47 protein-coding genes are annotated in these 55,767 nt (G+C 73.3%); 26 read left to right on the top strand and 21 right to left on the bottom strand.

The genetic code is table 11. The features are described from left to right. Positions 1 to 128 precede the first annotated feature (128 nt). The 3 genes from ACWCPW_RS01970 to ACWCPW_RS01960 all read right to left on the bottom strand — a co-directional run bounded on the left by ACWCPW_RS01970 (position 129) and on the right by ACWCPW_RS01960 (position 2,571). Positions 129 to 974 (bottom strand): siderophore-interacting protein, encoded by an 846-nt coding sequence (locus ACWCPW_RS01970; RefSeq protein WP_449759640.1) that lies wholly within the window; start codon positions 972 to 974, stop codon positions 129 to 131. A gap of 152 nt (positions 975 to 1,126) precedes the next feature. Then, a complete protein-coding gene (locus ACWCPW_RS01965) occupies positions 1,127 to 1,903 on the bottom strand; it encodes an SGNH/GDSL hydrolase family protein (RefSeq protein ID WP_449759639.1) in 777 nt (258 codons plus the stop codon). A 62-nt stretch (positions 1,904 to 1,965) separates the two neighbouring features. After that, on the bottom strand, positions 1,966 to 2,571 hold the full coding sequence (locus tag ACWCPW_RS01960) for a class I SAM-dependent methyltransferase (protein ID WP_449759638.1): 606 nt from the start codon (positions 2,569 to 2,571) through the stop codon (positions 1,966 to 1,968). A 237-nt stretch (positions 2,572 to 2,808) separates the two neighbouring features. On the opposite strand from ACWCPW_RS01960, the gene ACWCPW_RS01955 reads away from it, so the two are divergent. After that, a complete protein-coding gene (locus ACWCPW_RS01955; protein WP_449759637.1) occupies positions 2,809 to 3,222 on the top strand; it encodes a response regulator in 414 nt (137 codons plus the stop codon). Positions 3,223 to 3,259: 37 nt separating this feature from the next. On the opposite strand, the gene ACWCPW_RS01950 is transcribed toward ACWCPW_RS01955, so the two are convergent. Then, the gene (locus ACWCPW_RS01950; protein WP_449759636.1) at positions 3,260 to 4,258 is read right to left on the bottom strand and encodes a TetR/AcrR family transcriptional regulator C-terminal domain-containing protein; all 999 of its coding nucleotides are present in this window, start codon (positions 4,256 to 4,258) and stop codon (positions 3,260 to 3,262) included. A gap of 320 nt (positions 4,259 to 4,578) precedes the next feature. On the opposite strand from ACWCPW_RS01950, the gene ACWCPW_RS01945 reads away from it, so the two are divergent. Further along, positions 4,579 to 6,123 carry an MFS transporter gene (locus tag ACWCPW_RS01945; protein WP_449759872.1) on the top strand — a complete coding sequence of 515 codons (1,545 nt, stop codon included), beginning with the start codon at positions 4,579 to 4,581 and terminating at the stop codon, positions 6,121 to 6,123. Between the two features lie 176 nt (positions 6,124 to 6,299). Here the strand turns inward: ACWCPW_RS01945 and ACWCPW_RS01940 are convergent, their stop codons facing one another. Further along, complete coding sequence (locus tag ACWCPW_RS01940) at positions 6,300 to 7,187, bottom strand: class I SAM-dependent methyltransferase (RefSeq protein WP_449759635.1); 888 nt, start codon at positions 7,185 to 7,187, stop codon at positions 6,300 to 6,302. Between the two features lie 229 nt (positions 7,188 to 7,416). Here ACWCPW_RS01940 and ACWCPW_RS01935 point away from each other — a divergent pair, with 229 nt between their 5' ends. Beyond that, positions 7,417 to 7,845, top strand: coding sequence for a DUF4440 domain-containing protein (locus ACWCPW_RS01935; protein WP_449759634.1), 429 nt, complete (start codon positions 7,417 to 7,419; stop codon positions 7,843 to 7,845). Positions 7,846 to 7,973: 128 nt separating this feature from the next. Beyond that, entirely contained in the window at positions 7,974 to 8,351 is a 378-nt protein-coding gene (locus ACWCPW_RS01930; RefSeq protein ID WP_449759633.1) for a DUF952 domain-containing protein, read from the top strand. A gap of 143 nt (positions 8,352 to 8,494) precedes the next feature. Here the strand turns inward: ACWCPW_RS01930 and ACWCPW_RS01925 are convergent, their stop codons facing one another. The 3 genes from ACWCPW_RS01925 to ACWCPW_RS01915 all read right to left on the bottom strand — a co-directional run bounded on the left by ACWCPW_RS01925 (position 8,495) and on the right by ACWCPW_RS01915 (position 10,465). Further along, the gene (locus ACWCPW_RS01925) at positions 8,495 to 8,815 is read right to left on the bottom strand and encodes a winged helix-turn-helix domain-containing protein (RefSeq protein ID WP_449759632.1); all 321 of its coding nucleotides are present in this window, start codon (positions 8,813 to 8,815) and stop codon (positions 8,495 to 8,497) included. Next, positions 8,802 to 9,407: a hypothetical protein gene (locus ACWCPW_RS01920; protein WP_449759631.1), complete on the bottom strand. Its 606-nt coding sequence runs from the start codon at positions 9,405 to 9,407 to the stop codon at positions 8,802 to 8,804. The genes ACWCPW_RS01925 and ACWCPW_RS01920 overlap by 14 nt, the downstream gene beginning before the upstream one ends. A 251-nt stretch (positions 9,408 to 9,658) precedes the next feature. Continuing rightward, positions 9,659 to 10,465 carry an arylamine N-acetyltransferase family protein gene (locus tag ACWCPW_RS01915; RefSeq protein ID WP_449759630.1) on the bottom strand — a complete coding sequence of 269 codons (807 nt, stop codon included), beginning with the start codon at positions 10,463 to 10,465 and terminating at the stop codon, positions 9,659 to 9,661. A gap of 302 nt (positions 10,466 to 10,767) precedes the next feature. On the opposite strand from ACWCPW_RS01915, the gene ACWCPW_RS01910 reads away from it, so the two are divergent. From ACWCPW_RS01910 to ACWCPW_RS01900, 3 genes are all read left to right on the top strand, one after another. After that, entirely contained in the window at positions 10,768 to 11,829 is a 1,062-nt protein-coding gene (locus tag ACWCPW_RS01910; RefSeq protein ID WP_449759629.1) for an ATP-binding protein, read from the top strand. Between the two features lie 12 nt (positions 11,830 to 11,841). After that, positions 11,842 to 13,731, top strand: a complete 1,890-nt coding sequence (locus tag ACWCPW_RS01905; RefSeq protein WP_449759628.1) for a vWA domain-containing protein — start codon at positions 11,842 to 11,844, stop codon at positions 13,729 to 13,731. Between the two features lie 214 nt (positions 13,732 to 13,945). Further along, positions 13,946 to 14,764, top strand: coding sequence for a glutamate racemase (locus ACWCPW_RS01900; protein ID WP_449759627.1), 819 nt, complete (start codon positions 13,946 to 13,948; stop codon positions 14,762 to 14,764). A 24-nt stretch (positions 14,765 to 14,788) separates the two neighbouring features. Here ACWCPW_RS01900 and ACWCPW_RS01895 read toward each other — a convergent pair whose 3' ends face one another. The 4 genes from ACWCPW_RS01895 to ACWCPW_RS01880 all read right to left on the bottom strand — a co-directional run bounded on the left by ACWCPW_RS01895 (position 14,789) and on the right by ACWCPW_RS01880 (position 18,385). Beyond that, positions 14,789 to 15,190, bottom strand: coding sequence for a VOC family protein (locus ACWCPW_RS01895; protein ID WP_449759626.1), 402 nt, complete (start codon positions 15,188 to 15,190; stop codon positions 14,789 to 14,791). A 169-nt stretch (positions 15,191 to 15,359) separates the two neighbouring features. Then, the gene (locus tag ACWCPW_RS01890) at positions 15,360 to 16,178 is read right to left on the bottom strand and encodes an ABC transporter permease (protein WP_449759625.1); all 819 of its coding nucleotides are present in this window, start codon (positions 16,176 to 16,178) and stop codon (positions 15,360 to 15,362) included. Continuing rightward, positions 16,175 to 17,278 (bottom strand): ATP-binding cassette domain-containing protein, encoded by a 1,104-nt coding sequence (locus ACWCPW_RS01885; RefSeq protein ID WP_449759624.1) that lies wholly within the window; start codon positions 17,276 to 17,278, stop codon positions 16,175 to 16,177. The genes ACWCPW_RS01890 and ACWCPW_RS01885 overlap by 4 nt, the downstream gene beginning before the upstream one ends. A 405-nt stretch (positions 17,279 to 17,683) precedes the next feature. Further along, positions 17,684 to 18,385: a PadR family transcriptional regulator gene (locus ACWCPW_RS01880; protein ID WP_449759623.1), complete on the bottom strand. Its 702-nt coding sequence runs from the start codon at positions 18,383 to 18,385 to the stop codon at positions 17,684 to 17,686. A 173-nt stretch (positions 18,386 to 18,558) separates the two neighbouring features. On the opposite strand from ACWCPW_RS01880, the gene ACWCPW_RS01875 reads away from it, so the two are divergent. Beyond that, positions 18,559 to 19,710 carry a serine hydrolase domain-containing protein gene (locus tag ACWCPW_RS01875; protein ID WP_449759622.1) on the top strand — a complete coding sequence of 384 codons (1,152 nt, stop codon included), beginning with the start codon at positions 18,559 to 18,561 and terminating at the stop codon, positions 19,708 to 19,710. A 140-nt stretch (positions 19,711 to 19,850) separates the two neighbouring features. Here ACWCPW_RS01875 and ACWCPW_RS01870 read toward each other — a convergent pair whose 3' ends face one another. Beyond that, positions 19,851 to 20,651: an NAD(P)H-binding protein gene (locus tag ACWCPW_RS01870; RefSeq protein ID WP_449759621.1), complete on the bottom strand. Its 801-nt coding sequence runs from the start codon at positions 20,649 to 20,651 to the stop codon at positions 19,851 to 19,853. 129 nt (positions 20,652 to 20,780) lie between these two features. Continuing rightward, the gene (locus ACWCPW_RS01865; protein ID WP_449759620.1) at positions 20,781 to 21,275 is read right to left on the bottom strand and encodes an FBP domain-containing protein; all 495 of its coding nucleotides are present in this window, start codon (positions 21,273 to 21,275) and stop codon (positions 20,781 to 20,783) included. A gap of 111 nt (positions 21,276 to 21,386) precedes the next feature. Between ACWCPW_RS01865 and ACWCPW_RS01860 the strand changes: the two genes are divergently transcribed. The 5 genes from ACWCPW_RS01860 to ACWCPW_RS01840 all read left to right on the top strand — a co-directional run bounded on the left by ACWCPW_RS01860 (position 21,387) and on the right by ACWCPW_RS01840 (position 26,988). Then, the gene (locus ACWCPW_RS01860) at positions 21,387 to 21,953 is read left to right on the top strand and encodes a TetR/AcrR family transcriptional regulator (protein ID WP_449759619.1); all 567 of its coding nucleotides are present in this window, start codon (positions 21,387 to 21,389) and stop codon (positions 21,951 to 21,953) included. A 214-nt stretch (positions 21,954 to 22,167) separates the two neighbouring features. Further along, a complete protein-coding gene (locus tag ACWCPW_RS01855; protein WP_449759618.1) occupies positions 22,168 to 22,695 on the top strand; it encodes a DUF1697 domain-containing protein in 528 nt (175 codons plus the stop codon). Positions 22,696 to 22,796: 101 nt separating this feature from the next. Then, entirely contained in the window at positions 22,797 to 23,447 is a 651-nt protein-coding gene (locus tag ACWCPW_RS01850) for an ArsR/SmtB family transcription factor (RefSeq protein ID WP_449759617.1), read from the top strand. Positions 23,448 to 23,698: 251 nt separating this feature from the next. Beyond that, complete coding sequence (locus tag ACWCPW_RS01845) at positions 23,699 to 24,448, top strand: ABC transporter ATP-binding protein (RefSeq protein ID WP_449759616.1); 750 nt, start codon at positions 23,699 to 23,701, stop codon at positions 24,446 to 24,448. Between the two features lie 14 nt (positions 24,449 to 24,462). Beyond that, the gene (locus ACWCPW_RS01840) at positions 24,463 to 26,988 is read left to right on the top strand and encodes an ABC transporter permease (RefSeq protein ID WP_449759615.1); all 2,526 of its coding nucleotides are present in this window, start codon (positions 24,463 to 24,465) and stop codon (positions 26,986 to 26,988) included. Between the two features lie 277 nt (positions 26,989 to 27,265). On the opposite strand, the gene ACWCPW_RS01835 is transcribed toward ACWCPW_RS01840, so the two are convergent. Then, positions 27,266 to 27,856, bottom strand: coding sequence for an NAD(P)H oxidoreductase (locus ACWCPW_RS01835; protein WP_449759614.1), 591 nt, complete (start codon positions 27,854 to 27,856; stop codon positions 27,266 to 27,268). Between the two features lie 48 nt (positions 27,857 to 27,904). Beyond that, positions 27,905 to 28,984 (bottom strand): NADP-dependent oxidoreductase, encoded by a 1,080-nt coding sequence (locus ACWCPW_RS01830; RefSeq protein WP_449759613.1) that lies wholly within the window; start codon positions 28,982 to 28,984, stop codon positions 27,905 to 27,907. A 184-nt stretch (positions 28,985 to 29,168) separates the two neighbouring features. On the opposite strand from ACWCPW_RS01830, the gene ACWCPW_RS01825 reads away from it, so the two are divergent. From ACWCPW_RS01825 to ACWCPW_RS01790, 8 genes are all read left to right on the top strand, one after another. Beyond that, positions 29,169 to 32,522: an AfsR/SARP family transcriptional regulator gene (locus tag ACWCPW_RS01825; protein ID WP_449759612.1), complete on the top strand. Its 3,354-nt coding sequence runs from the start codon at positions 29,169 to 29,171 to the stop codon at positions 32,520 to 32,522. Positions 32,523 to 32,715: 193 nt separating this feature from the next. Then, positions 32,716 to 33,072, top strand: a complete 357-nt coding sequence (locus tag ACWCPW_RS01820) for an arsenate reductase family protein (protein ID WP_449759611.1) — start codon at positions 32,716 to 32,718, stop codon at positions 33,070 to 33,072. A 342-nt stretch (positions 33,073 to 33,414) separates the two neighbouring features. Next, on the top strand, positions 33,415 to 36,297 hold the full coding sequence (locus tag ACWCPW_RS01815) for a Na+/H+ antiporter subunit A (protein WP_449759610.1): 2,883 nt from the start codon (positions 33,415 to 33,417) through the stop codon (positions 36,295 to 36,297). After that, the gene (locus ACWCPW_RS01810) at positions 36,294 to 37,085 is read left to right on the top strand and encodes a Na(+)/H(+) antiporter subunit C (protein ID WP_449759609.1); all 792 of its coding nucleotides are present in this window, start codon (positions 36,294 to 36,296) and stop codon (positions 37,083 to 37,085) included. The genes ACWCPW_RS01815 and ACWCPW_RS01810 overlap by 4 nt, the downstream gene beginning before the upstream one ends. Further along, on the top strand, positions 37,085 to 38,656 hold the full coding sequence (locus ACWCPW_RS01805; protein WP_449759608.1) for a Na+/H+ antiporter subunit D: 1,572 nt from the start codon (positions 37,085 to 37,087) through the stop codon (positions 38,654 to 38,656). The genes ACWCPW_RS01810 and ACWCPW_RS01805 overlap by 1 nt, the downstream gene beginning before the upstream one ends. After that, positions 38,653 to 39,222: a Na+/H+ antiporter subunit E gene (locus tag ACWCPW_RS01800; RefSeq protein WP_449759607.1), complete on the top strand. Its 570-nt coding sequence runs from the start codon at positions 38,653 to 38,655 to the stop codon at positions 39,220 to 39,222. Before ACWCPW_RS01805 ends, ACWCPW_RS01800 begins: the two co-directional genes overlap by 4 nt. Continuing rightward, complete coding sequence (locus ACWCPW_RS01795) at positions 39,219 to 39,482, top strand: monovalent cation/H+ antiporter complex subunit F (RefSeq protein ID WP_449759606.1); 264 nt, start codon at positions 39,219 to 39,221, stop codon at positions 39,480 to 39,482. The genes ACWCPW_RS01800 and ACWCPW_RS01795 overlap by 4 nt, the downstream gene beginning before the upstream one ends. A 1-nt stretch (position 39,483) precedes the next feature. Then, entirely contained in the window at positions 39,484 to 39,834 is a 351-nt protein-coding gene (locus ACWCPW_RS01790) for a cation:proton antiporter (RefSeq protein WP_449759605.1), read from the top strand. 116 nt (positions 39,835 to 39,950) lie between these two features. Here ACWCPW_RS01790 and ACWCPW_RS01785 read toward each other — a convergent pair whose 3' ends face one another. Further along, positions 39,951 to 40,379, bottom strand: a complete 429-nt coding sequence (locus ACWCPW_RS01785; RefSeq protein ID WP_449759604.1) for a type II toxin-antitoxin system PemK/MazF family toxin — start codon at positions 40,377 to 40,379, stop codon at positions 39,951 to 39,953. A gap of 408 nt (positions 40,380 to 40,787) precedes the next feature. Here ACWCPW_RS01785 and ACWCPW_RS01780 point away from each other — a divergent pair, with 408 nt between their 5' ends. Together ACWCPW_RS01780 and ACWCPW_RS01775 are read left to right on the top strand one after the other, a co-directional pair. Further along, positions 40,788 to 41,567 carry a sirohydrochlorin chelatase gene (locus tag ACWCPW_RS01780; protein WP_449759603.1) on the top strand — a complete coding sequence of 260 codons (780 nt, stop codon included), beginning with the start codon at positions 40,788 to 40,790 and terminating at the stop codon, positions 41,565 to 41,567. A 10-nt stretch (positions 41,568 to 41,577) separates the two neighbouring features. Then, complete coding sequence (locus ACWCPW_RS01775) at positions 41,578 to 42,147, top strand: urease subunit beta (protein WP_449759602.1); 570 nt, start codon at positions 41,578 to 41,580, stop codon at positions 42,145 to 42,147. Between the two features lie 219 nt (positions 42,148 to 42,366). Here the strand turns inward: ACWCPW_RS01775 and ACWCPW_RS01770 are convergent, their stop codons facing one another. Beyond that, positions 42,367 to 43,263: an SCO6745 family protein gene (locus ACWCPW_RS01770; RefSeq protein WP_449759601.1), complete on the bottom strand. Its 897-nt coding sequence runs from the start codon at positions 43,261 to 43,263 to the stop codon at positions 42,367 to 42,369. 190 nt (positions 43,264 to 43,453) lie between these two features. Here ACWCPW_RS01770 and ACWCPW_RS01765 point away from each other — a divergent pair, with 190 nt between their 5' ends. Continuing rightward, on the top strand, positions 43,454 to 44,032 hold the full coding sequence (locus ACWCPW_RS01765) for a TetR/AcrR family transcriptional regulator (protein ID WP_449759600.1): 579 nt from the start codon (positions 43,454 to 43,456) through the stop codon (positions 44,030 to 44,032). Between the two features lie 368 nt (positions 44,033 to 44,400). Beyond that, positions 44,401 to 45,327, top strand: a complete 927-nt coding sequence (locus ACWCPW_RS01760; protein WP_449759599.1) for a galactosyltransferase-related protein — start codon at positions 44,401 to 44,403, stop codon at positions 45,325 to 45,327. 84 nt (positions 45,328 to 45,411) lie between these two features. Here the strand turns inward: ACWCPW_RS01760 and ACWCPW_RS01755 are convergent, their stop codons facing one another. The 3 genes from ACWCPW_RS01755 to ACWCPW_RS01745 form a co-directional block, all read right to left on the bottom strand. Then, the gene (locus ACWCPW_RS01755; protein WP_449759598.1) at positions 45,412 to 45,852 is read right to left on the bottom strand and encodes an NUDIX domain-containing protein; all 441 of its coding nucleotides are present in this window, start codon (positions 45,850 to 45,852) and stop codon (positions 45,412 to 45,414) included. Beyond that, positions 45,852 to 46,556: an HAD family hydrolase gene (locus ACWCPW_RS01750; protein ID WP_449759597.1), complete on the bottom strand. Its 705-nt coding sequence runs from the start codon at positions 46,554 to 46,556 to the stop codon at positions 45,852 to 45,854. Before ACWCPW_RS01750 ends, ACWCPW_RS01755 begins: the two co-directional genes overlap by 1 nt. Before the next feature lie 174 nt (positions 46,557 to 46,730). Continuing rightward, positions 46,731 to 49,505 (bottom strand): AAA family ATPase, encoded by a 2,775-nt coding sequence (locus tag ACWCPW_RS01745; RefSeq protein ID WP_449759596.1) that lies wholly within the window; start codon positions 49,503 to 49,505, stop codon positions 46,731 to 46,733. A gap of 936 nt (positions 49,506 to 50,441) precedes the next feature. On the opposite strand from ACWCPW_RS01745, the gene ACWCPW_RS01740 reads away from it, so the two are divergent. Then, on the top strand, positions 50,442 to 55,767 hold a 5,326-nt coding region (locus ACWCPW_RS01740), incomplete at its 3' end, for a type I polyketide synthase (RefSeq protein WP_449759595.1).

The raw sequence follows: 55,767 nt of genomic DNA, 5'->3' as shown, positions 1-55,767 counted from the left end.
TGGCGTGGTCGGTTCGGGGGGTTTGCTCGGATTCTTGGTGATCGCGTGAGGGAAACGGTTCGCCGCGATCGCGCGAGGACCCGGGATCCGGTGATGGATCCCGGGCCCTCGCACGGGTCGGGCGCGGGTCAGGCGCGCTGTTCGGCCTCGCGTTCGGCGGCCTTCTCGGCGGCCTTGTCCGCCTGGAAGCCGTCCTCGTCGCGGCCCTTGCGCCAGTAGCCGGAGAAGGAGATGTCGGTGCGCGCGACGCCGCGCTCGTCGACCAGGTGTCGGCGCAACTCCTTGACCACACCGGCCTCGCCGTGCACGAACGCGTGTACCCGGCCGGTGGGGAAGTCGAGCGCGCGCAGCGCGTCGAGCAGATCGGGACCGGTGTCGCGGGTGATCCAGGTGATGTCGAGATCGAGGTCGGGGTGGGTGGCCGGCACGGTGCCGGTGGGTGCCTCGGCCGACGTGCCCACCTCCAGGAGCGCGATCGCCTTGGCCGCGGCGGGCAGCCGCTCCAGCGAGGCGCTGATCGCGGGGTAGGCGCTCTCGTCGCCGACGAACAGGTGCCAGTCCGCCTCCGGGTCGGGGGCGTAGGCGCCGCCGGGACCGATCAGCCGCAGCGTGTCGCCGACCCGGGCGCGGGCCGCCCACGGGCCGGCCAGGCCCTCGTCGCCGTGGTGCACGAAGTCGATGGTCAGCTCGCCGGTGTTCGGGTTGTTCGCGCGCACCGTGTAGGTGCGGGTGCGCGGCCAGTCCTCGCGCGGGTGTTCGGCGCGGATGGTCTCCATGTCGAACGGCTCGGGGTAGTTCACCCCGGGCTGCGGGAAGAGCACCTTGACGTAGGCGTCGGTGTAGCCGTTGTCGGTGAAGTGTCGGTAACCGTCGCCGCCGGCGACGATCCGGATCAGGTGGGGGCCCACCCGTTCGGCGCTGCGTACCTGGAGTTCGATCAGTTTGCGGGTCTTGCGTGCCGGGCGTTCCGCCATGGAGGTTCTCCTCGCCATGTCACCTGCGCTGTGCGACTTAGGTAAACCTAACCTGATCGCAGCTCGAACTGTTGCCCGGGGGGCACCCGGGTCGCGTCGGATGGGCCCCGGATCATTCCCGGCGGGGCTCGTGTCCGGCGCCGCGGGGTCGCTCATCGCCACGGGGTCAGGTCGGCGCGCTTGGGCGGGCGTCCGTCGCCGGAGGAGCGACCGGTGGCGCGGCGGGCGAGCCAGGGACCCAGGTGGGTCCGGGCCCAGCGCACGTCGGCGCGCCGGCGATCCGTCCAGGCCGGTGGCGCGGCCGCGGGCAACGGCGCGCGCCAGTCGAATCCGGCGGGCAGGCCCATCGCCTGCGCGGTGGCCTCGGCAACGCGCCGGTGTCCCTCGGTGGACAGGTGCAGGCGGTCGTCGGCCCACATCCGCGGATCGTCGAAGACGCGGGCGGTGAACAGATCGACCACGGTGGCGTCGTGCCGGGCGGCCACGGTGTCCACGAAGGCGACCAACTGCTCGATCCGCGGCATCAGTCGGGCCGACGAGCGCAGCCGGCGGGTGGGGTCGGTACTGCGGAAGAGCACCAGGTGCGCGCCGCCGGCGGCGAGCTTGGCGGCGGCCTGTTCGAACACCGCGCACACCGCGCCGACGTCGCAGCGCGGGCGCAGCACGTCGTTGAGACCGCCGGCGAGGGTGATCAGGTCGCCGCCGAGCGCGACGGCGGCGTCCACCTGCTCGTCGGCGATCTGGCGGATCAGCTTCCCGCGTACGGCGAGGTTGGCGTAGCGCAGCGCGGGTGTGTCCAGGGCAAGCCGATCCGCGAGCAGATCGGCCCAGCCGCGGTAGGTGCCGTCGGGGGCGAGGTCGGACATGCCCTCGGTGAACGAGTCACCGACCGCGACGAAGTTCGTGAAGGTGGGATGTGGTGTGTGCATGGCCGGAAAAGCCTAGCCGCCGCGCGCGTGGATCCGCGGGAGGAGGGGCCGGTGCCGACCGCTCAGCGGCGGCGGGCCACGCCGAAGAAGTAGTCGCCCAGGAGCGACTTGCTGCCGAGCACGTCGAGCCCGTGCCGGGGGAGTTCGGCGAGGAAGTCCCGATCGTCGAAGCGGTCCTCGGTGGGGTGGTCGAACAGGAGCGCGAGGGTGGGCCGGGCGAGTGCGCGGGCGGTCATCTCGGAGAAGTAGAAGCGTCCGCCGGGACGCAGCACCCGGCCGACCTCGGCCAGGCACCCGCGCCAGTCGGTGATGTGGTGCACGATGGCGAAGTCGAACACGGCGTCGTAACTCGCGTCCGCCGCGCCGATGGTGCCCCGCAGGTCGGTGGCCGAGCCCTCGACCAGCGCCACCCGGCTGTTGCCGTGCCAGCGCCGGCGGGCCCTGGCCAGGGACGCGTGGTCGAGGTCGATGCCGTCCACCCGGGCGGCGCCGAAGCGGTTCAGGATCAGCTCGATGCCCCTGCCGGTGCCACAGCCGATCTCCAGCGCGTGCGCGCCGGGGTCGAGCCGGCCGCCCAGGCGCAGCAGCAGCGGTGTCTCGTACCAGATCTGTGGCGCCCGCCGGAGGGGACTGGCGACGACGATCTTCTCGACCGTGTTCATCCGCATGGCGCACTCCCCCTGATCGCCGAGCGTGATCGACGCTCCACGATGGGCCATGTCGTGGACGGCGTCAAGGACGAACGCGGCGAGCCGGGTGGGCTCTGCTGCCCGGCGGACCGGAGGCGTTAGCCTTCGGATGTGGGTCGGTGGTGCGAGCGCGCCGAGTTCGCTGGGTGGGTGCCGGTCCGGATCGCGGGTCGGTCGGGACCGTGAGCCGAAGGTGGTGCGATGAGCCGGACCGCGATGACACGAACTTTGACGGTGTTGCTGGTGGAGGACGACCCCGGCGACGCGTTGATGATCGAGGAGGCGTTGCTCGACCGCGACGGCGGACACACGTTGTGCCGGGCCGAGGACGGCATCGAGGCGCTGGAGTGGCTGCGCGCGAGTCCTCGGCCGGACCTGGTGATCCTGGATCTGAACATGCCCCGGATGGACGGTCGCGAGCTGTTGTCGGCGATGAAGGCCGACGAGCGCTGGCGGACCATCCCGGTGGTGGTGCTGACCACCTCGGCCGCGCCCGACGACGTGCGGCACAGCTACGACCTGCACGCCAACGCGTTCGTGACCAAGCCGGTCGAACTCGAGTCGTTCCTGGAGGCGGTGCGCGGGATCGACGAGTTCTTCCTGCGTCTGGTGACCCTGCCGCGCGGGTGAACCGCGGCCGGCGGCCGGCCGTTCGGGCGCGGCGTGCTCACCCGGTCGGGGGGACCAGCAGGGCGATGCCGTCCAGCAGGCGGTCGAGTCCGAAGCCGAACAGCGAGTCCAGATCCAGTTCCACGCCCGGATCGCTCAGTGCGGCGGCGTACATCGGGTAGTGACCGCCGCGCAGGATCAGGTCCATCGCCTCGTCCTGCGCCCGCATCCATTCCTCGCTGGAGATGCCGGTGGCGCGCTCGGCCTCGAACTCGGCCGCGATGTTGACGGCGGTGCCGCGCACGTAGTTCAGCATCGTCACCGCGATGTGCATCACCATCTTCGGCGGCAGCCCCTCGAACTCGGCCATCGCCCACTCCACGTGCGCCATGCCGCGCGGGGTGGGCAGCGGGCGGGTCATCGACATGACGTGGGCCAGCCACGGGTGCCCGCGGTACATCCGCCATTGCAGCCGGCACGAGGTCTCCAGCCGGGCCCGCCAGCCCACCCGTTCGTGGGAGGGCAGGGGCAGTTCGCCGAACACGCTGTCGGCCATCGCCGCGAGCAGGTCCTCCTTGCCGGGCACGTGCCGGTACAACGTCATCGCGGCCACCCCCAGTTCGGCCGCGATCTGCCGCATCGAAACTGCCGCCAGGCCGCGTTCGTCGGCGATGGCCACGGCTGCCGAGACGACCCGTTCGCGGGTGAGTTCGGCCTCGGTGCGCGGGGGGTGCACGGAGGGTACGGCGATGGCGGCGGCGCGCGGGCGATCCGGCCGGTCGGCGCGGGCCGCCCGGTCGGGGTGCTCGGCGACCACGGTGCCGACGCCGCGTACGGCGCGCACCAGTCCGGCCTCGCGCAGTGCGGTCAGGGCCTTGGTGGCGGTGGCCATCGCCACGCCCCATTCGGCGGTGATCGCCCGGGTGGAGGGAACCCGGTCGCCGGGCCGCAACTCGCCGGTCTCGATTCGGCGGCGCAACTCGGCGGCGATCCGGAGGGAAGGGGTGGCGGAGGGTGCGGGACCGGTGGAGGAGGCCGGCGTGGTGGGGCGTGCCATCAGGGGCTCCCGGGGCTTGTCGTTGTACTGGGGCGATCGTTGGTGCACTATAGGGCACGTTTGCTCATCGAGATAGTGCACTGGCTTGAGTGCACTACTTGAAGAAGTCTTTGTTCGCACGAAACTCCGCCTCGTTGCACTGGTCTATCGAGCATGTTTACTCTGTACGCGTCAAAGCGTACGCCGTATAGGCGCATCAGTGGGGGAGAGTTCCAGTGACGACCATCGAGACATCCGATCGGCCCGGGCCCGGACCGCTGGCGGGGCGGCGGGAATGGGTCGGGTTGGCCGTCCTGCTGCTGCCGCTGCTGCTGGTGAGCATGGACGTGTCGGTGCTCTACTTCGCGGTGCCGTTCATCGGCCGTGCCCTGGAGCCCACCGGTACGCAGCAGTTGTGGATCCTGGACATGTACGGCTTCGTGCTCTCCGGCCTGTTGATCGTGATGGGCGCGCTCGGCGACCGGATCGGCCGGCGCCGACTGCTGTTGGTGGGCGCGGCGCTGTTCGGCGGCGCGTCACTGGCCGCGGCGTACGCGCACGACGCGGAGACGCTGATCGCGGCCCGGGCGCTGCTGGGTGTGGGCGGCGCGGCGTTGATGCCGTCCACCCTCGCGTTGATCCGCACCATGTTCGCCGACCCCAAGCAGCGCGGGACCGCGATCGCGCTCTGGACCGCCGTGATGACCGGCGGGATCTCGCTCGGGCCGATCCTGTCCGGTCTGCTCGTCGAACACTTCTGGTGGGGCTCGATCTTCCTGATCAACGTGCCGGCGATGGCGATCCTGCTGTTCCTGGTCCCGGTGTTCGTTCCGCGCCATCGCGGCCTGGCGCGGGGGCCGTTCGACCTGATCGGCGCGGTGTTGTCGCTGGGCACGCTGTTGCCGGTGGTGTACGGCGTCAAGGAGATCGCCCGCTCCGGCGCGGCCACGTTGCCGGTGCTGAGCATCGGCTTCGGGCTGATCGTCGGCGCCCTGTTCGTGCGACGTCAACTCACCGCCGCCCACCCGCTGTTGGATCTGGAACTGCTGCGCGTGCGGGCGTTCGGCGGGTCGGTGGTGGCCAACGTCTTGTCGATGTTCGCGATCGTCGGCTTCGCCATCTTCACCACGCAGTACCTCCAGTCGGTGCTCGGGATGAGTCCGCTGCGGGCCGCGCTGTGGAGCCTGGTGCCGTCGGGAGCGGTGGCCGTGGCCACTCCGGTGGCCACCGTGCTGGCCCGACGGATGGATCGGGTGTGGGTGATGTGCGGCGGGTTCGTGCTGGCCGCCGGCGGCTTCACGGTGCTGGCCGGGGCCCGGTCGGACTCCTCGCTGGGGCTGCTGCTGGGCGGGTCGGCGGTGTACGCGGCGGGCGTGGTCGCGGTGATGACGCAGGTGACCGAGATGGCGATGGGTGTCGCGCCGGCCGAACGCGCGGCCTCCGCCTCCGCGGTGCTGGAGTCGGGGAGCGAACTGGGCGGCGCGCTGGGCATGGCGCTGCTCGGCACGATCGGCGACGCGGTGTACCACCGGGCGATGGCGGATACGGCGCCGAGCGGCCCGGCCCGGGAGACGCTCGGCGGGGCGCAGGCGGTCGCGGCGGACCTGCCGGGGGACTCAGGGCGAGCGCTGGTGGACTCGGCGCGGGACGCGTTCTGCGACGGGATGAACGCGGCGGCGATCGGGGCGGCCGTGGTGATGGTGGTCGCGGCGGCGTATTGCGCGCGCTTCCTGCGGGGCGTGCCGGTGGCGAACGCCGGTACGGGAGACGGGACTTCGGCGCCGACGGCGTCTTCGGTCGCGGAGCGGGACAAGCCGGCGGCCGGGGTCGGGGAGGCAGTCGGGGTCGAGGAGGCGGTGGACGCGCGATGGACCTGCGGGCGGTGAACGGGCGCGCGTGAACGGCCGGTCGTACGGCCGGCGGTGAACGGGGCGGCGGGAGCGAGGACATGGTCGGCTCGGCGCCGGCCGCGTGTTCGTACCCGCCGCCGCATTCCCGCGCCCGCGTCGCGAGTCGGCTGTCGTGTGCCGCCGCGAGGTTCGGCCGCGGTGTCTGTCGCGGGTCATCTCCGGGTGCAGGCGCGGGCGGTGTGCACGGTCGTCGCGGCGAGGTAGAAGGCGTCCGGGCGCCACAGGATGCCGGTGTCGGCGTCGGTGTCCAGCAGCGCGTCCAGGGTGGCGCGGTCCCGCGCGTCGAGTCGGTCGGCCAACAGGGCCCGCCGCTGCGTCAGTTCGGCGTGCAGGTGTTCGCGGGGCGCGGCGTCCAGCGGCGACGGCAGGTCGATCAGGAACGAGTGCGAACCGGTGGGGACCAGGCCCGCCCGGGCCAGCATGGCCGGCCAGTCCTCCACCGCGGCGCGGGTGCCGGGCAGTGTCGCGCGCAGTTCGGCGAACCAGTCCTCGTGCGCGGCGTCCAGGCGGGCCTGGAGACCGGGTCGGCCGATGCCGATGTCGCGGGGCAGGAAGCGCGGGGACAGGCCGCGTTCGACGACCGCGATCACGCCGCCCGGGCGCAGTACGCGGGCCAGCGAGTCCAGGGCGGCCTGTTGGTCGCCGAGGTGGTGTACGACGTCGCCGGCCCAGACCAGGTCGGCGCTGCCCAGGGTGCCCAGGTCGGCGGGCAGGTCGACGCGGTGGGTGCGGACCCGGTGACCCAGCCCCTCGCGCCGGGCCCGTAGGCCGGTGCGTACCCGCAGGGCCGTGCTGGGGGCGCCGGCGACCACCTCGGCGTTGGGGAAGTAGCGGGCCAGCAGGCAGGAGGCGATGCCGGGGTCGCCGCCGAGGTCGAGGATGCGGTCCACCCGGGCCAGCGTGTGGTCGCCGTGCAGCGCGAGGTCGCGCAGACGCGCGGCGGCCTGTTCCAGGAACGGGGCGTGCAGTTCGGCTTCGCGTTCGAGGTATCGAGCGTCCGCGTCCCGATACGGGTCGTCGGGTCCGGGGTGGGTGGTCATCGCTGGTTCTCCCGAGGTCGGGGCGCTCATTGCCGTGGGCGGCCGGGTCGATCGTTTGTGTTGCGGGAGACAACGTCGGCACATGGGCGCGGTAATCCACGCCGGCGGGAACGGTCGGCCACGACGTGGTCGGCGCAGCCGGCGGGTCCGGTACGTTGCCGGGCAGGACGGATACGCCGTTCGGCGCGATGCGCGCGTGGTGCGGCGGGACGACTGCGGGGAGAGCGGGATGTCGGTGTCGGAGTCGGAGCGGACGGTGGACGACGCGGTCGCGTGCCGGGCGGAGATCGTCCGGTTGCATGAGCTGATCGAGGGTCTGCTCACCGGAGCCGACCGGGATGCGGGCGGATTCGCGCTCGCGCACGCCCCGGGTTTCACGCTGGTGGAACCCGGCGGTGGCACGTTGACCCGGCCGGAGGTGCTCGCGATGGTCGACGGCGCGCGGGGCGCGGTGCCGGGGTTGCGGATCACCATCGAGGACGTGCGCGTGGTGGCCTCGGCGGGCGAGTTCGTGGTGGCGGCGTACCGCGAGGTGCAGGTCCGCGCGGACGGTGGCGGCGACACGCGGGTCGCGACGGTGGTGTTCGAGCGCGACGGGTCGGCGGAGCACGGGCTGCGCTGGCGGCATCTGCACGAGACGTGGGTTACGCGCACCTGAGCCGGAGTCGGTGTGCTCGCGTCGGGCCGACGGGGATCGAAGGCACGCCCCGGTGTCGGCGGCCGGCGGCGACTCGGCACCGGCCCGGCCGGCGGCGGCGGATCGAAGACACGCCCTAGGGTCGGGGCATGAGTGACGAGATCGTCTACAAGCTGGTGGGCACCGAGGAATGGGCCGCCGCCCTGCGGCGCGGGGTGTTCGAGGGAGCCGGGGTCGACCTGGTGGACGGGTACGTGCACCTGTCCACGGGCGCGCAGGTGGCCGAGACGGCGCGGCGCCACTTCGCCGGCCGGGACGCGCTGACCCTGGTCGCGGTGGATCCGGCCGTTCTCGGCTCGACGCTGCGCTGGGAGCCCTCGCGGGGTGGGGAGTTGTTCCCGCACGTGTACGGCGCGGTGGAGCCGGCCGCGGTGGTGTGGACCGCGCCGCTGGACCTGCCCGCGGCGCCGGAGGGCGACACGGTCGCCGAGGCGGTCCTGGCGGTGCTGCGGGCGCACGGCGGCTGATCGGCCGGCTGTCGGGCCGGCCGGGAGATCGGGGTTGGGTCATCGCTCGGGGGCGGGCACACGCGGGCGCCGGCCGCCCGGGCGTTCGTCCGGGGTGGGCGGCGCGTGCGGGCGAGCCGGTGTCGGGGCGCGTCGAAGCCGGGTTATTCGGGGAGGGAATGCCCCGAGAGGTTGCGCAGGTTGTCGAGTTGCTCCCAGTGCCGGGCGATGCGCTCGCGGCCCTTCGGGGTCGGTGCGACGTTGGTGTTGGGCTTGCGGTGTACGAACCGCTTCTCGATGGTGATCAGTTCGGCCTCGGCCAGTTTGGTCAGGTGGCTGGAGAGGTTGCCCTTGGTCAGTCCCGTCACGCGCTGGAGGAAGACGAAGTCGGCGGATTCCACGGTGGACAGCACCGTCATGATCGCCAATCGGCCCGGTTCGTGGATCAGCCGATCGACGATCGGCCCGTCGCTAGGCGTCGACATCGCCGTCGCCGAGGTGCGGTGCCCGGTCGGGGGCGAAGGTGCGTTCGAGCGCGGCATGATCGAGGACTCCCGTCACCATGGTTGCCACGCCGACGAGCATAAGACCCACATTGATCCTGGCCGTCGGCCCCACATAGCCCCAGATCGGCAGCAGGGCGACCACCACGAGCGTGCCCCAGACGGCCACGTGGTGTGGCCTCGGCCGCATGGCGACGGCGTAGGACGCGAACATGAATCCCGCGAACACGGCGGTGGTCGCGGTGAGCGGCAGGTCGGCGTTCCAGTCCAGACTCACCGCGCCCGCGACCGCGGCCGCGCCGACGGCGGCGGTGACCGCGGCCCGCGTGCGGTCGCGGCCCGAAGGGGTGATCCGCCCGAAGTTCTCCGTGTAGTAGCGGTTGATCCACAGATAGGCCGCCCCGGCCACGACCATCAGCCCGCCGACCGCCCAGGTGACCCAGGCGTGATCCAGCGGACCCCACCTCGTGTTGGAAAGCCCGGCGGCGAGGAGCAACACGCCGGCCGGAATCGAGAGCAGCCCCCTCAGGTAGGAGTAGTTCGCCGCCGCGGACTCGAGACTCGCACGATCCATCGCGCCCCTCCCAAACTGGTTTGTGGCACAGACTCTACGTCGTGACGAGAGCTGTGCAAACAGGTTTGTGTCACAAACCTCAAGGGCGTCGACCGGCGCGCGCCGAAACTTCGTCGAGCGGATCCGCCCGCACCACCTCGTGGCCGGGTCGCACGACGCGGTCGTCGACTACGTTCGCAACCCGGAGAGGCCGAACCGAGTCGGATCCGAGACCCCGCTCTCCGTGCGCTGAGGAGCGGGGGCGGCCGCGGCTACGGCGTCGCGGAGGGGATCGGCGCGGGGTTCGGGCGGGCCGGGGCGTGGTCGAGGGTGATGCCGAACAGATCGCGGTAGGCGGCCAGGAGGGCGGCGTCGTCGGCGAGGGGCTCCTCGTGGCGTTCGGATCCGGTGGTGCGCACGACGGTGCGGCCGGAGATGGTGATCCGGCCGTCCGGGGTCGGGCGCGAGCACAGCGGGGCGCGGGTGAAGTGCGATGCGGGCGCGGTCTGGTGCCACCAGCAGCCGGTGACGAAGTCGCGGAGCTCGCGCGGGCGAGGTTCCAGGCGGTACTGGAGCTCGCCGTCGTGGAGCACGTCGAGCTCGCCGTGTTCGCCGTTCTCGTGGTCGAGGATGCGGAACACCCCGCCCGGATCCTCTTGATCGGTGCGCACGTCCAGGCGCAGCGGATGGTGGGTGAACCGGCCGAAGCCGACGTCGACGAGCCACGGTTCGGCCAGGTCGACGCGCAGCGCCAGGTGGTCGAACGGGATCCCGACGCGGCCCTCGTGGTCGTACGTGCGCGCGGAGAGCAGGGTCACGCGGTAGCCGAGCGCGCGCAGGAGCGCGGCGAACCCGCCGCCGAGTTCGTAACAGAAGCCGCCGCGCCGCCGGTCCAGGAACTTGGCCAGGATCGCGTCCTCGGTGAGCTCGACGGGCCGACCGAGGTGGATGTCGAGGTTCTCGAACGGCACCGCGAGCAGATGCCGCCACTGGAGGTCGGCCAGCGCCGCCGCGTCGGGACGCGCGGGGCGTGCGGCGTCGAGAAGGGCCAGGTACGCGTCGGCGCGATCGCGGTCCATCGGGTCTCCGTGCTGTGAGTGCGTGCGGCCGATCATGCCGGCCGGCCCCCATCATGCCGACGCCGCTCGGCACGCGTCGCGCGGGGAGAGCCCGACGACGCCGCGGGGCGACCCCGAGAACCCACCCCCTCGAATCCCGGTGCGCCGGGTGCGGTTCGTCGGCCGTCCGGGCAGGTGGGCGGCACCGGGGGACGGGAAAATCGGGCGACACGGTTCGGGAGGTGGGGACATCATGCGGGAGTGGTCGTCGCGCCCCTCGTGGCCGGCGGCCCGGTCGTGACTTCGGTTCCCGAAAGGTTGTCGTGCAGGCCGTACATGCGATCACCCCCGCCGCGTTGCCCGAGGTTCTGCTGCATACCGCGCTGGTGCGGCCGGTGTTCGTGTGGGGCGCGCCCGGGATCGGGAAGTCCTCGCTGGTACGGGACTTCGCCGGATCGCTCGGACTGGAATGCGTGTCGCTGCTCGGCACCCAGCTCGCTCCCGAGGACCTGATCGGCGTACCGCAGATCGTCGCCGGACGCAGCCGGTTCTGCCCGCCCGAGCAGATCGCCCGAGACGAGCCCTACTGCCTGTTCCTGGACGAACTCAACGCCGCCTCGCCGGATGTGCAGAAGGCGTTCTACTCGCTGATCCTGGACCGCCGGATCGGCTCCTACACGCTGCCGGCCGGCTCCGTGGTGATCGGCGCGGGCAACCGGGCGAGCGACAACGCGCTGGCCCGGCCGATGTCCTCGGCCCTGATCAACCGCCTGGTGCACGTACACCTGCGCGCCTCGGCCGGGGACTGGCTGGACTGGGCCGCCGCGCACGGCATCCACCCCTGGGTGCTGGACCACGTGCGGGCCCGCCCGGACCACCTGTGGAGCGCGCCGCCCAAGACCGAGGAGCCGTTCTCCACGCCGCGCGCGTGGCACATGCTCTCCGACGGGCTGTACTCGTTCGGCGCCGACGTCGTCGACGAGCACGTGCGGATGCTGGCACACGGCACGCTCACCCCCACCCACGCCGCCGCGTTCCTGGGCTACCTCAAGACCGTGCGCAACGCCTACGGCCTGGACGCCATCGTCAAGGGCGACGCCCGCTGGCCGGCCGCGCCCGCCGACCGCGACCTGCTGTTCTTCCTGGTGGAGAGCTTTCGCGCGCGCCTGGCCAAGGACCTGCCGGCGGAGCGTCGACACGTCTCGCCCGCACTGCGCGAGTTCGCCTGCCGGGCCAAGGCCCTCCTGGTCGAACTCGCCGAGATATCCCTGGAGATGGCCCAACTCGTGATCGCCGAGGACGACACCGGCGCCGCCCCGCTGCCCGCGTGGTTCCTCGTCGAGACCGCCCGCGACCTGCCGCGCCTGGTCGGCGCGCGGCGCTGACGGACCGCGCCGATGTCCGCGCGCCGCGCCCGAAACCCCGCCGCCGACCACGCCGAGCGGGTCCTGAAGGCCCGCAACGCCGGCTGGAAGCCGGCCTGCGTCCCGCCCCTGGACCACGTCGGACGTTTGATCAGGCACACCTACGCCCCGCACGGCCCGGGCGGGTTGGGCCACATCACCGACGGCGGCACCCTCGTCGTCGACCGGCACCGCTACGTGCCGCCCGCGCTCTGGCGCCGCGCGTACACCCACCTGCTGCTGCACCTGGCCCTGGGCCACCTGGACGCGCACACCCTCGCCGAGGCCGGCCTGGGCGATCCGGCCGCCGAGATCGACGTCGCGTACAACACCGCGTGCTGCGTCGCGGTACACCGCTTCGCCGCCGGCCTGGGCGTCGGCACACCACCGGACGAACTGCCCGACCTGCCCGCCGGCGACGAGCGCGAACTCACCGAGCGCTGGCGCCGCGACGGCGTCCCCGAGGCGCTGCGCCGGATCGGCGCCAACGGCACCTCGCCCTGCATGCGCCGCGAACCGCCGTCCGCCCCCACCGACCCGGCGCCCCGGGACTGGCCCGCCGTGCTGGCCCGCGGCCTCGTCGACATGGTCGCCTCCTCGCTGGACGCCGCCGCCGGCGGCGAGCGCGCCGGTCGAACCGCCCGCGCCGAAGGCCCCTGGGACCGGGCGCTGTCCTGGTTCGTCTCCTCGTATCCGCTCCTGGGCGCCCTCGCCGCCGGCCTCACGATCGTCGCCGACCTCGAACTGGTCCGCTCCTGGGACATCGCCATCGCCGCGGTCAGCCCCGAGCACGGCGAGATCTACGTCAACCCGCACGCCGGGCTGAGCGCCGAGGAATGGCGATTCGTGCTCGCCCACGAGATGTTGCATGCCGCGCTGCGCCACGACCGCCGGCGCGAGCACCGCGACGCGCACCTGTTCAATGTGGCGTGCGACTACGTGATCAACGGGTGGCTGGTGGAGATGGGCGTCGGGGTGCTGCCGGACGGGCTGCTGTACGACCCGCGGCTGGCCGGACTGTCCGCGGAATCGGTGTACGACACGCTCACCACCGACCTGCGCCGGGCCCGCAAACTGCGCACCCCCGGCTCGCGCGAGCACGGCGACGTGTTGGGCGAGTGGCTTTCCGAACCGGCCGCGGCGGCCCGGCGGTCCAGCCGCCGCGGGTCCTCGGGAGCGATGGGACCGATGCCGTGGGAGCGCGGGCCCGGCGGTTCGTTCGTCGACCTGGACGCGTTCTATCGACGCGCGCTCAGCGCCGGACTCGCCTACCACGACCCGGGCCGAGGGCTGCTGCCCGCCGGTCTGATCGAGGAGATCCGCACCCTGGAACAGCCGCCGCCCGCGTGGGACGTACGGCTGGCCCGGTGGTTCGACGAGCACGTGCGTCGGCCGGAACCGGTGCGCAGCTACGCGCGGGCGAGCCGTCGGCAGGCCTCCACGCCGGACATCCCGCGCCCCGGGCGGATCCGGCCGCAGGACGTCGACCGGTTGTGCACGTTCGGCGTGGTGCTGGACACCTCCGGATCGATGGACCCGTCGCTGCTGGGCAAGGCGCTGGGCGCGATCGCCTCCTACGCGACCGCGCGGGACGTGCCGGCCGCGCGCGTGGTCTACTGCGACGCCGCCGCCTACGACGCCGGGTACCTGCCGGTGGAGGACATCGCGCACAAGGCGCGGGTGCGCGGGCGCGGCGGCACGGTGCTGCAACCGGGGATCCGCCTGCTGGAGAGCGCCGACGACTTTCCCGCCGAGGGCCCCATCCTGGTGATCACCGACGGCCACTGCGACGTCCTGCGGATACGCCGCGAACACGCCTTTCTGACCCCGGCGGGCGCCCGCCTGCCCTTCACGCCCCGCGGCCCGGTGTTCCGGGTCCGGTGAGCTGATCGGGCCGCCCGGCGCGAGCCGGTGGGCGGCGCCCGATCATGGGATTTCGCCGCGCTCGGACCGGTCCGCCGCGCGCAGTCGGGTGCGGTCGCCGCGCCCGGCACGCGATATCGGAACCCGGGCGGCACGGGGTGGCGATGGCGGTGCACCACGCCGAGGAACGCGGCCCTTGTGGGGTGGTGGGGCGGGGGCGGCTAGGTTGGGCGGCATGCTTGTGGCGTTGATCGATTCCGGGATGGGGCTGTTGCCGACGGCGGGATGGCTGCGGCGGCTGCGGCCCGATCTCGACCTGTTGTTGTGTACGGACCCCGATCACATGCCGTGGGGCGACCGGAGTGAGGCGACGATCACCCGACGGGTGCTGGCCGCCGCGGAGCTGGCCGCCGAGCGCGGCGCGGACGGCATCGTGGTGCCGTGCAACACCGCCACCGTCACCGCGCTGGACACGCTGCGCGCGCGCTGCGAGCCGGCCGTGCCGGTGGTGGGCACCGTACCGGCGATCAAGCCCGCCGCCGCGTCCGGCGCCCCGTTCGCGGTGTGGGCCACGGTCGCGACCACGGCGAGTGCGTATCAGGCCCGGCTGATCGAGGAGTTCGCCGCGGGCCGCACCGTGGTGCGGGTGGCCTGCCCCGGCCTGGCCGAGGCGATCGACCGGGCCGACCGGCCGGCCGTCGAGGCCGCGATCGCCGACGCCGCGCGCCGCACCCCCGCGGACTGCGCGGGCGTGGTCCTGGGCTGCACGCACTATCCGCTGGTCACCGACCGGATCCTGGCCGCGCTGCCCGCCGGGGTGGGGTTGTACGACAGCGCCGAGGCGGTCGCCCGGCAGACGCTGCGCCGGCTGGGCCTGACCGAGGACCCGGACGCGGTGCCGGGCACGATCGAGGTCACCCTCAGCGGACGCCCCGGTACGCTGCCGCCGAACGCGCTGGCCTACCCGCTCGGCCGCGCGCTCGCCGAGGGCAGCCGGCCGGCGCCGGAGGGGTCGACCCCGGTCGGCCCGGCGGCGAACACGCGGTCTGCCTGAGCCGACCGGGTCCGACCTCGCGCCCTACACGTTCCAGGTCCGGGTGCTGAGCACCAGGTGGTAGCCGTCGGGGTCGACGACGGTGACGCCGTACTTGTCCCAGTAGGGATTGTGCGCGGCGGTCCGGGTGCCTCCGGCGGCGACGAGGCGGTCGATCAGGGCGGGGTCGATCGGCTCGCCCAGGTAGAGCACGAACAGGTCCTCGGCCGTGGGTGTGGGCGGCAGCGGGTTCTCCGGGTCGATGGTGAGCTCGAAGTGCCAGCCGCCGCCCGGGAGACCGACCATGACCAGGTCCCATTCGCCGGAGACGCGTTCGGTGGTGCGCCACAGGACTTCCAGACCCAGGCCCTCGACGTAGAACCGCTCGGCGGCCGCCAGGTCGCGCGAGGGACGGGCGATTCGTACGTGTGTGTCGGTGTTGATCATGCCGGTGAGGTTAGCGGGCGGGGACCCGCCCTCGGACAGGGTGTGCCGACCCCGGCTCGGTCGTCCGCCTGCCGTCCCCCGGTCGTTCGTCGCTCGTCCGTCGACCGGGCGGGACGCGCGATTCGGGCGAGCCGAGCCGGGTGCGACACCCGCGTGCCGCGCCGCCGCGCTAGACCGAGTTCCGATACCCGCGGAACGCGCGTGCCGACAACCAGACCGCGAAGGCCGCCAGCGCGATCAGGGCCGCGCCGCGCTCGGCGACCAGGGCCCAGTCGGGGTCCGCGCGCATCGCCGACCGGGCCGCCTCCAGCGCCCAGTCCAGCGGATTGAACCGGGCGACCTCGCGCATCCAGCCCGGCATCCGGGACGCGGGCATGAACGCCGAGGACAGGAACGTCAACGGCAACAGCAGGAACGTGTTCAGCGCGATCACCGTCTCGCGTTGCCGGGCGACCATGCCCAGCGCGTTGGAGAAGGCGCCGAAGACCGTGCCCAGCACCGAGGACACCACGATCAGCACCAGGATCCCGGTGAGCCCACCCGGATAGTGCGCGCCGGCGAGCCGACCGAGGCCGATCATCACCAGCGACTGGAACGCGGTCGAACAGCCCTGCGCCACGATGTTCGCGTTGATCAGCGCGCCGCGCCGGAGCGGGGTGACCAGGAAGCGGTCGAGCGTGCCCCGCTCGATCTCCTCCAGCATGCCCATGCCGGCCCACATGTTGGCCGAGACCGCGTTCATCACCACCACGCCCGGGACGAGGTAGTCGAGGTAGGACCCGGTGCCGAAGCCGGGCAGGTCGACGATGTCGCGGAAGAGTTGGCCGAAGAGGAACAGCCAGATCACCGGCTGGATCAAGGTGATGACCAGATAGGCCGGTTGGCGGGCGAAGACCCGGAACCGGCGGTCGGTCATGTACCAGGTGTGGGCGATCGCCTCGCGCGGGCCGAGGACGCGTTCGGGGCGCGGTGCGGTGGTCGTCGTCATCGCGCTTCTCCCTCGATGTCCGCGGTGTCGCCGGGGGCGGCAGCGGTGGTGCGGGGGGTGCCGGCGCCGGTCGCGCCGAAGCGGCGGCCGGCGTGGCGCAGGTAGACGTCGTCGAGCGAGGGACGGGCCACGGTGACCGCCCCGACCCGGGCGCCGGCCCGGTCCAGCGCGGCCAACACCTCGGGTACGGCGGCGGCCCCGTCGTCCGCGCGGGCGTGCACCACGCGGTCGTCGACGGTGATCTCCCGGACGCCCGGCACGCGGCCCAACGCGTCCCACACCGCGGGCCCGGCCGGATCGAGCAGGTCCACGTGCACCGCGTCGCCGCGCAGTTCGGACTTGAGCCGTTCGGGCGTGCCCTCGGCGACCATCCGGCCGCGGTCGACGATGGCCAGCCGCGCGGCCAGCCGATCGGCCTCGTCGAGGTAGTGCGTGGTGAGCAGGATGCTCAGGCCCTCCCCGGCCAGCCCGCCGATCTCGTCCCACATGTCGGCGCGGGCCTCGGGGTCGAGTCCGGTGGTGGGCTCGTCCAGGAAGAGCACCTCGGGGTGGTGCACCAGGCCCAGCGCGACGTCCAGCCGGCGCAACATGCCGCCCGAGTAGGTGCGGACCGGGCGACGCGCGGCCTCGGTCAGGCCGAAGCGGTCGAGCAGGTGGTCGGCGCGCCGGCCGGGGTCGCGACCGCGCAGGCCGAACAGGCGCCCGGTCAGGATCAGGTTCTCCCGGCCGGTGGCGGCCGGGTCGGCGCCGGAGCGCTGGGCGACCACGCCGATGGCCCGGCGGACCCGGGCCGGATCGCGGACCACGTCGTGTCCGGCCACCCGGGCCGAGCCGGAGTCGGCGGTCGCCAGCGTGGTGAGGATCTTGACGGTGGTGGACTTGCCCGCGCCGTTGGGCCCGAGCAGGCCGAAGACGGTGCCGGGAGCGACGCTCAGGCTCAGTCCGGCCAGTGCCGGCACGCCCTCGGGGCGGCCCTTGAGCGGATAGGTCTTGACGAGGTCGTGCGCCTCGATCGCGGGCGCGCCGGTGCCGGCGACGCCGGTGTGGCCGGGCGCGCGACCGCCGTGGACGGTTGCCGCCGTCCGCGCGGTGTGCTCCATGACGGAGTGGATCCCTCCGGTCGACATTCGGTGCGGCGGAGCCGGATGGCTCGCCGACCTGCGACAAGAGGACCGGGGATACGATGAGTTCGGTGTGCCTCGTACGTGCCGGTCCCTGTTGCCGCAGGGTTTCGGTTCGAGGTTCCCGGCCCCCGGCAGCGGTGTTCGAGCACCGTCCGGGGGCCTCTTCTTCGGTTGTTTCGGTATCGGATGTGCCGGTATCGCCGGCCGCGGAACCGCCGGCCCCGGTATCGCCGGCCTCGGATCGGCGCTCTCGGTATCCGTTGTCGGTTTCGGTTCTCGGTTTCGGTTCTCGGGGTGGCTCTCTCAGGTTGGTCGGGTCGGATGCGCCGGCTTCGGCTCCGGTTGCTTCGGGGCCGGTCGTCGCGGTCCGACGTGCCGGGACTACCGGGTGGGGTCGTCGTCGACGGCGGACTCCCGGTGGTCCTCGGCGTGTTCGGCGGATGTGTGCTCCGGACCCGCTTCGTCCAGCCCGACCCAGCCGGCCGGGGTCTCGCCGGTGGCGTGGAATCGGCGCCACTCGGCCACGCCGGACAACGAGCCGTCCGCGATCGCGGCGAGCAGGCCGCGCACCCACCGGCCCTCCGCCTCGGCCATGGCCAGTTCGTACTCGTTCTCGACCAGGAACACCGCCGGCAGGTAGCTCGCGAGCTTGTCCACCTCGGCGCGACCGTGCGCGATATGTGCGTCGATGGCCTCGACGCGGCGCCGGAGCAGGTCGGTCACCTGGTCGGGAGGGAGCACGCCCATCAGGGACAGCGCGCCCTCGAAGCGCGGGAACTCGTGCACCCGGACGGAGAGCAGTTCGCCGAGCCAATCGCGCATCTCGGCGTCGCCGGCCTCGGTCAGCGCGTAGGTGGTGCGCTCGGGCCGGCGGCCCTCGCGTTCGACCCCGGTGGCGGCGATCAGGCCGTGCTTCTCCAGATTGCGGACCACGGTGTACAACGATCCGTAATTGATCTTGATGCTGTTTTCCTTGCCCCGGCTGCGCAACACCTGGGCGATCTCGTACGGGTGGCGCGGCTGCTCGGCGACCATCACCAGCACGGCGAGTGCCAGCGTGCTGTCGATCTTGCGCCGTGCCATGGACCCCTCCGGGTACTCGATTACTCGTCAACGAATATATGACTGCGAGTAGTAGGTGTCCAGGGCTGCCACACGGTTGGCGACGACGGACTCGCGGGTCCCGGGATCGCCGGAATTTCCGTGTCGTTCCCCGAGGTTGGCGTTCGGTGAAGGTTCAAGATCGAGGGGGGAACATGTCGAGCGGAATCGTGGTGTCGGGGAGCGTCGCGGCGGGGTTCGAGGAGGTCCGGGCGGAGTTCGCCGCCGCCCTGGCCGAGCTGCCGGACGAGCCGGGGGCCCAGCTCGCGGTGTACCGGGAGGGGCGTCGCGTGGTCGACCTGTGGACGGGGGACCAGGTCGCCGGGGACACGCTGACCCCGGTCTACTCGGCGACCAAGGGCGCCGCGCACCTGGTGGTGGCGCTGCTCGTGCAGGACGGCGCGCTGGACCCGGACCGCACCGTCGCGCACTACTGGCCGGAGTTCGCCGCGCACGGCAAGGGCGAACTCACCCTGCGCGAGCTGCTCGCGCACCGCTCCGGCGCGATCGGCGTGGACGGCGGCCTCACCCTCGCGGAACTGGCCGACGACCGGCTTTCGGCGGAACGACTGGCCGCACAACGGCCGTTCTGGAAGCCGGGCACGGCGTACGGCTACCACGCCTTCGTGATCGGCGCGCTCACCGGCGAGGTGGTGCGGCGGGCCACGGGGCGCTCGATCCAGGAGGTCTACGAGGAGCGTGTGCGGGCGCCCTACGACCTGGACATGTACCTCGGCCTGCCCGCCGAGGCGGAGGCCCGCACGCTCGACATGTTGCCGATGGCGCCCACTCCCGCGCAGCGGGCACGGATGAGCGCCGACGCGCCCGACCGGTTCGGCCGCACCGGCGTCGCCTTCAACCTGAACGCCGAACCACCCACCGACCTGGTCGAGTTCGCCAATTCCCGCGAGGTACGGGCGCTGGGTCCGGCCTCCTCGGGCGGCGTCGGCAACGCGCGGGGCCTGGCCGGGATGTACGCGGCCGCGATCGCCGACCTGGACGGCCGGCCCGCGCTGCTCGAGCCGAAGACGATCACCGAGTTCGCGCGCGTGCACTGGGGCGGCACCGACCTGGTCACCGGCGAGCACGACCACTTCGCGCTCGGCTTCGAGGCGCTGGGGGTGCGGTACCCGTTCCTGGGCGCCGACGCGTTCGGACACAGTGGCGCGGCCGGCTCCCTGGCCTTCGCCGCCCCGCGCTCGGGCATCGCGTACGGCTACGCCCGCCGGCGCTTCGCCTACCCGGGCGGCGCGGCCCCGGAAAACACCCGCCTCATGCGGGCGGTGATCCGAGCGGCGAACGCCTGAGCGGACCCGTCGGGCCGGGCCGCGGGGATGGGTGCGGTCGACGAGTGATCGCGAACGGCGAGGTGTGGTCGGCCCGAGTCGCCCCGACTCGGGCCGACCACACGTGGTGTGGCGCCTGCCGCGCGGTTCGGGGTGTTCGGTCAGGTGAAGGCGGGGGCGTGGTCGCGGGCCCAGGATTCGAAGGTGCGGGGTGGGGTTTGGGTGAGGGCCTCGATCGTGGTGGTGACCAGTGCGGGCTCCGGGGGTGTGTCGGCGCCGGCGAGGAGGGCGTCGACCAGCGTGGGTGGGCGCCCGTCGGCGAGCATCCGGGCCCTTGCGGCGGCTGTCGGGACCGGCTCGAAGCGTAGGTCGCGGCCGAGCACCCGCGGGCCGGTCAGGACGTACGCGGCGCCCGCGTGGCCGGGCTCGGTCGGGACGCGGACCGCGCAGGCGGCGACGTCGCGCTCGTCGACGATCGGCTTGGCGGGCAGGTCGGGGCCGCGGACGACGCCGGTGGAACGGATCCGGCCGGCCCAGCCCAGCGCGTTGCTCGCGAGCGTGTCGGCCCGCAGGAACGTGCGTTCGACGCCGGATCCGGTGACCGCCCGCTCCATCCCGGCGTGCAGCGCGCCGATCGGATCGGCCTGCCGGTCGACGTCGTCGCGCACCCGCGAGGAGGAGAGGTAGACGACACGATCGGTGTGCGCCCGCACCGCGTCCAGGACGCCGGGCGCTGCCTCGGCGGTGAGGAAGGGCCAGACCGGGAACACCGCGTCGACCCCGGTCAGCGCCGGCCCGAGGGTGTCCGGCTCGGCCAGGTCACCGCGCACCGCCTCGACGTCGGCAGGCAGGCCGGCCGCCTCGGGCCGGCGTGCCAGGGCGCGTACCCCGACCCCTGCGGCGAGCAGTTGATCGACCACCCGCCGGCCGACGTTTCCGGTCGCCCCGGTCACCAGAATCATGTGCCATCCCTCGCGGCTCGCGGGTGGCGGTTCCACCCCCCCGTCGCGACGATCCTGCAACCTCCACCGCACTTGAGGTCAAGGCGACCGGGGCCGGTCCGAGCCGGCGGGGGGGGGCCTGCCGTCCGGCTACTCGATGATCTTGTCCAGGAAGGCGAACAGGTTGCCTCGGGTGCGCTCGACCTGTTCGTCCACGGTCAGCGACTCCTCGAAACGACCCCCGGGGGCCGGTGCCTTGAGGCCGCGCACGTACAGCGAGCACGCGAGGTCGGTGCAGATGTACACGCCGACCGAGTTGCCGTCCCGGCCGGCCCGACCGGTCTTGCGCGCCGTCATCAGCGAGACGCCGCCGCCCGGGTGCGTGGTCAGGCACAACGAGCACATGCTGCGGTGCAGGTAGCCTCGGCGCTGGGCGGGGAAGCGCAGGGTCACGCCGACCGGCGCACCCTGGTATTCGGTCACCAGGTAGGTGCGATCGGGTGCCCCCGGATCGCCCCAACCCAGGAAATCCAGCTCGGCCCAGGGGCGTTCGGCCAGGTCACGGGGTACGGGCAGGCGCTGGGCCTCGCCCTTGGAACAATTGACGAACGACGTACGGATTGCCTGCTCGGTCAGTGGGTTCATACGGCGGAAACTAACAGCGCCTAGGTATCCTAGGCAAATACCTAGAGGCTCTAGGAAGCTCTGGGAAGCACCGAGGGCGCGACGACCGGCGCCTCGACGGAGGAGTGGCGCGTGGCTCGAGCGGGACTGACGGCGGAACGGGTGACCCGCGCGGCGGCGGATCTGGCGGACGAGGTGGGGTTCGAGAACATCACCCTGACCGCGCTGGCCCGAGGCTTCGGGGTCAAGGACGCGAGCCTGTACTCGCACGTCAAGAACATCCAGGAACTGCGCCTGGGGATCGCGATGCTGGCCGCCGACGAGTTGGCCGATCGCATCGGATCGGCGGTGGCGGGCCGGGCGGGCAAGGACGCGCTGATCGCCTTCGCCCGGGCGTACCGTGAGTTCGCCCTGGCGCGTCCCGGGCGCTACGCGGCCACCCAGGCGCGGATCGATCCGGCCCTGTTGGCCACCTCCGACGGCTACCGGCGCAATGTCGAGAGCACCTACGCGATGTTGCGCGCGTACGGCCTGGAGGAGCCGGATCTGACCGACGCGGGACGGTTGTTGCGCAGTGTCTTCCACGGCTTCGCGGTGCTGGAGGGCAACGGCGGGTTCGGCCATGTGCGCCGCCCGAGCGAATCCTTCGACCGGGCGGTGGAGGCGCTGCACGTGGCGTTGGAGAACTGGCCCGCGTGAGTCGGTCGGGCCGATCGCGGTTCGGTTCGGCGCCGGGTTCCGGCCGGTTCGGGTGCCGGTCGGGTCGGCTCCGGCTTGGTTCTCGTGGGGTCCCGTTCGGGTCCGGTCCGGTGTGCCTCGGCCCGGTGCGGTGTCCGCGGCGGTGTTCGGTTCGATCATGGTGCGTCGGGACCGGCGTCGGAGCGGGTGGTCCCCAGGGCGAAGGAGGCGCGTGGTGACGAAATATGTGGCGCTGTTGCGGGGCGTGAATGTGGGCGGACACCGCCGGGTTCCGATGGCGGACCTGCGTCGCACGCTGGCCGAGTCGGGATACACCGGGGTCAGGACGCTGCTGCAGAGCGGGAACGTGGTCTTCGAGGCCGCGGAACAGCCGACCGCCGATCTGGTCGCGGTGATCGAGGCACGGTTGGCTGCCGAGTTCGGGTTCGCGGTGGACGTGATGGTGCGCAGCGGCGCGGAGCTGCGGGCGATGGTCGCCGCCAACCCGCTGGAGGTGCGCGAGCCGGCGAAGTTCGCGGTGGCGTTCCTGAGCCCGGCGGCAGACCCGAGTGTGCTCGCCGGGATCGACCCGGACGACTACGCCCCGGACGAACTTCGGGTGGGCGAACGCGAGTTGTACATGTACTTCCCGGACGGGCTGGGCAAGGCCCGGCTGACGCCGATCGTGGCCCGCAAGCTCCGCGACACGGCCACCGTGCGCAACTGGAACACGGTGACCAAGCTGCTCGCGATGATGGAGTGACGGACGGCCGTACGGTCGGCTGACGCCGGGCCCGGCGGCCGGCCGCCACCGGCCGGCAAAACCATTGCACAATTTCCTGTGCACAGATTATTGTGCATGGGGTGACCAGGTCGCCGGAACGCCGAGACATCAGCGAACTCGAAGCGCTGAAGGCCCTGGCGCACCCCCGGCGGCAACGGATCCTTCGGGAACTGGAGGCGGGTGGGCCCGCGACGTCCGCGTCGCTGGCCCGCGCGCTGACATTGAACACCGGCGCGACCAGCTACCACCTCCGGGAGCTGGCCCGACACGGGTTCGTCGAGGACTTCGTGGACCCCGACGCGCACGGGCGCGAACGGTGGTGGCGCGCCGTACGGCGGGATCTGCGGTTCCCGCCGCGCAGCGAGCAGAGCGAGGAGGTCCGGCCGGTCGTCGACGAGCTGAACCGGCTGGCCTTCGCGGCCGACCTGGAGGAGTACCGCGACGCGCAGAACGCGCCCGAGGCCGAGGGGGGAATGGACGTGCCGTACTCGCGCGGGACCATTCACGTCACCCCGGCCGAACTGACCGAGTTCTTCGAGGAGTACATCGCCCTCCTCAACCGGTACAAGCGCACCGGCCCACTGCCCGCCGAGGCGCGCGCGCTGCAGACCCGCTTCCTCGCGTTCCCGACCCCGCCCGGGCTGCGGGACAAGGGTGAGTCCGGGACGGCCGAACCGGAGGCGGCCGAACCGGGGACGGGGACGCCGGAGCCGGGGGCGACCGAGCCTTGAGCGGCGGCCCGGCCGCGCGCGCCCGCGCCTGAGCGGCCCGAACCCGGGACAGAGCCACGGATTCACGGATTTACGGAGCCCCAGAGCACAGAGCCACAGAGCCACAGATTCGCGGAGCCACGGAACGACCGGGCTCCCGATGCGCCGTGTGCCGGCGCACGCGTCGGTGACTCCGGAATCGGCCGGCCCGGCGCGCACCGCATCCGACCGGATACGCACCCCACCAGAACAGACAAGGGCGGCACCGCACCATGAGTTCGCACGACCAGATATCCGACGCCGTGTCGCTGACCGGAGTCGGACGCATCCACGGCAAGGGCACCGCCGCCGTCGCCGCCCTGCGTGACGTCACCGTCGGCATCCGGCGCGGCAGCTTCACCGCCGTCATGGGGCCGTCCGGCTCCGGCAAGAGCACGTTCCTGCAGTGCGCGGCCGGCCTGGACCGACCGACCAGCGGCACCGTGCGGCTCGGCGACACCGACCTGTCCGGGCTCTCCGAGACCGGTCTGACCGAACTGCGGCGCGAGCGGATCGGCTTCGTCTTCCAGGCGTTCAACCTGATGCCCTCGCTCACCGTGCTGGAGAACATCACGCTGCCGCTGCGCCTGGCCGGTCGCAAGCCGGACCGGGCCTGGCTGGCGGAGATCGTCCAGCGGGTGGGCCTGACCGGGCGTACCGAGCACCGGCCCGCCGAGTTGTCCGGCGGCCAGCAGCAACGCGTCGCGATCGCCCGAGCGTTGGTCACCCGACCCGAGGTGGTCTTCGCCGACGAACCCACCGGCGCGCTGGACACGGTCACCGCCAAGGAGGTGCTCGCGCTGTTGCGCGACACCGTCGACGCGATGGGCCAGACCGTGGTGATGGTCACCCACGACCCGGTCGCCGCGTCCTACGCCGACGAGGTGCTCTTCCTCGCCGACGGCCGGATCACCGACACGCTCACCGGAGCCGGCGCGGATCGCATCGCCGACCGGATGACCCACCTGGGCGCGTGGGCCTGATGTTCTTCCTAGCCATGCGTACCCTGCGCGCCCGCAAGGGCGGCTTCATCGGCGCGTTCGTCGCGCTGGTGTGCGCGGCCGCACTGGTCACGGCCTGCGGCGCGCTGCTGGAGACCGGCCTGCGCGGCGACATCCGGATCGAGCGCTACGCCGGTACGGACACCGTGGTCACCGCCGACCAGAACCTGCACTGGACCAAGCACAAGAAGGGCAAGACCAAGGTCAAGTCGAAGCCGCTGACCGAGCGGGCCTGGCTGGACGCGGCCGCCGTGGACAAGCTGCGCGCGGTACCCGGCCTCGAGGCCGTGGTCCCGGAACTGACCTTCTCGGCCCACGTGCTCACCGCCGGCGGCCGGGCCCTGGACACCGCCGACAACGCGTGGGGCCACGCGTGGGAGTCGGCCCGGCTGACCCCGTTCACGCTACGCGCGGGTCGGGCGCCGACGGCGGCCGGCGAGATCGTGCTGGACGCGGATCTCGCCCGCCGGGCCTCGGTCGAGATCGGCGGTACGGTCACCGTGCAGGCCGGCGCGGCCCCGGGGGCCTTCCGGGTGGTGGGCATCGCGGCGCCGCCCGGGCGGGACGCGCTGGCCCGGCAGGCCACCGTGTTCTTCGCCGACGCGGACGCCCGGCGACTGGCCGGGCATCCCGGACAGGTCGCCTCGGTGGGCCTGTTCACCGCGCCCGGCGCGAACCCGGGCACCGTGCGCGCGGCGGTGCGGGACGCGCTGGCGGGCACCGGCGCGCAGGTGCGGACCGGTACCGATCGCGGACCGGCCGAGTTCCCGGCTGCGGCCAAGGCCCGGGTGACCCTGGTCAGCCTGGGCGGCGCGCTCGGCGGTACCTCGCTGCTGGTGGCGATCCTGGTCGTGGTGGGCACGTTCGCGCTCTCCATCCAGCAACGCAGGCGCGAGATCGCGCTGTTGCGGGCGATCGGCGCGACGCCCCGGCAGATCCGCCGGATGGTGGGCCGCGAGGCGCTCGTGGTGGGCCTGATCGCGGGCGCGCTCGGCGCGTTCGCCGGGTTGGGGCTGGCGCGTTGGCTGCACGGGCGGTTCGTCGCGTTCGGCGCGCTGCCGGACACGCTGGAACTGAGGCTGAGCCCGATCCCGCTGATCGGCGCGGTACTGCTGACGCTGCTCGCGGCCTGGACGGCGGCGCGCGTGTCGGTGCGCCGGGCCTCGCGGGTACGACCGACCGAGGCGTTGGCGGACGCGGCGATCGAACGACCGCGGTTGGGCGTCGCGCGCACGATCGGCGGTGTGGTCGCGGCGCTCGGGTACGTCGTACTCCTGCTGGTGTTGCGGACGTTGGACACCGAACCCAAGTCCACGCCGGTCACCTTCCTGACGGTGATCCTCGCCGCCGTCGCGATCGCGCTGCTCGGTCCGCTGCTCGCTCGCGCGGGCGTGGCCGTTCTGGGGCTGGTGGTCGGGCGCCTGTCGCCGATCAGCGGCTTCCTGGCGGCGCGGAACGCGCGGGCCGCCGCGGAACGGGTGGCCGCCGTGGTCACGCCGCTGAGCCTGGCGGTGGCGATGGCGTCGACGATCCTGTTCACCCAGACCACGGCGAGCCATGCCGCGGGGGAGCAGGCGAAGGCGGGCACATCGGCCTCGTACACGCTGGTCGCGGGCCCCGGAGTGCCGGCAGCGGCGGCCGACGCGGCGCGGGCGGTGCCCGGGGTCGAGGTGGTGACCGAGGTGCTGCACTCGCTCGTCCGGGCCGGGCAGGACAAGTTCCCGGCCCAGGGCGTGACGCCACGCGGGGTGGAGCGCGCGCTCGACCTGAAGACGCGCTCCGGTTCGCTCGCGGCCCTGTCCGACACCACGGTCGCGGTCAGCGAACTCGCCGCCAAGACCAAGGGGGTCGGGGTCGGCGACGATCTGCGGATCACCATGGGCGACGGGGTGCAGGTCACCCTGAAGGTGATCGCGGTGTACGAACGCGGCCTGGGCTTCGGCGATCTGACCCTGCCTCATGCGGTGATGGCGGCGCACGTGGACCGGCCGGCGGCGGAGGCGGTGCTGATCTCCGGTACCACCGCGGTGTCGCGGGCGCCGTTGCAGGCGGCGATGGGCGAGTTCCCCGGGGTCCGGGTGCTGGATCGGGGCGAGGTCGAACAGGCGCGCCGGGATCAGGCCGGCACCCAGGCCCAGGTCAACTATGTCGCGATGGGGCTGATCATCGCGTTCACCGGGATCGCGGTGGTCAACACGCTGGTGATGGCGACTTCGGCGCGGCGGCGGGAGTTCGCGCTGCTGCAACTGGTGGGGACGACTCGTCGGCAGGTGTTGCGGATGCTGCGCTGGGAGACCGGGGCGGTGGTGCTGTTGGCGGCCGTGCTGGGGTCGGCGGTCGCGTACGCGACGTTGACGGCTTACAGCGTCGGGATGACCGGGAGTGCGTCTCCCTATGCGCCGCCGGTGACTTATGCGGCGGTGTTGGTGGCTGCGGGTGGGCTGGCGTTCGTGGCCACGGTTGTGCCGGGACGCGTAGCGTTGCGGGGGAATCCTGCGGACACGATGGGGTTGCGGGACTGAGGTGGCCTCAAGCGCCGGCCGGGCTGGGTGTGCTCATGCGCCGCACGGGCTGGGTGGCCTCAAGCGCCGGCCGGGCTATTTGGCCTCAAGCGCCGGCCGGGCTGGGTGTGCTCATGCGCCGCACGGGCTGGGTGGCCTCGCGCCGGCCCGGCTGGGTGGACTCAGGTGTGGGTTGGCTGGGTGGCCTTGGGGGTTGGGTTGGTTGGTGGGGTTGGGGGTGGGGACGGTTGAGCGCCGGTCGGGGTTTGGGGGCCGGCCGGCGCTTTTTGGGTGGGGGTCAGGGGGTGAAGGTGGTGAGGACTTGTTCGGCTTCGGTGAGGAGGGTGGTGTCGTGGGCGCCGGTGGCCACCGTGTCGTAGAAGAGGTGGACTCGGGCGTTTTCGATGCCGCTGAAGTTGGTGATGCCTATTCGGAGGCGGCGGTCGAGGAGGTCGTCCCAGCCGCCCTTGGTGAAGTGTTCGTGGGAGTAGCCGGCCAGGCCGAGCCACAACATTCGCTTACCGGCCAGGCGCGGGCGGCTGCGCCCGTAGGCGAAGCCGTAGTTCCATACCCGGTCGATCCAGCCCTGGAGCAGGGCGGGCAGACCGAACCACCACACGGGGAAGACCACGACGATCGTGTCCGCGGCCTCGATCCGGGCCATCTGCGCGCGTACTTCCGGGCTGTAGCGCTTGTCCCGGTCGGCCCAGTCGGGTTCGTCCTCGACGGTCATCCGCGGGTCGAAGCCCTCGGCGTGCAGGTCGAGTACGTCCACGGTGTGGCCGTCGGCCAGCAGCCGGTCCCGGACCCGCGCGGCGACCCGTGCGGTCAGCGAGTCGGCCCGGGGGTGGGCGAGGACGACGAGGGCGTGCGGCGCGTCGGTGGTCATGTCGGGGCCTTCCTCGGTGGTGGTACCGGTCGGAGCGGTGGGGGTGGGTCAGTCGGCCAGGCGGACGAGCATCTTGCCGGTGTTGGCGCCGCCGAGTACGCCGAGGAAGGCGGCGGGGGCCTGCTCGATGCCCTCGAACACGGTCTCCTCGGTGCGCAGCGAACCGTCGGTCAGCCATCCGATCGCGCGTTCGGTGAACTCGGGGAACAGCGCGAAGTGGTCGGTCACCAACAGGCCGCGCAGGTTCAGCCGCTTGGTGTACGCCTGGAAGAGGTTGCTCGGGCCGGGCACCGGCTCGGTGGCGTTGTAGCCGCTGATCGCGCCGATCAGCGCGAACCGGGCGCCGACCTTGGCGTTCGCGATGGCCGCCGCCAGGTGGTCGCCGCCGACGTGGTCGAGGTAGACGTCGATGCCCTCGGGCGCGGCCTGGGCGAGCTGGTCGCCGATCGCGCCGGCCCGGTAGTCGAGCGCGACGTCGTAGCCGAAGTCGGTACGCAGCCGCTCGGCCTTGGCCGGGCCGCCGGCCGAGCCGATCACCTTGGCCGCGCCCAGCTTGCGGGCGATCTGGCCGGCCACGCTGCCGACCGCGCCCGCCGCGCCGGAGACGAACACCGTGTCGCCCTCGCGGACCGGGGACACCTCGGTCAGGGCCGCGTACGCGGTCAGGCCGGTGGTGCCCAGTGCGCCCAGGTACGCCTGGGCGGGGACGGCGGAGGTATCCAGGACCACGGCGGTGGCCGCGTCCACGACCGCGTACTCGCGCCAGCCGGCGAAGTGCGACACCGTCGCGCCGACCGGGATCGCGTCGGCACGGGAGGCGATCACCTCGCCGACCGCGCTGCCGTCCAGGACCGCGCCGAGCTCGAACGGCGGCATGTACGACTCGACGTCGTCCATCCGACCGCGCATGTAGGGGTCGACCGACATCCAGGTGTTGCGGATCAGGAGCTGGCCCTCGGCCGGCGCCGGGATCGCGGTGGTGACCAGCTCGAAGTCGGCGGCGGTGGGGGTGCCCACCGGGCGGGCCGCAAGGCGGATCTCGCGGCCGGTGGCGACGAGGCTGTCGGCGGTGGCGGTGGCGGTGGCGGTGGCGGTGTTGGTGTTGTTGGCGTTGGCGTTGGCGGACATGGTGGGGCTCCCTGTTTCGGTGATTCCCGGGCCGCGGTGTGTGCTGCTCGGGGGGTCTTGTCCGGGCCGTCCCGAACTCGATGACACGACTGTGCCGCCGGCCGCGCACGGAATCCTGGGGGTCCACGCACGGGCGCCGACGGGCTACCGTCAGAGGCCGGTTGACCTGCGCTAACGTGGCGGCATGCGCTTCGGGGTGATGGGTCCGCTGGCGGTGTGGACCGCGGACGGACAGCCGGTTCGAGTCCCGGAGTCGAAGGTGCGCGCGCTGCTCGCGGACCTGCTCGTGCATCGGGGCCGCCCGGTCTCGGCGGATCTGCTCGTCGAGGACCTGTGGGGCGCGGACCCGCCGGGCAATCCGGCGAACACGCTCCAGACCAAGGTCTCCCAACTGCGCCGGGCGCTGGAGGCGGCCGAACCCGGCGGGCGCGAACTGGTCGCCTACCGCCCGCCCGGCTACGAGCTGCGGGTCGAGGCGGGCGCGGTGGACGCGGACCGGTTCGCCGAGCTGACCGCGCGGGCGCGGGCGAGCGCCGACGCGCGGACCCGGGCCGGCTTGTTCGCGGACGCGCTCGCGCTGTGGCGTGGGCCGGCGTTCGCCGACTTCCGGGACGAGGAGTTCACCCGCGCGGCGATCACCCGGCTGGACGAACAACGGCTGACCGTCCTGGAGGACCACGCCGAGGCGCGCTTGGATCTGGGCGAACATACCTCGCTCGCCGACGAGTTGGGTGAGCTGGTGGCGCTGCATCCGGTTCGGGAGCGGCTGCGTGCCGCGCATCTGCGCGCGCTGTACCGGTCCGGACGGCAGGAGGAGGCGTTGGCCGGGTACGCCGAGCTGCGCGAGCGGTTGGCGGACGAACTGGGCCTGGACCCGGGGCCGGAGCTGGCGGCGTTGCAGCGGGCGATCCTGGCCCAGGATCCGGAGCTGGCACCGGCTTCCGCATCCGGCTCGGCGGCCGGGTCCGTGCCCGGGTCCGTGCCCGGTTCCGTGTCGGGGTTCGTGCCCGGCTTCGCGTCCGGTGCCGCACCGGTCGGCTCGGTGGCGGGCTCGGCGGGCTCGGCGGTGGCCCCGGTGGCGGGCTCGACGGGTGCGGCGGCGCGGCTGCGGTCCAACCTGCCTGCCGCGTTGACCGAGTTGGTCGGTCGGGAGGACGCGGTGGCCGAGGTCGGCAAGCTGCTCCGGGCCGCCCGGCTGGTGACCCTGACCGGCCCCGGCGGGGTGGGCAAGACCCGGCTCGCGCTGGAGTGCGCGGCCCGGGCGGTGGACGACTTCCCCTTCCCGGACGGGGTGTGGCTGGTCGAGTTGGCCGGTCGGCGCGATCCGAGCGGCGACGACCTGGCCGACGCGATCGCCTCGGCGCTGGGCATCCGGGACGAGGTCGCGGCCGGCGCGGGACATGTCGCCGCCCAGTCGCGGGCCCGGTTGGCGGACGCGCTGCGCGGCCGTCGGCTGTTGCTGGTCCTGGACAACTGCGAGCACGTGATCGAGCCGATCGCCGAGTTGGCCGACCTGTTGCTGCGGGCCGCGCCCGATGTGCGAATCCTGGCCACGAGTCAGGAGCCGCTCGCGGTGGGCGGCGAGGCGCTGAACGTGGTGCGGCCGCTGGTGGTGCCGGACGCCGGGGCGGATCCGGCGGCGTTGGCCGAGTCCACGGCGGTACGCCTGTTCGTGGCCCGCGCGGCCGCCGCGGCGCCCGGGTTCGTCCTGGACGCGCACACGGCGGACGCGATCGCGGCGATCTGTCGGCGTCTGGACGGGATCCCGCTGGCCCTGGAACTGGCCGCGACCCGGGTGCGCGGGCTCGGCGTACACGGTCTCGCGGCGCGGCTGGACGACCGGTTCCGGGTGCTCGGGGTGGGTCGGCGCGGGGTGCCGGCCCGGCAGCAGACGTTGCGCGCGATGATCGACTGGAGCTGGGAACTGCTCGGCGCACCGGAACGGATCGTGCTGCGCCGGTTGGCGATCCACGCGGACGGGTGTGCTCCCGATGCCGCCGAGGCGATCTGCTCGGGGGAGGACGTGGCCCGGGTCGACGTGCTCGACCTGGTCGGTCGGCTGGTCGACCGCTCGCTGGTGGTCGCGGTGGAGGGGCGGTACGGGCCCAGGTACCGGCTGCTGGAGTCGGTCGCCGCCTACTGCGTGGAACACCTGCACGCGGTGGGCGAGTTCGACGTGGTGCAGGCTCGACACGACGGCTATCTGGCCGAGTTCGTCGAGCGGGCCGGGCCGCTGTTGTACGGCCGCGATCAGTGCGAGTGGCTCGCCCGGCTGGACGCGGAGAGCGGGAACCTGCGCGCCGCGTCCGACGGCGCGGCCCGGCGCGGGGACGCGGGGCTCGCGCTGCGGTTGGCGGGTGGGGCGGCGTGGTACCGGTTCCTGCGCGGGCGCCACCGCGAGGCGTGGCGGGCGCTGGACGCGGCGCTGGCGGTCGAGGGCCGCGCGCCGGCCGCGTTGCGCGCGGCGGCGGGGGCCTGGCGGGCCGGGTTCGCGATGTTGATCGGCGACGGCAGTGACCTGGTACGGCAGAGCCGGGACGCGTTGGCGGCCTACGACGGGGTCGCGGAGGGGCGGGCGCGGGCCGAGTGGTTCCTGGGCCTGGCCCACCTGCACGTGGGGGACGCGGACGCGGGTGGCGAGCTGATCGATCGGGCCCTGGCGGGATTTCGCGCGGCGGACGACGGGTGGGGGATCGCGGCGGCGCTGACCGGTCGGGCGAAGGCGGTGATGTTCCGCGGCGACCTCGTGGCGGCCGGCGAGGCGGCGGCGGACGCCGCGGCGCGGTTCGCGGCGTTGGGCGAGCGCTGGGGGCTCGTCCAGGCGTCGGACCAACTCGCATATGTGGCCGAGGTGTCGGGCGATTACGACCGGGCCGTCGAGCTGCATCGCGAAGGGCTGCGCGGGGCCGAGGAGTTGGGCCTGTGGACGGATGTGTCGTACCGGTTGTCCGGGCTGGGTCGAATCGCTTTGTTGCGGGGTGACTTCGCGGCGGCCGAGGAGTTCCACGAGCGGGCGCGGCGGCTCGCGGTCGAGCGGTCGGACCGGTTCGCGGAGGAGTTCGCGACGGTCGGGCTGGGGCTCGGCGCGCGACGTGCGGGGGACCTGGCGGCGGCCGAGCGGTACCTGCGCGGTGCGCTGGAGTGGAATCGTCGCCTGCACGAGGACTACGGCGTGCCGTTCTACGGGGTGACGCTGCTGCTGGCCGAGTTGGGCTTCGTGGCGGAACTGCGCGGGGACGCGGTCGGCGCGCGGGAATTGCACGAGGAGGGGTTGGCGGCGGCGCGGACCTCGGGCGATCCGCGGGCGGTCGCGCTGGCGCTGGAGGGGTTGGCCGGGGCCGAGTCGATCTCGGGCCGAGCGGCCGAGGCGGCGACGCTCCTGGGCCGCGCGGAGGCGCTTCGAGCCTCCATCGGCGCGCCGTTGCCTGCCGGCGAACGCGGCGACGTGTCGCGGATCGCGGCGGCGGCGCGGGAGGCGCTCGGCCCTGCGGCCTATGCTCGCGCCTTCGACGGTGGCCTCAAGCGCGGGCCGGGCTGAGAAGGTTTCGGCGGGTGTTGGGTGTTGGTTGGGTTGGGTTGGCCTCAAGCGCCGGCCGGGCTGAAGGGGGGCTTGGGCGGGCGTTGGGTGTCGGTCTGGTTGGGGTGGGTTCGGGTGTCGGTCGGGTTGAGGGCTTTGTTGGTGTCGGGTGGTTGGGGGGAGGGGTTTTGGTGGGGTAGTAGCGTCCGGGGGTATGGAGATTTGGATCAATCCCGCGTGTTCGAAGTGTCGGTCCGCGTTGTCGTTGTTGGATGAGGAGGGCGCCGAGTACACCGTGCGGCGGTATTTGGAGGAGCCGCCGAGCGTGGCAGAGCTCGAGGCGGTGTTGGGGCGGTTGGGGTTGGAGCCGTGGGACATCACGCGTACCGGTGAGGCGGTCGCGGGGGAGTTGGGGATGGGGACCTGGGGGCGTACGGCGGGCGATCGTGGGCGTTGGATCGCCGCGTTGGCGGAACATCCGATCTTGATCCAGCGGCCGATCATCACCGCTGACGACGGCGCCACCGTGGTCGGGCGCACGCCGGAGGCGGTGCGTTCGGTGCTCGACTGAGGTGGTGCGGTCCGCCTCGGAACGGCGCGCCCCCGCCGTAGGGCGTGTCTTCGGTCCCTCGCCGAGCCCCACGACGCCCGGCATCGCGTCCGCCCTTCGGGCTCCGCACTGCGCTAGCCGCCCCGGGGAGACGCCCGAATGGAACCACAGCGCGGGTGCTTCGCCGGCACGCCGACGCGCTTTCCGCCCTCCGCCCTCCGGGCTCCGCGCCGCGCTCGCGTCGCGGAGTGCGATGGGGGATTGACGACACGGCCTGACGCCGATCGTCGCTCCGGAGGGAAAAACGAGGGACATATGCCCGATTAGTGTCGATTTAGGGGTAGTGCACCATAACGTAGCGCCATGATCTTCTCGGTGGCCTCGTACTTCGTGGTCGCGGCGATCGCCCCGTGGCTGGTCCGACGCCTCGGGCGGAACGCCTTCCTCGTGCTCGCCGCGCTCCCGGTGGCGACCACGGGGTGGGCACTGGCCCAGGCCGCCTCGGTGTTCGACGGCGAGCCGGTGGTCGAATCGCGCGCGTGGATCCCCGAGGAGGGCGTCTACCTCGCGTTTCGGTGCGACGCGCTCGCACTGCTGATGGTGTTCCTCGCGGCCGGCGTGGGTGTCCTGGTCCTGGTGTACTGTGCGCGCTACTTCGCCGCCGACGAGCCCGGGCTCGGCGGGTTCGCCGGTGTCCTGGTCGGCTTCGCGGGCGCGATGATCGGACTGGTCACCACCGACGACCTGATCCTGCTGTACGTGTTCTGGGAGCTGACCACGGTCTTCTCCTACCTGCTGATCGGTCATCGCAGCGAGCACCGGGGCTCGCGCCGGGCCGCGATGCAGGCACTGACCATGACCACCTTCGGCGGCCTGGCGATGCTGGTCGGGCTGATCCTGCTCGGCGAGCGGGCCGGCACCTACCGGCTCTCCGAGATCCTCGCCGACCCGCCCGGCGGCACCGTGGCGACCACCGCGATCGTGCTGATCCTGGTCGGCGCGCTGTCCAAGTCGGCGATCGTGCCGTTCGGTTCCTGGCTGCCCGCCGCGATGGCGGCACCCACCCCGGTCAGCGCGTACCTGCACGCGGCCGCGATGGTCAAGGCCGGCGTGTACCTGGTCGCCCGACTGGCCCCCGGCTTCGCCCAGGTGATGCCCTGGCGGCCGATCGTGCTGATCGCCGGCTGCGCGACGCTGATCCTGGCCGGGTGGCGGGCACTGCGCGAGGACGACCTGAAACGAGTGCTCGCCTACGGCACCGTCAGCCAACTCGGCCTGCTGATCGTGGTCACCGGCGCGGGCAACCGGGACGCGGCGCTCGCCGGCATCGCGATGCTCGTCGCACACGCCCTGTTCAAGGCCACGCTGTTCCTGGTGGTCGGCATCATCGACCACGCCGCCGGCACCCGGGACCTGCGCCGGCTGTCCGGCCTGGCCAAGGCCATACCGATCACCTGCCTGGTCGCGGTGGTGGCCGCGCTGTCCATGGCCGGGCTGCCGCCGACGGTCGGCTTCGTCGCCAAGGAGGCCGTGTACGAGGCGTTCCTGCACCGGGGCCGCACCGAGAACATCGTGCTCGGCGTGCTGGTCGCCGGCTCCGCGCTGACCGCCGCGTACAGCCTGCGCTTCGTCTGGGGCGCCTTCGCCCGCAAACCCGGCGTGCCCGCCACCGGCTGCGAACCGCTCGGCGGACTGCTGCTCGGCCCCGCGCTCCTGCTCGGCGCCGGCTGCCTGGTACTGGGCCCGGCGGCGGCGTCGCTGGACCACTGGATCTCCTCGTACGCCGACCAGTTCCCGGCCGGCGGGATCGACTACCACCTGGCCCTGTGGCACGGCCCGGGCGTCGCGCTGTATCTGTCCTGCGCCGCGATCGGCGCGGGCATCGTGCTGTTCCTGGCCCGCGAGCCGGTGGTGCGCCTGCAACTGGCCACCGCGCGGATCGAACCCTCACGGCTGTACGACGCGCTGGTGCGCGGTGTGGACCGGGGCGCCCTGCAACTGACCGGCACCACCCAGCGCGGCTCGATGCCGGTCTACGTCGGGGTGATCCTGCTCAGCCTGATCGCGATCACCGCCTCGACCGCACTGGGCCATCTCCCGCTGCCCTTCCCGCACCCGCCGCGCTGGTCGGACTCGGCCGCGCAGGTCGTGGTCGGCGTGCTGGTCGCCGCCGCCGCGCTGATCGCCGCCGGCACCGCGGGCCGGCTGCCCGCCGTACTCCTGGTCGGCGTCACCGGCTACGGCTGCGCGACGCTGTTCGTCCTCCAGGGCGCCCCCGACCTCGCGCTCACCCAGGGCCTGGTCGAGACGGTCAGCGTGGTGGTGTTCCTGCTGGTGCTGCGCCGACTCCCGCGCCGGTTCGCGAGCACCACCCGACCGGGGCGCCGGGCCGTGCACATCGGCCTGGGCGTGCTCACCGGGGTGGTGCTCGGGGGCGTCGCGATCTCCGCGTTCGCCGCGCGGACCCGCCCGCCGGTGTCCCAGGCGTTCGCCGCCGCGGCGAAGGAGGCGGGTGGCAAGGAGATCGTCAGCATCCTGCTCGTGGACATCCGGGCCTGGGACACGATGGGCGAGATCGCCGTCCTCGCGGTCGCCGCGATCGGCGTGACCAGCCTGATCTTCGTGCGCCGGGCCCACGGCCTGCCGCGACCCGGCGAAGGGGCACCGAACCCGCCGACCCCGCCCGGATCCGCCGAAACCCACCCGCCGGGCGAACCGGACCCGGCGGCGGAGCCGATCCCCGGGCCGGTCGTGGTCGGCACGCTCGTCCTCGAGCGGCGCACGGTGCTCTTCGAGACGGTAGCGCGGGTCGCCTTCCCGACCGTGCTGGTGTTGTCGTTGTACTTCCTGTTCAGCGGCCACTCCACACCCGGCGGCGGCTTCGCCGGCGGGATCACCGCCGGCCTCGCGCTGCTCCTGCGCTATCTCGCGGGCGGGCGTTACGAACTGGCCGAGGCCGCGCCGTTGCCCGCCGGGCGCCTGCTCGGCACCGGCCTGGTGATCAGCGCGGGCGCCGGCCTGGTCGGCCTGGTCGTGGGCGGCTCGGCGCTGCGCAGCACGGTGATCGACGCCACGCTGCCGCTGTTCGGCGACGTGCACATCGCGACGTCGGTGTTCTTCGACATCGGCGTCTACCTGCTGGTGATCGGCCTCGTGCAGGACGTGTTGTCCGCGCTCGGCGCGGAGTTGGACCGACGCATCGAACAGACCCGGGACCGGGACGCCGAACGGACGGTGATCGTATGAAGAGCCCGACGATGATCCTGGTACTGACCGCCGCCGTCCTGGTGGGCGTCGGGGTGTACCTGGTGCTGGAACGCAGCCTGACCCGGGTCCTGCTGGGCGTGGTGCTGATCGGCAACGGGGCCAACCTGATCGTGCTCGCCGGCGGTGGTCGTGCGGGCGGCGCGCCGGTGCTCGGGGTGACGTTGCCGAGCGCGATGAACGATCCGCTGCCGCAGGCGATGGTGTTGACCGCGATCGTGATCACGCTCGCGGTGACCGCGTTCGTGTTGTCGATGGTGCACCGGCACTGGGAACTCACCGGGACGGACGAGATCCAGGACGACGCCGAGGACCTGCGCGTGCTGCGGCGTGCCGAGCGGGGCGACCTGCGCTCCGAACACCGGCGACTGCGCGGCGAGTTGCGCCGGCAGACGGCGGAGCGTCGGGCGGTGGTGCGACGGCTGGCGGTGGAGGCCCGGGCGAACTACGCCGACGAGTGTCGGCGGCTGGGCGTGGACGAGCGAGGGCACGGCGGCCGGCCCGAGGCGCGGCGGATGGCGGGCGAGCGGCGCGCGGAGCTGAAACTGCGGCTGCGCGGGATCAAGTCCGAGCACCGCATTCAGCAGGCCGAACTGCGGGCCCGTTTCCGGCGGGCGCGGCGCGAGCTCAATCGGCAGGCGCGGGCCGAACGGGCGGCCGTCGCCCGCGCGGACAGCGTGGTGGACGCGGTGCCCGACACCGAGTTCCCGCGCCGCGTCGATTCCGCGGGTCGAGTCCGCGACGAGCGGGGCCGGAACGGGCCCCGTTGATGAATCATCTGGTGCCGTTGCCGGTCCTGTTGCCGCTGTTCGGCGCCGGGCTCAAGCTGGCGATCGGCGCCCGACTGCCGCGCGGCCAGCGGGTGATCAGCCTCGGGGTGCTGACCGCGGTGCTCGGCGTGGCGATCGCGCTGCTGGTGGCGGCGGATCGGGACGGTCCGGTGGTGGCCAGGTTGGCCGGATGGCCCGCGCCTACCGGGATTGTGCTGGTCGCGGATCGGCTGTCCACGCTGATGCTGGTGGTCTCCTGCGCGGTCACCCTCGGCGTCCTGGTCTACTCGATCGGCCAGGGCCGCGCGGACGAGGACGAGGCCACGCCGCTGTCGGTGTTCCACCCCACGTACCTGATCCTGGTCGCGGGGGTGGCGGACGCGTTCCTGGCGGGCGACCTGTTCAACCTGTACGTGGGCTTCGAGGTGCTGCTCGCGGCCAGCTACGTGTTGTTGACCGTGGGCGGCACCGCCGCCCGGGTGCGCGCGGGTGCCGGCTACGTGGTGGTCGGCCTGCTGTCCTCGCTGGTGTTCCTGGCCGCGATCGCGATGGTCTACGCGGCGACCGGCACGGTCAACCTGGCCCAGCTCGCGATCCGGCTGCCCGAGGTGGATCCCGGCGTGCAACTGGTGCTGGAATCGATGTTGTTGATCGGATTCGGGGTCAAGGCGGCGGTGTTCCCACTGTCCGCGTGGCTGCCCGACTCGTACCCGACCGCGCCCGCGCCGGTGACCGCGGTCTTCGCCGGACTGCTGACCAAGGTCGGTGTGTACGCGATCATCCGGGTGCAGACGTTGCTCTTCCCGGACGGACGGCTGCGCACGCTGCTCCTGGTGGTCGCCGCGGCGACGATGATCGTCGGCATCCTGGGCGCGATCGTGCAGAGCGACCTGAACCGGCTGCTGTCCTTCACCCTGGTCAGCCACATCGGCTACATGGTGTTCGGCATCGCGATCGCGAGCGCGGCGAGCCTGGCCGGCACGTTGTTCTACGCGATCCACCACATCACCGTGCAGACCTCGCTGTTCCTGGTCACCGGGCTGATCGAGCGGCGCGGGGGGAGCACCGACCTGGGCCGGCTCGGCGGGCTGGTACGGCTGTCGCCGGCGCTCGCGGTGTTGTTCTTCGTACCGGCGATGAACCTGGGCGGGATCCCGCCGCTGTCCGGATTCCTGGGCAAGTGGCTGCTGCTGCGGGCCGGTGCGGAGAACGGCACGCCGGCCTCGTACGTGCTGATCGGCGCGGCGGTGGGGACCAGCCTGCTGACGCTGTACGCGATGGCCCGGGTGTGGGGGCAGGTGTTCGGCAGTTCGCCGGACACCTCGGGCGCGACCGCGTACTCCTCCGGCGCGAGTCTGAGCGGGCGTGATGTCGCGGCCACCAGCCGGGGGTTGCCGCGCGCGATGACGTACGCGACCTGCGCCCTGGTCGCGGTGGGGCTGACCTTCACGGTGCTGGCCGGTCCGCTGGTCGCGCTGGTCGATCGCGCCGGCGCGGAACTGGTGGGCCGGGTCGGCTACATCGAAGCGGTGCCGCTGCCGGGCGGGTTCGAACGCGGGGCGGGCCGATGACCGCGACCCGGATCCGGGCGGTGTCCCGGCGCGGGCGGATCTCGCCGCTGCTGGTGGTGTGGTTGACCGCCGTGTGGGTGGCGCTGTGGGGCACGCTGACCGTCGCCAACGTGCTGACCGGGATCGTGGTCGCGATGCTGCTGTCGGTCCTGCTGCCGCTGTCGCCCGGCCGGGGCCGGCTCGCGTTCCGGCCGTGGGGGCTGGCCCGGTTCGTGGCGATGTTCGTGGGGGACCTGGTGATGTCCTCGCTGCGGGTCGCGTGGCAGGCGTTGTGGCCGGGCAGGTTGCCGCGCAGTTCGGTGGTGGGGGTCGAGTTGGCCACCCACTCGGACGTGCTGCTCACCCTCACCGTGCTCGCGCTGAACGTGATGCCCGGCAGCATCGTGATCGAGATCCGTCAGGGCCGGCCGACCACGCTGTTCATCCACGCCCTGGGCGCCGATACGCCGGCCTCGGTGGCGGCGGCCCGGCGGGCGGTGGTGCGCCTGGAGGCCCGGGTGGTCGCCGCGTTCGGTACCCGTACGGAACGCGCCGCGTCCGCGGCAGACCCCGGAGGTGGTTCATGAATGCGCTTATCGGCGGTGCCGTGATCGTATTGCTCGGCGCGGCCGCGGTGGCGGCCCTGGTTCGGCTCGTACGCGGGCCTTCGACCCTGGACCGGGCGGTCGCGGTGGACATGCTGCTCGCGGTGATGTTGGCCGCGATCGCGGCGGAGGCCACCTTGAACCGGCACACCACGACCGTTCCGGTGCTGTTGGCGCTGGCCCTGGTCGGCTTCCTGGGCTCGGTGTCGATCGTGCGCTTCTCGGCCCGCGAGGACGGCTGACGTGCGGGCCGGCGAGTTCGCCGACGGCGCCTCGGCGGTGTGCCTGCTCGCGGGTTGCGCGCTCGCGTTCGTCGCGGGCGTGGGGCTGCTGCGCTTCCCGGACACGCTGTCCAGGATGCATACGGTGGCCAAGCCGCAGGTGCTCGGCCTGTTGCTGGTCACGCTCGGTCTGGGGTTGCGGCTGCGCAGCGGGATCGACGTCGGGATGCTGGTGATGGTGGGGTTCTTCCAACTGACCACGGTTCCGGTGGCGACCCATCTGGTGGGACACGCGGTGTATCGGCTGCCGCAGTTGCCGACCGGGGACCTGGCCGTGGACGAACTCGCGGACGGGGCCGACCCGAAGAGCTGAGCGTCGTCGGCGGGGAGGCGGGGAGGCGGGGAGGCGGGGAGGCGGGGAGGCGGGCAGGGGGACAGGCGGGCGGACAGGGGCGGGCCGGCGCGCGCGGCGGCGGGGCGTGATGTCGGTCAGCGGACCCGGTGGGCGCGGCTGATCCGGGACCACACGCGTCGATCGCAGACGCCCGCCGGGCGGCGGAAGGCGTCGTGGCCGATCGTGCGCAGCGGTCCGGTCTCCAGCCAACTGCGGCGCTCCGCGCCGGGATCCCAGGTCTTGGTGGGCATGCGCACGTAGCGGTCGCGGGTGCTCTGGTCGCGGCTGGTGATCTTGAGCACCTCGGCGCCGCGCGGCCCCACCCGGACCACCAGGCACGGGCGGTCCTTGGCCGTGTCGCCCTCGTCGAAGGGCACCGAGGCCCACCAGACCTGACCGGGGGCCGGGCGGGCCGAGCGGCCGGACGGCACCGGCGGCGGCGGGGTGCGCGGTCGACGGGTCACGAACCACACGAGAGCGGCCGCGACGAGGACGACCACGAGCGCCGCGACGAGGAACTTCATGATGCCTGTCTACCCGATCCGCGCCCGACTCCGGGAGGCCGAGGCCCTCGCCGGATAGGCGTATTTCACTCCGATGCGTGAGGTTGGCGGGTCGCTCCGGCGGATACCCGGGACGAGACGACCGTCGACCCAGGCCCTCGGGCCTGCGGCTCGCGCGTACGTCACGGGTCCGCGGGGCAGTCGCCTCCGAGGCCCGCGACCGGCGTGCCCGCACGCGGGTCGGCCGGGCCCGCACCCGGCCGCTCGGGGCCGCCGCACGCCCCGGGGCCGAGGCGGGTCCTCGGTCGTACCCGCCGCAGAAAGGAATTCACGATGAATCCGGAACCCCGCGAGATCGACGAGCCCACGGCTTCGGCATCCGCCGGCGCCGGGGCGATGTCCGGCGTCGACCCGATCGGCGGCTGAGCCGTGTCGGAGCGGGTGGCGGTGGTGGCGGTCGGCGGCCACGAGAGTGCGCACGGCGCGGCGCTGCCGGGGCTGTTCGGGCCCGAGGTGACGTCGGTGGCGTGCGGACGGCAACTGCACCGGGCGGTGTGCGCGTTGCTGCGCGGCGGAGCGGATCGCGTGTGCGTGGTGCCGATCACGTTGGGCCGGGACGCGGCGCTGGTCGCGGACACGGCGCGCACCCTGCTCGCGCTGCCGGCGGCGGAGCGGGCCCGGGTGCTGCTGGGCCGGCCGTTCGCCGGTACGGAGCAACTCACCGAGTGGCTGCGCACGGCCGCCGCGCGGGTGCCGGCCCGGGCCGCGCTGCTGGTCGCGGCGCCGGCGGGGGAGCCGCGCGAGGACGCCGAGTTGTACCGGATCGCGCGCCTGGTGTGGCAACACGGCACGCATCGGATCGTCGAGGTCGCGCTGATCGGCGGCGATCCGGACCTGGGCCGGGCGCTGGAGCGCTGCCGGGTGTTGGGCGCGGCGCGCACCGTCGCGCTGCCCGCGTCCTTCGTGCTGCCGCCCGTCCCGGGCGTGGCACCGCTGCTGTCCGGGCCGGCGGCGGCCGGGGTGCTGGCCGCCCGGGTCGGCCTGGCGGTCGAGCGCTTCCGGGTACACGGCGACGACGGCCTCGCGGCGACCGGCGCGCACTGGCCCGTGCACGCCCATGCGGACCGGCCGGCGCCCGACCACGCCCATCCGCTCGGCCGGGCGCACGGACGCGAGTTCGTGCACGCGTCCCCCTTCCCCGTCGCCTAGGAGCGATCCCATGGTCATGGTCCGACCGCAGCGGTACCTCTACCGCGACGACCCGGCCGCGCCGGCCCCTGATCGGCTCGTGCTGACGGTCTCGGTGCGCAACTCCGGCGCCGGTGTGATCCGGGTCGGATCGCACTACCACTTCGCGGAGGTCGACCCGGCGCTCGTGTTCGACCGCGCGGCGACCTTCGGCATACGAGCGAACATCGCGGCGGGTACGTCGATCCGGTTCGAGCCGGGCGGCACGCGCGAGGTCGAACTGCGCCCGTTCGCGGGCACGGGACGCCTGGTGGGCTGCACCGACCTGGCACACGGCCCCGCCGCCGGGCGGCCGGCCCGGCTCAAGGCGACCCTGCGGGCGATCGAACACGGCCTGCGCGAGGCGCACGCGCGGGCGCAGACCGGCGGCGCCGACCCCGCCGCGCCGCAGCCGGCCGACGCGGAGCGGTCCGCGGGTCCGGTGCCCGCCACCGCCAGGGCCGGCAGACCGCCCAACCGGCCCGCCCCGCGCAAACCGGGCGCCGGCCCCCCGGCCAAGCCCTCACCCACAACACGATCGACCCGAAAGGGCACCCGCTGAACCCGAATTCGGGAACGAGGCCGACCCGGGGCCCGGGCTCCGGCCCGGCCTCGGTCCGGGTTCTGGCCCGGCCTCGGCCCGGCTCCGGCCCTGCTCCACCCTCGAACCTGGCTCCATCCACGACCCTGCTCCGCCCCGGTCCTGCCCACCCCTACCCCGGCACCGGCACCGGCACCGGCCCCGGGCCGCGGGCCTGGGGCGGGGTGTTCGGGGGCTCGGTCAGGTCTGGTGGGGGTAGGTCATTCCGATGCCCAGGGTTGATTGCATGGGGAGCAGGCCCGTGCCGATCGCGTCCATGACCGCGGGCAGGATCAGGTCGGCCAGGTGCGCGGCGCGGGTCGCGCCGATGGCCTGCCAGGGCTGGGCGGCGAGTTCGTCGGTGAGGGCCTCGACGGAGTCGCGGCCGGTCCGGCCGGCCTCGGTCGCGGTGCCGTCGGCGGCGAGCCAGCCCCGGGCGGCGAGGCGCTCGCGGGCCGCGTCCCACTCCTCGGCGCTCCACTGTCGGCTTGCGAAGATCTCGGCCGGCGCCGCGCCCGCGGCGCTGTGCGAGACCAGTGCCTCGACGCCGTCCAGACGGTGGGTCACCAGTGCCGCGATGTGGCCGTCGCCCCGGTGCTCGCGCAGCCGGGTGATCGCCTGCCACAACACCAGGTGCGGTTCGCTCGCCCACGGCAGCGCGGCGTGCGCGGCGGCCAGCGGGCGGCCCGCGGTGTCGGCGGCCTCGGCCGCCTCCCGGGTCAGCGCGGCGGCCTCGGCGATCTCCGGAGCGTGCAAGCGCTCCCCGAGCGTCGCCCGCAGCGTCGCGTCCGCCGCGCGCAGCCGGGCCGCGAGCACCGCGGTCGGATCGGCGATCTCCCAGGCCCGCGGGACGTACCGGGCGACCATCGCCGGGCTGAAGCTGTAGAAGGTCGAGGTGACCAGTTCGGCGGAGGCCGCGCCCAGCGCCGCCGCGCGCATCGCGAAGTAGGCCGGCCAGCGTTCGTGCACCGCGTACCCGAGTGCCTCGGCCTCCTTGAACATCTCCGGCGAGTAGTAGTTCAGCGCGTGCAACGGCTCCAGGGTCTGCCACATCCGGCGGACCAGCCCGGGGTTCAGGGTTTCGTTCGTCGCACTCATGTCGGTTCCTCTTCCTGGGACTCGTCTTCCGGACGTCTCGGCCGAGACGTGTCTTCCCGGGACTTCGCAGCCGGGTGCCGGCACCGGTCGTGTGGGTCGTGCGACCGGTCCCGACGTCGAACTTGTCGATGACAAGATTGCGCTTCCGGCCCAGACTTGTCAATGCCTAGATCCCGGGTAGCATCGATCCATGACCACCGGACGCCCCTATCACCACGGCGATCTGCGCCGCGCCGTGCTCGCCGCCGCGCTGGACGTGGTGGCCTCGGACGGGATCGGCGCGATCAGCCTGCGCGACCTGGCCCGCCGCGCGGGCGTGTCGCACGCCGCCCCCGCGCATCACTTCGGCGACAAGACGGGGCTGCTCACCGCGATCGCCGCCGAGGGCTACGGACTGCTCGCCGACGCGCTCGCCGAGGTGGCTCCCGGCGACCTGGACGCGCTGCGCGAACTGGGCGTGCGCTACGTGTTGTTCGCGCTCGCGCATCCCGCGCACTTCGAGGTGATGAACCGTCCGCACGCGATCGACGGCACCGATCCCGAACTGCTGCGCCAGCGCGCCCGGGCCGGCGCGTCGCTGCGCGGCGGGGTCGCGGGCGTGCCGGCCGAGCGCCGGGGCGATCCCGATCAGGCGGTGCTCGCCGCGTGGTCGCTGGCGCACGGGTACGCCGCCCTGCACCTGTCCGGCGGGATCCCCGCCGCCGCCGACCCGGGCGCCACGTTCCGGGCGATGGCCGGCATGTTGTTCGCCGGGCCCGTCGAGGGGTGACGGACACCCGCGGCGCGCTCCGGTGGACTCCGGCATCCGCCTCGGCCGCCCGGAAGCGATGATTCCGGGCGCCGGTGTGCACCATGTGTGACGGAAGGACTCTTGACCGTGATGTCGGGCTCCCGGTACACCTGACAGTCGGGTCGAGCGCGACCCGCACGACCTTCTGGAGAACCGCGCCTCGTCGAGCCGGGGGCTTCCCGCGTTTCGACGGCACGTCCCGGTGGATGGTGTGGTTCGCGACCGGGCGTCCCGCGCACGTGCGCCCCGCACACGTGGTGCCGACCGAGGCCGAGCCGCGGTTCACCGCGGCTCGGCCGGCGTCGGGCGCGAGGGTGCGCGGTGCGACCCGGTGACGGAGGCCGAGCATGCCGGAAGTGAGCGTGGTGGTTCCGCTGTACGGCGACCACGAGGCGCGCGGGGTGTTCGCGTCGGTCGCGGCGGCCTGGCTGGCGCAGAGCGTGCGCTGTGAGGTCGTGCTGGCGACGGCCGGCGAACCGGCGCTGACCGTGCCGCCGGACCTGGACGCGTGCCGGCGGGTGCGGGTGGTCCGGGCCCCGGCCACGAGCCTGGCCGCCGGGCTGCTGCGCAACGTGGCGGCGGAATGGGCCAGGGCGCCCGTGTTGTACCTGACGGACGCCGACGTGGCCCCGCTCGGGCGGGACTTCGTGGCGCGGGCGCTGGAGCTGGCGGCCGGCGGGGCGTTGGCCCAGCCGTGGATGTACCGGCTCGTCGGCGCCGCCGAACTGCCGTCCGGGTGGGCCGCGGTGGACATGGTGCCGGTGGGCCGGGATCCGTTCTGCTTCGTGCGCGAGGATCCGGACGGTGTGCTGCGCGGCTTCCCGGACGAGCACATGGTGTGGGATCCGCCGCCGCGCGGTGCGCCCGAGGGTGAGCCGGCGATCCCGCGCGTGTTGCCCCCGCCGCGGGCGCGGGCGCCGTACGGGCCCCGAAGTCGGCTGTGGCGCGCGCCCTATCAGTGGGGAGCGATGCTGGTGGATCGCCGTACGTTCGACCTGGTCGGCGGCTATTGCCCGCAGTATGTGGGCTGGGGCAGCGAGGACGACGACCTGCTCGCGAAGGTCGCCGCGCGCACCCGGTTGCGCCGGGGCCGGCAGCTCGACCGGTCCTGGAGCTGCCTGCACTTCGAGCACCGCACGCCCTACGACGGGAGCGAGCAACAGGCGGCGAATGAGCGGCTGTTGGCCGCACGGACCGCGGCGGGGCCGGACGCGATGATCGAACAGGACCTGGCCGCGCACGCGGACCCGGGCGGCACGCCGTACGGCCATTGAGCCTCGCCGGCCGGGGTGCGGGCGAGCGATCGGCCCGCACGATCGGCCGGCGCGGCCCCGGGCCCGGATCAGGGCTTGGCCGGGCTACCGGGCCCGGTTCAGCCAGTCGTGGAACAGGTCGAGGCCGCCCGCGCACTGCGAGTGCAGCGGCGTGGGCAGCGCGTCCGGCGCGAACCACTCCAGCGCGTCGAACTTGTGCGGCTCGCCGATCGACACCCGCTCCGGGTCGACCGCGACCGCGAACACCACCGCGACCCAGTGCGTCTCGACCGGGTCCCCGCGCAGCACGTTGCGCACCCCGATGGTCTCGATCGACAGCGCCTCGGTCGCGTACTCCTCGCGCACCTCGCGGGCCACCGCGCGCTCGAAGGTCTCGCCCCACTCCAACGCGCCCGCGCCGGTGTCCCACGTGCCCGCCTCGTCCCGGGCCGCGGCCGACCGGCGGGCCAGCAACACCCGGCCGGCGCCGTCGTGGCACACGAAGACACACGACACGGAGGGGCCGGCGGGCCGGTCCGCCGCCATCAGAAGTGCTCCAGCAACTGCGGGAACGCGGTCAGCGTCAACACCCGGCTGTCGTTCGGGTCCAGCTCGCTCTGCTCCAGGACCCAGGTGTGCGCGTTCGGGATGAACACCGCGCCCAGACCCGCGCCGCGCGCGGGCAGGATGTCAGATTTTGGGGAATTTCCGATCATCCAGGTCGTCTCCGGCGCGAGCCCGTGCGTGCGGGTGAGGTCCAGGTAGGCGTCGACGCCCTTCTCCGGCACGATGTGCACGCTGCTGAAGTGGTGGGCCAGCGCGGACGCGTCGATCTTGCGCTGCTGCTCCTCGGTGTCGCCCTTGGTCAGCAGCATCAGGTCGTGGCGCGCGCCGAGGGTGGTGAGCGTCTCGGCGACCCCGGGGACCAGTTCCACCCGGTTCTCCACCAGCGCGACGGCGAGCTGCTCGATGTGCCGCAGCTCCGCGGCGGTGGCCGGCCGCGCGTGCAGCCGCTCCAGCGCCTCGCCCAGACTGCGCAGGAACATCTTGCTCCCGTACCCGTGCGTGATCGCGTTCGCGGCCTCGATGTCGTTGAGGATCGAGCGGATCTCGGTCCGGTCCAGGGTGGGGTGGTCGAGCCAGTCCAGCCAGTCCTCGATGACCCGCTCGAACAGGACGTTGTTCTCCCACAACGTGTCGTCGGCGTCGAAGATCAGGACCTGACGCGAGAGGCCCGTCGGTGTGCGCATGGTTCGATTCGTCTCTGTCCGCTCGGCGACACTGCGGCGCTCATCCTAGAGCCGGCCCCCAAGCATGATCATCGCGTTTTCCGGCCGACGCCGTGCCGCGGCCCCGCGCCGCCCGGCGTCCGGCCGGGGCAGCCCGACCGGTCCGATCCCGGCCGGGCGCCATCCGCGGGCGCGCTACACGCCGATCGCCCGCGTGTGCGGACCGGTGAACAGCGCCGACGCCAACTGTGCCCGGTCGTTGACCCCGACCTTGCGGTACATCCGCGTCAGGTGCTGCTCCACCGTGCTGACCGTGATGTAGAGCAGCTTGGCTATCTCACTGTTCGTATGCCCCAGCGCCACCAGGTCGGCGACCCGCTGCTCCGCGTCGGTGAGCACCGCGCCCTGGGACTTGCACTCGGCGTCGGGCCGCTCGCGGTCCGCGGGGAGCAGCCTGCTCAGCGGCTCCGCCCGGCACTTGTCCGCGATGATCCTCGCCTGGGAGCCGATCACCCGGGCCCGCCGGGTCTCGCCGACGGCGTTGTACATCTCGGTGAGGTCGGCCAGCGCCCGAGCCAGCTCGTAGCGGTCCCCGCTCTCCTGCAGCGCGTCGACGGCCTGCCGCAGCAGCGCGAGGCGTCGGTGCGGCTCGTGCGTCGCCGCCAGCAGGCGCAGCGCCGCCCCGCGGGTGCGCGGCGAACCGCCGTGCTCGCCACGGCCCAACTGCTCCTCCAGGACGGCGCGGGCACGATCGTGCTCACCCATCCGCAACCACGCCTCGCCGGCGTCGTTGCGCCACGCGATCAGCCCCGGCACGTCCATGCCCCAGCGGGCCATCAACGCACCACAGCCGCGGAAGTCGGACAGCGCCCCCTCCCAGTCCCGGACCGCCATGCTGTAGCGCCCCCGCGCGTACAGATAGTGCAGTCCGGATCGGCTGTGCGACATCGTGTCGGGGATCGGCAGATACAGCAGCTCCGTGGCCTCGTCCTGACGCCCCATCGACGTGAGCGCGATCAACATGGTGGCCAACGGGAAGCCGACCGCCGCTCCCCACTCGCCGGCCGGCACCACATCGAACGCGGCGGCCGAGTGCAGGAAGGCCCCGGGCAGATCGCCCAGCCGAACGCAGATCTCCGCCCGCAGCGCGTGCAGTCTGGCCTCGCTGCCCGGCTCGCCCCGCTCCCGGGCCGCGGCGATCAACTCGTCGCAGTACGGCAGCGCCGGCGCCGGTCGCTCGGCGTAGATCAACGCGAGCAGCGCGCATTCGATCGTGTCCAGGTCGGTGCCGTGCAGCCGGGTGTTCTGCAGGATCCTTTCGGCGTTGTGCACGGCCTGGTCGGACGGACCCCGGGTCAGTACCGCGTCGAGCACCGCCGCGGCGTCGTGGCGGCGGCGGCTCTCGGTCGGGGACGGGATCCCGCGCAATTCCTCCGCGTCCTCCTCTTCCTGCCCGACACTGGGCAGCAGCCTCAGCAGCGGGGGGTACGAGCAGCGCATCCACAGCCGGGCGGCCCGCAGTTCCAGCGCCGTCTCGGGGGCCGCCGCCCGGGTCGAGTCGGCCAGGTGCCGCAACGCCTCGCCGGCGGCCTCGAAACGCCCGGCCCACAGCAGCGCCCGGACCACGGCCAGGGTGTCGCCGCTGCCCAGACGGCCGGTACGCAGCGCCCGGAGCAGGGCGGGGATCTGCTGTTCGGCGATGCCGGGCTCCATCCGGCGTTCCGCCTGGAGCAACACCACCGTGGTCCGCGCCAGTTCCCCCTCGTCGCCACTGGAGGTGCAGGCCAGGCGCAGGTAGTCGACCGCCCGGGCGCCCCGGCCCTCGGACAGCGCCGCGGCGGCGGCGGCGACCAGCGTGGGCACCGCCCAGGGCGTGTGCACCCCCTGACCCGCCAGCAGATGTTCGGCGACCACGGAGGCGGCGGCGCCCTCGGCGTAGGTCAGTTCGGCCGCGTCCCGGTGCAGTGCGGCGGTGGCCTCGGGGCCCAGGCCCGCCAGTACCGCCGAAGCCGCCGCGGGATGCCGGAACCGGCCCCGCTCCAGCACACCCGAGGCGTCGAGCACCGCCAGGCACCGCACCACGTCACCGGCCGCCAGGCCCAGCAGCCGGGCGATCGGCTCCGGGCCACCCAGCACGGCCAAGGCCTGCGCCACCGCCTCGGTGGGCGGCGGGCTCCGGTGCAGACACGAGAGCATCGCCCGCCCGTAGCCCGCGGATTCGGCGTGCCCGCCGAGGTGGAAGTCCTCGAGGACCCCGTCGAGCAGCAGTGGATTGCCCCCGCTCACCCGCAGCGCCCAACCCGCGACCTGCTCCGCGCCGACGGCACCGAGTCGGGCCACCGCCGCGGCGCGCACCCGGTCCGCGTCGAGCGGCGGCAGCCACACCCCACGGGCGTGCGGCAGCCGGAGCAACTGCTCGACGAAGTCCGCGCATCGTTCGTCCGGACGGTCGTCGTGGCTGAACACCGCGAGCAGCGGAGTGTTGTGCATCCGCCGCGCCAGATAGGCGAGACAGGTGAGCGAGGCCGCGTCGGCGTGTTGAATGTCGTCGACCACGATGGCCGGCGGCCGGGGCCCGGCCAGGCCGATCAGGATCGCGCACAGGGACTGGACGATCTGGGCGTCCACCGCGGACAGCTTCGCCGTCGGATCCCTCGGCGCGGCGGTCATGTGCGCCCGGCCGATCGCGAGCAACTGGTTCACCTGCTCGGCGACCGGGGCCGACAGCGCGGCGTCCTGCAGCAGTTGGGCGACCACGCCCAGCGGGATGTCCGTCTCCGACTCGGACGCCACGGCCGCCGACACCGAGCCGCCGGCCGCACGCACCTGCTGGGCGAACGTGGCCAGCAGCGTCGTCTTGCCCATGGCCACCGAGCCGGCGACGACGGCGATCCCGCTTTCGCCGGCGAGGGCGCGGTCGAGGAGACCGGTCAGTACCGAGGTCGCTTGCGAACGCTCCCGAACGCTCACGTTCGGGTCTCATCGCGGACGGCGCCGACCCGTTCCGAGCGACGTCGTGCCCGGGCGGATAAGGAGGGGGCGAGTGACGGCAACGGGGTGTGTCGACGGTGCTGCCGCTCGAAAGTCTCCATGTATCTTCCTCCACATTCGTGATGAGGATACGAAAACGCCGATGGACACCACGCTGCCGCGCCGACGTTCCGATGGTCGACGGTGCCGCCGTTCGTCGGCTGCCTCGATGGAGGTCGCACTGTGTGAGCCGACGGCTCGGCACCGTGAGACGACCGTAGCAGGGGCCCTGGTGACGTTCGAGATTCTTCGACGCAAGCCTGGTCGTGGGCCGGAAAGCCGGTGCCGGCCACCCGAAGTCGCCCATTGCGCCGACCTGCCGAAGCGTCCCCGGAGCGGCCCCGCGCAGCCGGACGGCGTACCTCCGGCCGCGCCGGTCGGGGGACCCGGCTCTGCCCCGGGTGGATCGGCGGCCCGTCGAGAGGGCTCCGGGGTGGGCAGGGGTCGGAAACAGGGGTGGCGTGCCTCGGCGCGGCGATCGAAGACTGGGGCCGTGCGCAAGGCCGGATTCCCGGTCCGCCGGCGCCGGCGCCGGAGTCGTGGAGCCCACGCCACGCGACCTCGCGGCGCGGACCGCCACCACCGCGAGCAACCGCCCCGGTCCGGGCCGCGCGCTCGGGCCCGGACCGGCACGCCGACCGCCGCCCACGACGGTGCGATCGGTCCAGAACGGAAGGGCGTGACATGGCACGTGGGGATCGCCTCGGCACCGGTGGGTCCGTGAATCCGGGCGGTGCGTCCGCGGACTCGGACGACGCGTCGGTGAACCGGGGCGACGCGTCCGTGAATTCGCGCGACACGTCCGCCACTCCGGATTCCGGTCCGAGCCGCGGCGAGCCGATCGCCGTCGTCGGTATCTCGTGTCGGTTGCCGGGAGTGACCGGGCCATCGGACCTGTGGCGGCTCCTGTGCGCCGGCACCGACACCGTGGCACCCCCCGCCGCGGATCGCGCGGGCATCGGCGGGCTATCCGGCCTGGGATCCTTCCTCGCCTCGGTCGACACCTTCGACCCGTCCTTCTTCGGCATCTCCGGCCGTGAGGCCGCCGCGATGGACCCGCACCAGCGCCTGATGCTCGAACTGAGCTGGGAGGCGCTGGAGGACGCGGGCACCGTGCCCGCCACGCTGGCGGGCACCCGCACCGGCGTGTTCGTCGGCGCCTTCTCCGACGACTATTCGCTGTTGCTCCAAGCCGACGGCCCGGACGCGGTGACCGCGCACAGCACCACCGGCGTGCACCGCGGCATCATCGCCAACCGCGTCTCCTACTTCCTCGGCGCGCGCGGTCCCAGCCTGACCGTGGACACCGGCCAGTCCTCCTCCCTGGTCGCCGTGCAGATGGCCTGCGAGAGCCTGCGCTCCGGCGAGTCCGAGACCGCCCTGGCGGGCGGGGTGAACCTGATCCTGACCCCGCAGTCCACCGAACGCATGGAGCGCTTCGGCGCGCTGTCACCGGACGGCCGCTGCTACACCTTCGACGCCAGGGCCAACGGCTACGTCCGCGGCGAAGGCGGCGCGGTGGTGCTGCTCAAGCCGCTGCGCCGCGCTCTCGCGGACGGCGACCGCGTCCACTGCGTGCTGCGCGGCGGCGCGGTCAACAACGACGGCGGCGGCGAGACGCTGACCGCACCGAGCGCGAGCGCGCAACAGGAGGTGCTGCGCCGGGCGTACCGGCACGCGGACGTGGACCCGGCCGCGGTCGGCTACGTCGAACTGCACGGCACGGGCACCAGGCTCGGGGACCCGGTCGAGGCCGCCGCACTGGGCGCCGTCCTCGGCGCCGTCCGGGCCGCCGACCGGCCGCTGCCGGTGGGTTCGGTGAAGACCAACGTCGGCCACCTGGAGGCCGCCGCCGGCGTGCTCAGCCTGGTCAAGGCGGCCCTGGTGGTCGCGCACGGCGAGATCCCCGCCGGGCTGAACCACGAGGAGCCCAACCCCGACATCCCGCTGGCCGAACTGCGCCTGACGGTGCCGACCGAGTCGACCGCGTGGCCGACGGGCGAGCGACCGCGGATCGCCGGGGTGAGCTCGTTCGGCATGGGCGGGACGAACTGCCACATCGTGCTCTCCGAGGCGGAGGGCGAGGCCCGGGCCGTGGCCGGCACTCCGGCCGTCGCAGACACTCCGGCCGTGGCCGACACCGGGGCCGCGGCCGGCGGGACCGCCCCGACCGTCGCGGGCGTGCTGCCCCTGGTCGTCTCCGGCCACACCGATCGGGCGCTGCGGGCCCAGGCCGCCCGACTCGCACGCTTCATCACGGACCGACCGGAACTCGGCCTGCCCGACCTCGCCCACTCGCTCCTGTCGACACGGGCGTTGCTCGACCATCGCGGCGTCGTGGTCGCCGGCGACCGGGCCGACGCGATCCGGGGCCTGAGCGCGCTCGCCGCCGGGGAACCCGCACCGGGCGTGTCGGCCGGCCCGGCGTGCTCCGCCGGCCGGACGGTGTCGGTCTTCCCCGGCCAGGGTTCGCAATGGCTCGGCATGGCCGCCGAACTCCTGGACTCCGAACCGGTATTCGCCGGGCGGATCGCCGATTGCGACGCGGCACTCGCGCCGTACGTCGACTGGTCGGTGCCGTCGATCCTGCGGTCGGCGTCCGAGGAATGGCTGGACCGGGTCGACGTCGTACAACCCGTGCTCTGGGCCGTCATGGTCTCGCTCGCCGAACTGTGGGCCTCCGTCGGTGTACGGCCCGCCGCCGTGGTCGGCCACTCGCAGGGCGAGATCGCCGCCGCGTGTGTCGCCGGTGCGCTTACCCTGGCGGACGGCGCGAAGGTCGTCGCGTTGCGCGGTCGGGCCCTCCTCGGCCTGCCCGATCGCGGCGGCATGGTCTCGGTCGGCGTCTCGGCCGAGCGGATCACCACGCTGATCGCGCCGTTCGGGAACCGGCTCTCGGTCGCCGTGGTCAACAGCCCGACATCCGTCGTCGTCTCTGGCGACCCGGGCGCACTCGACGAACTCCTCGCCGGCTGCGAAGCCCTGAGCGTCCGGGCACGACGGGTCCCGATCGACTACGCCTCGCACTCCGCCCGGGTCGCCGGGATCCGCGAAGCGCTGCTTCGGGACCTGGCCGGCCTCGAACCGCGGCCGTCCCGCATCCCCTTCTGCTCGTCGGTGACCGGCGAACCGCTGGACACCACCACTCTCGACGCCGAGTACTGGTACGGCAACCTGCGGCAACCCGTCCGCTTCGACAAGGCCGTCCGGACCCTCCTCGACCAGGGATACGACGCCTTCATCGAGTGCAGCGCCCACCCGGTGCTCACCGCGGCCGTCCTGGAGACGATCGAGGACACCGGTTCGCGCGCCGCCGTGCTCGGCACGCTGCGCCGCGAACGGGGCGGTTCCGAGCGCTTCCGCACGGCACTGGCCGAGGCGTACGCCTGCGGGGTCGCGGTGGACTGGGGCCCGATCCTGGGTGCCGGGGTGCGCCGGGTCGACCTGCCCACGTACGCGTTCCAGCGCGAACGCCATTGGCTCGGCGGTACGGCCGAGGCGTCCGCCGGGACCCGCCGGGAGCGGCCCGCGATGGCCGACCGAATGGCCGGGCTTCCTCGGGAGGAGCGGGAACAGGCGCTCCGCGACCTGGTGTTCGCGCACGCTGCGGCGGTCCTCGGCCGCTCCGCGCTGGCTCCGGCCGACGGCGAGCTGACCTTCAAGACCCTGGGTCTGGACTCGCCGGGCGCCGTCGAGTTCCGCAACCGGGTCAACACCGACACCGGATTCCGGCTGCCGACGACGCTCGCGTACGACCACCCGACGCCTGCCGCCGTGGCGCGGTATCTGGGCGGTCTGCTCTCCGACCTCCTCGACGCCGCGAGCGAGGGGACGGCCGCGCGCGGGTTCGACCCGGGGCCGGAGCGGTGGACCGACCCGGACCCGATCGCGATCGTCGGAATGGCCTGCCGCTACCCCGGCGGCGTGCAGTCTCCCGAGGACCTGTGGCGACTCGTGGCCGCGGGCGGGGACGCCGTCACACCGTTTCCCGACGACCGGGGTTGGGATCTGGCGGCGCTGTACGCCCCGGACCCGGATCCGGACCTTGACCCGCGCTCGGACCCGGCCTTGGACTCGGACCCCGGCTTCGGCTTTGATTCGGGGAAGGCGGGGACCAGTTACGTCCGGCACGGCGGCTTCCTGCGGGGCGCCGCCGACTTCGACGCGGAGTTCTTCGGGATCTCGCCGCGCGAGGCGCTGGCGATGGATCCGCAACAGCGGCTCCTGCTGGAGACGTCGTGGGAGGTTTTCGAACGGGCCGGGATCGACCCGGCCGCGCTGCGCGGAAGTCGGACCGGTGTCTTCGTCGGGGCGATGAACCAGGACTACGGCGCACGGCTCGACGAGGCCGCCGACGGCTCCGAGGGCTACCTGCTCACCGGCAACGCGGGCAGCGTCGTCTCCGGACGCCTGGCCTATACGTACGGCTTCGAGGGGCCGGCGGTCACCGTGGACACCGCGTGTTCGTCGTCCCTGGTCGGCCTGCACCTCGCGGTGCGGGCCCTGCACGCCGGCGAATGCTCGATGGCGCTGGCGGCTGGCGTGACGGTGATGTCGACTCCCGGCATGTTCGTCGAGTTCAGTCGGCAGCGCGGTCTGTCGCGGGACGGTCGGTGCAAGGCGTTCTCGGCGGCCGCGGATGGTACGGGCTGGTCGGAGGGCGTCGGGGTGCTGCTCGTGGAGCGGCTTTCCGACGCGCGACGCCTGGGGCACCGGGTGCTGGCGACGGTGCGGGGCACGGCGGTCAATCAGGACGGTGCGAGCAACGGTCTGACGGCGCCGAACGGCTCGGCGCAGCAGCGGGTCATCCGGCAGGCGTTGGCGAGTGCGGGACTGTCGTCCGCCGACGTGGACGCGGTCGAGGCGCACGGCACGGGTACGACGCTGGGCGACCCGATCGAGGCGCAGGCGCTCATCGCCACGTACGGCCGGGGGCGGAGCGGCGAACGGCCGCTCTATCTGGGGTCGTTGAAGTCGAACATCGGTCACACGCAGGCCGCCGCGGGCGTCGCGGGTGTGATCAAGATGGTGATGGCGCTGCGTGCGGGGGTGCTGCCGCGGACCCTGCATGCCGACGAACCGTCCCCGCACATCGACTGGTCGGCGGGCGCGGTGGAGCTGCTGACCCGGGCGCGGGAGTGGCCGGTGGTCGGTCGTCCGCGACGGGCGGCGATCTCGTCGTTCGGGATCAGCGGTACGAACGCGCACGTGATCATCGAGCAGGTGGCGGGTGATTCCGGGCGTCCGGTCGTGGAGGTGGCGGCGGCCCCGGAGTCGGAGGCAGACCCGGAGCCGGAGGCAGACCCGGAGTCGGTTGCCGAGTCGGAGTCGGCTGCCGAGCCGGGTCGGGAGGCGCCGGGGACGCCGCTCCCGTTCGTGGTCTCCGGGAGGGGCGAGCACGGCCTGCGGGCGCAGGCGGCACGGCTGGCGCGATTCGTCCGGGACGAGCCCGAACACGGCTTGTCCGACCTGGCGTCGGCGCTGATCGCGTCGCGGTCCTCGCTGGAGCGCCGGGGCGTCGTACTGGCCTCGGACCGGGCCGAATTGGCCGCCGGGCTGGCGGCGTTGGGCGCGGGGGAGTCCGGGCCGGGCGTCGTCTCGGGTCGGCTGCGGTCCTCGGGTCGGACGGTGCTGGTCTTCCCGGGGCAGGGGTCGCAGTGGGTCCGGATGGGGGCCGAACTGCTGGACGGCTTCCCGGTGTTCGCCGAGCGGATCGCGGAGTGTGAGGCGGCGCTCGCGCCTTTTGTGGATTGGTCGTTGACGTCGGTCCTGCGGTCCGGGGCCGGGTCCGTCCCCGGGTCCGGGTCCGGGTCTGAGTCGGGGTCGGGGGAGTGGCTCGGGCGGGTCGATGTGGTGCAGCCGGTGTTGTGGGCGGTGATGGTGTCGTTGGCGGGGTTGTGGGGGTCGTTCGGGGTGGGGCCGGCGGCGGTGATCGGGCACTCGCAGGGGGAGATCGCCGCCGCGTGTGTGGCCGGGGCGTTGTCGTTGGCGGATGGTGCGAAGGTCGTGGCGCTGCGGAGCCGGGCGATCGGGGCTCTCGCGGGCTCCGGGGGCATGGCGTCGGTGTCGTTGTCGGCGGCCGGTGTGCGGGAGTTGTTGGTCCCGTTCGAGGGCCGGGTGTCGGTGGCGGCGGTGAACGGGCCGGTGTCGGTGACCGTGTCCGGTGATGCGGTCGCGGTGGACGAGTTGCTGGTGGAGTGCG

The organism is Embleya sp. NPDC001921, from assembly GCF_053594475.1.
The sequence above is the reverse complement of the archived record's forward strand: the minus strand, read 5'-3'. Positions and strand labels throughout refer to the sequence as shown.

What these genes read in the sequence shown, in the direction of transcription:
- ACWCPW_RS01865 (WP_449759620.1), bottom strand. Translation starts at nt 21,275, where the DNA reads ATGAACCCACTGACCGAGCAGGCAATCCGTACGTCGTTCGTCAATTGT.
- ACWCPW_RS01775 (WP_449759602.1), top strand. Translation starts at nt 41,578, where the DNA reads ATGGTCATGGTCCGACCGCAGCGGTACCTCTACCGCGACGACCCGGCC.
- ACWCPW_RS01965 (WP_449759639.1), bottom strand. Translation starts at nt 1,903, where the DNA reads ATGCACACACCACATCCCACCTTCACGAACTTCGTCGCGGTCGGTGAC.
- ACWCPW_RS01760 (WP_449759599.1), top strand. Translation starts at nt 44,401, where the DNA reads ATGCCGGAAGTGAGCGTGGTGGTTCCGCTGTACGGCGACCACGAGGCG.
- ACWCPW_RS01805 (WP_449759608.1), top strand. Translation starts at nt 37,085, where the DNA reads ATGAATCATCTGGTGCCGTTGCCGGTCCTGTTGCCGCTGTTCGGCGCC.
- ACWCPW_RS01955 (WP_449759637.1), top strand. Translation starts at nt 2,809, where the DNA reads ATGACACGAACTTTGACGGTGTTGCTGGTGGAGGACGACCCCGGCGAC.
- ACWCPW_RS01870 (WP_449759621.1), bottom strand. Translation starts at nt 20,651, where the DNA reads ATGATTCTGGTGACCGGGGCGACCGGAAACGTCGGCCGGCGGGTGGTC.
- ACWCPW_RS01800 (WP_449759607.1), top strand. Translation starts at nt 38,653, where the DNA reads ATGACCGCGACCCGGATCCGGGCGGTGTCCCGGCGCGGGCGGATCTCG.
- ACWCPW_RS01890 (WP_449759625.1), bottom strand. Translation starts at nt 16,178, where the DNA reads ATGACGACGACCACCGCACCGCGCCCCGAACGCGTCCTCGGCCCGCGC.
- ACWCPW_RS01930 (WP_449759633.1), top strand. Translation starts at nt 7,974, where the DNA reads ATGAGTGACGAGATCGTCTACAAGCTGGTGGGCACCGAGGAATGGGCC.
- ACWCPW_RS01875 (WP_449759622.1), top strand. Translation starts at nt 18,559, where the DNA reads ATGTCGAGCGGAATCGTGGTGTCGGGGAGCGTCGCGGCGGGGTTCGAG.
- ACWCPW_RS01835 (WP_449759614.1), bottom strand. Translation starts at nt 27,856, where the DNA reads ATGACCACCGACGCGCCGCACGCCCTCGTCGTCCTCGCCCACCCCCGG.
- ACWCPW_RS01770 (WP_449759601.1), bottom strand. Translation starts at nt 43,263, where the DNA reads ATGAGTGCGACGAACGAAACCCTGAACCCCGGGCTGGTCCGCCGGATG.
- ACWCPW_RS01880 (WP_449759623.1), bottom strand. Translation starts at nt 18,385, where the DNA reads ATGGCACGGCGCAAGATCGACAGCACGCTGGCACTCGCCGTGCTGGTG.
- ACWCPW_RS01785 (WP_449759604.1), bottom strand. Translation starts at nt 40,379, where the DNA reads ATGAAGTTCCTCGTCGCGGCGCTCGTGGTCGTCCTCGTCGCGGCCGCT.
- ACWCPW_RS01815 (WP_449759610.1), top strand. Translation starts at nt 33,415, where the DNA reads ATGATCTTCTCGGTGGCCTCGTACTTCGTGGTCGCGGCGATCGCCCCG.
- ACWCPW_RS01795 (WP_449759606.1), top strand. Translation starts at nt 39,219, where the DNA reads ATGAATGCGCTTATCGGCGGTGCCGTGATCGTATTGCTCGGCGCGGCC.
- ACWCPW_RS01750 (WP_449759597.1), bottom strand. Translation starts at nt 46,556, where the DNA reads ATGCGCACACCGACGGGCCTCTCGCGTCAGGTCCTGATCTTCGACGCC.
- ACWCPW_RS01960 (WP_449759638.1), bottom strand. Translation starts at nt 2,571, where the DNA reads ATGCGGATGAACACGGTCGAGAAGATCGTCGTCGCCAGTCCCCTCCGG.
- ACWCPW_RS01905 (WP_449759628.1), top strand. Translation starts at nt 11,842, where the DNA reads ATGTCCGCGCGCCGCGCCCGAAACCCCGCCGCCGACCACGCCGAGCGG.
- ACWCPW_RS01970 (WP_449759640.1), bottom strand. Translation starts at nt 974, where the DNA reads ATGGCGGAACGCCCGGCACGCAAGACCCGCAAACTGATCGAACTCCAG.
- ACWCPW_RS01885 (WP_449759624.1), bottom strand. Translation starts at nt 17,278, where the DNA reads ATGGAGCACACCGCGCGGACGGCGGCAACCGTCCACGGCGGTCGCGCG.
- ACWCPW_RS01825 (WP_449759612.1), top strand. Translation starts at nt 29,169, where the DNA reads ATGCGCTTCGGGGTGATGGGTCCGCTGGCGGTGTGGACCGCGGACGGA.
- ACWCPW_RS01900 (WP_449759627.1), top strand. Translation starts at nt 13,946, where the DNA reads ATGCTTGTGGCGTTGATCGATTCCGGGATGGGGCTGTTGCCGACGGCG.
- ACWCPW_RS01925 (WP_449759632.1), bottom strand. Translation starts at nt 8,815, where the DNA reads ATGTCGACGCCTAGCGACGGGCCGATCGTCGATCGGCTGATCCACGAA.
- ACWCPW_RS01765 (WP_449759600.1), top strand. Translation starts at nt 43,454, where the DNA reads ATGACCACCGGACGCCCCTATCACCACGGCGATCTGCGCCGCGCCGTG.
- ACWCPW_RS01830 (WP_449759613.1), bottom strand. Translation starts at nt 28,984, where the DNA reads ATGTCCGCCAACGCCAACGCCAACAACACCAACACCGCCACCGCCACC.
- ACWCPW_RS01920 (WP_449759631.1), bottom strand. Translation starts at nt 9,407, where the DNA reads ATGGATCGTGCGAGTCTCGAGTCCGCGGCGGCGAACTACTCCTACCTG.
- ACWCPW_RS01845 (WP_449759616.1), top strand. Translation starts at nt 23,699, where the DNA reads ATGAGTTCGCACGACCAGATATCCGACGCCGTGTCGCTGACCGGAGTC.
- ACWCPW_RS01940 (WP_449759635.1), bottom strand. Translation starts at nt 7,187, where the DNA reads ATGACCACCCACCCCGGACCCGACGACCCGTATCGGGACGCGGACGCT.
- ACWCPW_RS01950 (WP_449759636.1), bottom strand. Translation starts at nt 4,258, where the DNA reads ATGGCACGCCCCACCACGCCGGCCTCCTCCACCGGTCCCGCACCCTCC.
- ACWCPW_RS01810 (WP_449759609.1), top strand. Translation starts at nt 36,294, where the DNA reads ATGAAGAGCCCGACGATGATCCTGGTACTGACCGCCGCCGTCCTGGTG.
- ACWCPW_RS01945 (WP_449759872.1), top strand. Translation starts at nt 4,579, where the DNA reads ATGGACGTGTCGGTGCTCTACTTCGCGGTGCCGTTCATCGGCCGTGCC.
- ACWCPW_RS01895 (WP_449759626.1), bottom strand. Translation starts at nt 15,190, where the DNA reads ATGATCAACACCGACACACACGTACGAATCGCCCGTCCCTCGCGCGAC.
- ACWCPW_RS01915 (WP_449759630.1), bottom strand. Translation starts at nt 10,465, where the DNA reads ATGGACCGCGATCGCGCCGACGCGTACCTGGCCCTTCTCGACGCCGCA.
- ACWCPW_RS01935 (WP_449759634.1), top strand. Translation starts at nt 7,417, where the DNA reads ATGTCGGTGTCGGAGTCGGAGCGGACGGTGGACGACGCGGTCGCGTGC.
- ACWCPW_RS01840 (WP_449759615.1), top strand. Translation starts at nt 24,463, where the DNA reads ATGCGTACCCTGCGCGCCCGCAAGGGCGGCTTCATCGGCGCGTTCGTC.
- ACWCPW_RS01755 (WP_449759598.1), bottom strand. Translation starts at nt 45,852, where the DNA reads ATGGCGGCGGACCGGCCCGCCGGCCCCTCCGTGTCGTGTGTCTTCGTG.
- ACWCPW_RS01820 (WP_449759611.1), top strand. Translation starts at nt 32,716, where the DNA reads ATGGAGATTTGGATCAATCCCGCGTGTTCGAAGTGTCGGTCCGCGTTG.